Below are 57,671 nucleotides of genomic sequence, written 5' to 3' on the forward strand. Positions count from 1 at the left end.
CCGCTCACTTAGGACCACTAGCAGCATTACCAAGTGCATTAGGAGCTGTATGGCATAATATTTCTGGACCTATTTTAGCAACATACTGGTCTAAACGTCCAGTGAATGATGAAGTGAAAGAAAACATAGTTGTTTCTAGTGACAGCACATTAACAAAAGCCTAATTTGATCAAACTTTTTTAATATAATTGTATACTAAACCGAATCTAAAAAGACTGTCTTACTTGTCGAAGCGATCGACTTGAAGACAGTCTTTTAAATGTAATAAAGAGCGATTCAGCGTCTCCCGAATCACTCTTCCTATGTAGTGATGAAGTTATCCATCTTGATAAACGACATCACGGAAATATTAATAATCTCAAATGAAGAGACAAACCCTGTCTTCTCCATTTGGTGAAACCATTTAAGCCATAACCGATGCAAGTACTGCTTTTTGTGCATGCAAGCGATTTTCTGCTTGTTGAAAAATATATGAGTTAGGACCATCAATAACAGAGGTTGCAACCTCTTCTTCTCGATGAGCTGGTAAGCAATGTAAAAACATATAATCATCTTTTGCATTTGCAACTAACGCGTCATTGATTTGGAAATCTTTAAAATCTACTAGTCTTTTAACTGTCTCCTCTTCTTGCCCCATCGAAGTCCAAACATCTGTATATACAACATCTGCATTTACAGCCGCCTCTACAGGATCATTGGATACGAACAAGGAGCCACCATTTGCTAGAGCAATAGTTTTAGCCTTTTCTAGTATTTGCACATCAGCTTCATAGCCAACCGGAGTTGCTACTGAAATATGCATTCCCATATACGCTGCTGCTATAACTAGAGAATGCGCAACATTATTCCCATCACCGATATAAGCAAGCTTCAATCCAGCCGTATATCCCTTCACTTCATGTATCGTTAAAATGTCTGCAAGCGCCTGGCAGGGATGAAAAATATCGGTTAATCCATTAATAACTGGAATACTAGCATGCTCCGCTAGCTCTTTAACCATCTCATGTGAGTTTGCACGAATCATGATGCCGTCTAAATAACCGGACAATACATGGCCAGTGTCGTATACAGATTCACCGCGACCAATTTGTAAATCGCGTGCATTCATGAACATACCATTTCCACCTAATTGCTTCATACCTACTTCAAAGGAGATTCTTGTACGAGTGGAATGTTTCTCGAATATCATTCCTAACGTTTTACCTTCAAGTAAAGGAGGACATTTTCCAGCTTTCGTCAACGTCTTCAATTCAACAGCTAACTGAACTAAGTCTTCTACCTCCTCTTTTGAGTAATCTAAAAGCGTCAATAAGTCTTTCCCCTTTAAACTATCCACTACTTTTAAATTCACCCATTCAAGTAACTTCATTTATAAAAACTCCTTTTTCCGTATATTTATGTAATGCTAATTATATGTTTGAATAAATATAAAGTCAAGTGGATTTATATACAATTTTAAAATAATAAAAACGTTTAAAGGATATGATACTTCAAACCCTTTAAACGCTAGTATTAATCGAATGTTATTTTGTTTACAGCATCACGATCTAATTTTTTTATCACTTCTACAATTAACTTCACTGTGTTTTCATAATCGTCTCTATGCAGTATTCCTGCATGAGAATGTATATAACGAGTTGCAACACCAATCGCAAGAGAAGGAACACCATTTACGGAAATATGCATGGAACCTGCATCTGTTCCACCACCTGGTATCGTTTCAAATTGATAAGGTATATTGTGCTCGTCTGCTGTATCCGTTACGAAATCACGTAAACCTTTATGGGAAACCATGGATGCATCAAATAATACGATTTGTGGACCCGCACCCATTTTACTTGTCGATTCTTTTGCAGTAATACCTGGAGTGTCGCCAGCTACACCTACATCTACTGCAAAGCCTATATCAGGTTTGATTTTATTAGTTGTTGTTTTAGCACCTCGTAGGCCAACCTCTTCTTGGACATTACCTACTCCATAAACGATGTTTGGATGTTGTTCATCTTTAAGTGCTTTTAACACATCAATTGCAATTGCACAGCCAATACGGTTATCCCATGCTTTTGCTAATAGTAGCTTATCGTTATTCATTACGGAAAACTCAAAATAAGGAACTACCATATCTCCCGGTAATACTCCCCATTCCATTGCTTCCTCTTTTGAAGATGCACCAATATCAATGAACATATCTTTCACGTCAGCCGCTTTGTTACGAGCTTCTGCAGATAATATATGAGGAGGTTTTGAACCGATTATACCAGTAATTGTGTCTCCCTTACGTGTCACAATTGTTACGCGCTGTGCAAGCATTACTTGGGACCACCAACCACCTACTGTTTGGAAGCTCAAAAACCCTTTGTCATCAATTTTTGAGATCATAAAGCCTACCTCATCTAAATGACCAGCTACCATTATCTTAGGTCCGTTCGCATCTCCAACTTTTTCTGCAATAAGACTTCCTAAATTATCGTATTCAATTTTATCTGCAAAAGGTGCGATGTACTTCTCCATCACTTCTCTTGGTTCACGCTCGTTACCAGGAATCCCTTTTGCATCTGTCAAATCCTTTAACATCGTTAAAGTTTCATCTAGCTTTGGCATTATTTCGACCTCCTAAATATATGTACGGTTTAATTATATTCTAAATTTATGACATTTTCAAAATTTGAGAACAAAAAGTGAAACATCAATCAGCTCCAGCTCCGCCACCGCCGTCTCCTCCACCTCCAGAATCTCCTCCATAAGAACCCCCTCCATCTGACGAAGAAGTGGAAACCTTAGTCCATGACCAAGACTTTGTAACATAATCTATCGGGTCTGTACTTGCAAGTAATACTGTAGCAAGCGGAATAGAGAATTCCTCGAGTGGGATGTCAATATTTTTTCTACCTAATAAATAGGCTCTAATAATCCATTTTTCTTGTTCAACATTGTTTAAGGTAATTGGCATACCATTATTTAGTTCTTTTCGATAGGAACGTACTGCATCTTTGGCTCGTACCGCGTTCATCGAAAGAATGTTTCTAGGTACAACTAAATATAAAACAATAATCATGAATAACAATCCAATGATTAAATCTACTATTTCATCATTCCCAATAGAAGTAATAGAAAAAAATATTAAAACTGAGTATACACTAAAAAATAGAGTTGAACGTTTTTTATTCCAAAGGATAACTAAAAAGCTAATCGTTATTGTGAAAATAAAAGGAATCGCAAAATAGCTTTGCGCATTCGCATAATATGCAAACATTGTAATCATTGAAACTATAATGATAGCCGCAGTTATAATTAGTAAAGGAATTTTACTATTAATAGCTCCCGCTTCTTCTAGCTCTTTTTCAACTAAATCGTGCCACACTGTTTGTTTCTTTTTAAAGACCTTCACTTTAGTATGAAAGAATTTGGAGTCCCTATTATCCTTCGCGGCGCCTGCAGCATCGTGTAAATGAAATTGCCATTTTCTAGAGCCACTTCTAGTTGTAAACAGCCAACTAGTCAATTGCATTCAAAAACTGAAGCTGCTAATCCCCCATTTATAAGCCGAAAATCCAGCGTTTCTTCTGGAGCTTTCGGATCATGTTTAAAACGAAGCGCAGACTTTGCATGCTTAACTTTCACTGCCCCTTTTTCAACTAGTGAAAAAAGACCTGCAAGGAAGGCTTTAGGATGAGGTTTTCCACATTTATCAACAAAAAACAAATACAATACATCGGTATTTAAAACTACATCACTTTGTCCCTTTCTCCAAAAATGCCTTTGCGGTAAAAACAAAAGAAAGCTAAGAATGATGAGTAGCATAGCGACAGAGACTTTCGGTATGAATGAGATTAGGGTACCTAGAAAGGATAGTTGTTTATTCCATTCTTTTTGCTTTTTTATTTCATTAGCCAATGCCTCTTCATAGGTTACGGATGCTTTAGTTTTTTCCTGTGTTGAAATTAGGTTTGCTGGAAATATTAAACTAGTCTTTGTTTCCGTATAAGCTTTGGAAACAGGACTTCTAAACCGAATACCAATAGTATTTTTTTCGATCTGCACCTTTGCTTTATTAGAAAAAAAACCTTCAAACATATTTGTTTCTACAGTTTCCGGGAAAATATAATCAATCGTTAAATTAGAGAAATCCCGGTCATGAGCATCCCCATCTTCAAAGTAAACAACATCCAGATCGTTATAATTATCATAGGCAGTAATACTATTTTTAAGCCTATACACATATAAAAACGACACTTGCTGATTACGTATACCAATATTGGAATAGAACGTGTTGTTTTCTTGTTGTACTTGTAGTGGTGTCATCATAGTCTGATCGATAAACCCTGGTTCTAAGTTTAATTGAGCTAACTTATAGGCATATAAATGTTCTACATTTTCCCCGTGTTCTTTTGGGAAAGAGCGGCTCAAATTAGAGAAGGATCCCTCAAAATTATATGTAAATACTTCATTTACTAAAAGATCACCATTTGGTTGAATCCATGATTTTATATGTACTTTATCTATGGAATAGGACTTTGCTTCTGCTACTATTCCGAAAGAAAAGGAAAGGAATATTAAAAGAGAATACAATGAAAACTTTTTCATTGATTTAACCTACAATCAAGCTTTTGCTAATTTACGGCTAATATGTGAAAAAGTTTCAAACAAAGTTAATAACCATTTTTTTGGCGCTCATAATTCGTTTCATTTTTTTCGATATACGCTTGTAAGACATCCTCACTACTAAAGCCAAGTTTTTCTGCAATTGCACCATACAGAATCCACAATTTTTCGTAGTGAATTTTAGTCGGTTCAGTTAAAAATGTTAAAATGGATTTATTCGTTGATATGAAAAGTGCTGTTAAATCACCTTCCACAACTTCACGTGGCCATTCGTGTAAATCATGAAAGCCTTTTTCTATTCCTAACGATAATATAAAGTGGATAGAATCAACGTATTCTTCCAAAATAACGCTTCGTTCTGAAGGCCCCTTTTCACTCCAAAATTTAAAGCATCTCGTTTCATTCGCAAGTTCCGCGAGTTCAACTATAAGTGCCAACCCTTTTTTTATAAAAACATCCTCCGTCACTTGCATGTTAGCTTGTATATATTGGTCTAAAGCACGCTGCATTGTAAAAAGTTTATGTAAATTCATCATTTCCTCCAAATATTTTAATTTATTTTGAAACCAAACTACCTTCTCTATCGTATAGCAAGTACAATGTATTTTACAAGGAGGACATTTGAGATGTTCTATATATTAAGATTACTTATTTTGATACTTATCATATATGTTTTTTATAAAATCCTTCGCTACTTATTTGATCCAAAGCGCAAGCTAGATGAGGCATATGAAAAGGAGCAGTATTATTATTATGATGAAGTAAAAAATGTTCGTAAAAACTTCTTTATCACGTATAAAGGAGCTCTTTTCGAAGGTGAAAAATATTTAGGAACAACCGATCAGGCTTTCGAAGTAGTCTCTATTTTTATATGGACAAAAGATCCCGCTAAACTACAAGGCTTTACAAAAGAGGACTTACGTTTTTTACAAAATGAAATCAAAATGAATTATCCAGAAGCCAAAATCAACTGGAAAAGTCCAATTGAACAATTAATGCAAGATGACTACTAGAAAAGGTTGGTCGAGAGTCCTCGACCAACCTTTTTTTCGATCGATCGATTATTTGATGTGGTCGATTGATAATATGACGTCATTGATCGATTATCAATGGTGATTGATCGATTATTGCTGTTGAGTGATCGATTTTATATTAAAAAATTGTCTAGTAGTTAAGTATAGAATATTTACTACACGGATGTGCGCTTGCCGCACGCTACGCATGAGCCTTAAAGGATGGTCGCTATCGCTCCTTCATCCTTTTTTAAGTTTCATTCTTCGCGCTCTTGCGGATTGGAAGGAGCACATCCTGTAGAATGCTGTTTTGAAGGAGATAACTTTAGTAAATTATGAATTATATATGTATGACTTACCTATGTGGAAATTCTACAACTCATATTCTATCAATTATTGATATAAATAAACCTCATAATAATAAGTACTGATTCAGTGAAAAGTAGCGATGTTTTGCTATAACTTGAACCTGATATGTATCCTTTTCATAATCATCGGTTTTTTCATACTATCTCTGTTCAATTTCAAAGTTAATATCAACTCTATTAATGATTGAAGTGCAACGCGGCGACTCCAGCGGGAACAGCGCGAGCTGAAAGCCCCGCAGGAAAGACGCTGGCCGAACTTTGTTTGGCCAATGTCTTTGCGACGAGTAACCGCGGGAGCATATGTTTTCGTAGTGACGAGGAGATTGAAGCCGTGCCCGCGGAAAGCGTCCGCGTGTAACGGAAATCATAGTATTACTAACAACTATCTTTTTAGAATCTAGTATGTATACCAAAGGTTAATTCCATTTATATGCGTATTAAAATCATCGTTTCTATAATAAGTACCTTGTTTAATTTCATAATTCTATCTAATTTTATGATTGGCATTCAACACAACTCCACTATGAATGTCTTGTGCCAACTTTATTAAACACCACTTCGCGGAAATCAGAGCAAAAAAAGACAGCTCTATGCAATAATCGAGCTGTCTTTTGTTAATATGTAAAAAATCAAAAATGCATACAAAATCATTAGCATTAAAAACCCTACACGAAAATTCGTGTGCTTCGTTTTATGGCGAAACATTTGCATGCCAATGTATGCGCCAATTCCGCCTCCAACAACCGCTAGTGTCCAAAGTGTTTTTTCTGATATGCGTTGCCCCTGTTTTCTTGCTTGTGATTTGTCATATCCCATTAAAACAAAAGCGATAATCGACATGATCAATATAAACATAAGAAGAACATTTGTCATATTTACTTTGCTCCTTGTACAAAAAAAGCTGATAGAATCTCTATCAGCTTTTTTAACTTATATTATTTTGCGATTGCTTTTTTTGCTGCATCTGCAAGTTGTGTAAATGCTTGAGAATCTGTTACTGCAAGATCCGCTAACATTTTACGGTTAACTTCGATTTCAGCTAATTTCAATCCGTGCATTAAACGGCTATATGAAAGTCCGTTCATACGAGCTGCCGCATTGATACGTGTAATCCATAGTCTACGGAAATCACGTTTTTTGTTACGACGGTCACGGTATGCATACATGAATGATTTCATTACTTGTTGGTTAGCAACTTTGTATAATGTATGTTTTGAACCGTAATAACCTTTAGCTAATTTTAATACTTTTTTACGACGACGTTTAGTTACTGGTGTGCTTTTTACGCGTGGCATGATTCATTACCTCCTGCTATTCTTTCGAATGATTGAATTTCTGTTATTATTTCATGTAAGTTAATAAAGTTTTGATACGTTTGTAATCGCCTGAAGAAGCTACTTTAGTTTTACGTAATTTACGTTTTGCTTTAGTAGATTTATTAGCGAATAAGTGGCTTCCAAAAGCACGGTCATGTTTTAATTTTCCAGTCCCGGTTTTTTTGAAACGCTTTGCAGCTCCACGGTGAGTTTTCATTTTCGGCATGTCGAATTCCTCCTAAACAATTGTACTCTATTACTGTTTTTCGTTTTTTGGTGCAAGCACTAAAAACATACTACGGCCATCCATTTTCGGTTTTGACTCGACAGTGGATACTTCCGTACAAGCTTCTGCAAATCTATCTAAAACTCGTTGTCCAATCTCTTTATGAGTAATGGCACGACCTTTAAAGCGGATAGATGCTTTCACTTTATCTCCTTTTTCAAGGAACTTAATCGCGTTTTTTAGTTTCGTTTGGAAATCATGCTCATCGATTGTCGGGCTCAAACGAACCTCTTTCATCACGATAATTTTTTGATTTTTACGAACTTCACGATCTTTCTTTTGCTGCTCAAATTTGAACTTACCATAGTCCATGATACGAGCGACTGGCGGCTTGGCTTGAGGAGCCACAAGGACAAGATCCAAATTTACTCGACCAGCTATTTCAAGTGCTTCATTACGGGTTTTTAAACCTAATTGATCGCCGTTCTGATCAATAACTCGTAGTTCGCGTGCTCGAATGCCATCGTTTACATACATGTCTTTGCTAATATTGATCCACCTCCAAATAGTGTCGCGAATACATGGTTTGGGCATAAATTCCGTAGAAACGAATAAGTTACGCCGTTTTAGATCCATAAAAAAAGCGAACAGACATATAATATATGTCTGCCCGCCGATATGAGTACATGTAATAACTACATGTTACAGTCGATCTTATGCTTACCAGTCAACAACACTTGTAGGTGTCAAACAGGTGAGAAGCGGGCAGCCTCTTCTTATACCGCAAACTTGTATTCAATAACCTTATTAACTATAGCATGTTGATATGATCATGTCAACAAACAAATCTATTAATGTGCTACTTCTTCTTTCAAACGTTCTAAGAACTTTGCAAAAGGAATGCTTTCTGATTTTTGTTCTCCGTATTTACGAACATTTACATTACCTGCTTCTAGCTCTTTATCGCCTAGTACAAGCATGTATGGAATTTTTTGCATTTGTGCTTCGCGAATCTTATATCCCAGTTTCTCTTCGCGGTCATCCATTTCAACGCGGAAACCAGCAGCAACTAGTTGCTCTTCAATTTGCTTAGCAAATTCAAAATGCACTTCATTGGAAACTGGAATGATTTCAACTTGGACTGGTGCTAACCAAGTTGGGAATGCACCTTTATACTCTTCGATCAAGAATGCTACAAAGCGTTCCATCGTAGAAACTACTCCGCGGTGAATAACAACTGGACGATGATGCTTGCCATCTTCTCCAATGTAATTTAAGTCAAAGCGTTCTGGTAACAAGAAGTCTAATTGAACAGTAGATAAAGTTTCCTCTTTACCAATTGCTGTTTTCACTTGAACGTCTAATTTTGGTCCGTAGAATGCTGCTTCATCTTCGGCTTCAAAGTAATCTAAACCAAGCTCGTCCATCGCTTCTTTTAACATGCTTTGTGCTTTTTCCCACATTTCATCGTTGTCAAAATATTTTTCTTTGTTTTGAGGATCACGATAAGAAAGACGGAATGAGTAGTCTTCCAAGTTAAAATCTTTATAAACGGAAATAATTAATTCTACGACTTTTTGGAATTCTGATTTAATTTGATCTGGCCGTACAAATAAATGCGCATCATTTAAAGTCATTCCGCGAACACGTTGTAAGCCTGATACTGCACCTGACATTTCATAACGATGCATTGTTCCTAATTCAGCAATCCGTAATGGTAGGTTTCTGTAAGAATGCATACCATTTTTGAACACCATCATATGATGTGGACAGTTCATTGGACGAAGAACTAATGTTTCATTGTCCATTTCCATTGGTGGGAACATCGAGTCTTGATAATGATCCCAGTGACCAGATGTTTCGTAAAGCTCTTTCGAACCTAATACCGGTGTATATACATGTTTATATCCCAGTTTAAGCTCTTTATCTACAATATAACGTTCAATTACACGACGGATTGTTGCACCGTTAGGTAACCAAAGTGGCAAGCCTTGCCCAACTTTTTGAGAAGTTGTAAATAACTCTAACTCTTTCCCTATTTTACGGTGATCGCGTTCTTTCGCTTCTTCTAGCATATTTAAGTGATGTGTAAGCTCTTCTTTTTTGAAGAATGCAGTACCGTAAATACGTTGAAGCATTTTGTTATCACTATTTCCACGCCAGTAAGCCCCAGCGATACTTAATAGTTTAAACTCTTTAAGTTTACCTGTAGATGGAACATGGACGCCACGGCAAAGGTCAAAGAAATCCCCTTGCTCATAAATTGAAACCTGTTCACCTTCTGGAATTGCTTCCAAAAGTTCTACTTTGTATTCATCTTCTTTAAATTTATCAAAAGCAACCTGGCGTGAAACATCATGACGAATGATTTCAATATTTTCATTAATAATTTTTTTCATTTCTTTTTCGATTAATGGTAAGTCTTCTGCAGTTATTGGTGTTGGTGAATCAATATCATAGTAAAAACCATTTTCGATAACTGGACCAATACCTAATTTAACGTCTTTGAAAAGACGTTTTACTGCTTGCGCAAGTAAATGTGCTGAACTGTGGCGCAAAATTTCTAGCGCTTCGTCAGATTCCGGAGTAATGATCGCGATATCTCCATCCTCTGTAATTGGCGTTTTAAGATCGATTAATACTCCACTTAGTTTTCCAGCAAGTGCTTTTTTGCGTAATCCAGGACTGATCGATTGAGCTATTTCTTCTGTAGTTGTTGATAGAGGGAATTCCTTCACTGCACCATCTGGAAATTTCAATTTAATAATTTCTGCCATTTTGAACACTCCTTTTATATTTACAATAAGTGAAAACAATAAAAAAACCCCATCCCTAAAAAGGGACGAGGTTCAAGTCGTGGTTCCACCCTTCTTCTGTCTACCCATTACTAAAAGTAATGACAAATGAAATAGACGAAGCTCTGCATCGGCTAACGGGCCGGTTACCGGTAATTGCTATTTAAATTCACAATTACTGCTCTGAGGTGGTAAATCGATTGCCGATACTTAAGAAGCTTACAGCCAAGGCTTCTCTCTCTTTAAAGTCGTACAAACTGATTATTGTCCTCTTCCTCGCATTTACTTATTCTTATGAAAATGATTATACGCCACAGAAAATTCAATTGCAAGATGAAATCCAATTTTCCCGAGCAATCTCTCACATATTCTTTAACTTTCTCTCCAATTTTTCCCTTGAAGTGCAATGGGAGTCGTAAGTGAACGAATACGCTCCATAATTCGACCAGCTTTGACTACTTCCTTTTCTCCACGTTGTGTGAAAGATAAATGATGCTGCAACTCGTCATAGTTAAAATTAGAAGACATAAAAGTTGGTAACTGTTCCGACATTCGATAATGTAAAATCGTACCTAAGATTTCATCTCTCGTCCAGCTGGACATTGTTTCAGCACCAATATCATCTAGCATTAAAACAGGAGCTCGTTTGACGAATTCAATTTTCTCCGCAAGTGACTGATCCTGGATGGATTGCTTCATTTCTCTAAAAAATTCCGGAACATACACAACTACGGAATGTATATGTCTTGCCGCTAGCTCATTTGCGAGAGCTCCTAATAAATAGGACTTTCCTACACCAAACTTACCGTAGATATACAATCCTTTAGCTGGCAACACATTTGTACGCTCCCACTCGTTGAGAAAATCCTTAGCTGCACGGACTGCAACTACTCTACTACCATCCTCTAAGTCCACTCCAGCAAGACTAGCCTCCATAACCTCTTTAGGCATATGAATACTGTCAATCATGGAAGTAACCTTCTTACGCTCATCTTCAATAATACCTCGTTTACAACGAATAAAATCATTATCGATCAAGTTTCGATCAAGTACTAGTTTAGGTTCATACCCTTTCATATAATTCTTACATTCATCTAGTGTTGGACAGGCTTCACAATTATGAGACTGTGATATAAATTCATATAGCTTACTTAAGCTACGATCGACTATCTCCTTGTTAATATGTGATGCGTTTTCCTCTAAAAAACTCTGTACCTGTTGATCTTCTAAAACTTCTTTTTTCATATCATTTAATCTCGTAGTAAATTCGGGCGACACAACTCTTCTTAAGGTTTCATTTATACGTTCCACTTCTTCCACCTACCTTTTTAGCATGCCTAGCTCTGCTAATAGTTTTTGACGTTCCTCATCGATATTTTGAATACCATTCGTCGAATTACCTGAGGATTTCTTCGCTTCTCCATCTTTCTTATAAAACCAATCAGGCACTTTTTCCTCCCGTGTTGGCTTTTTAGAATACGATTTTTGTGGAGAGCCTTCGTTTTTCCATTTTACGTATTGCTCATGCTCGTTTCTAGCAAGTTCCATTGCTTCTTTTGCTGTTTTGACATCTTTACGCATCCAGTGAGAAGCAATTTTTTCTGCATAATTTTTTGTGAGTTTCATATCTGTACGTAGTAATACATATTGCAGTAAAACATTGACTACCCCAATGGGCATTTTAAAATGAGTTACAAAATGATTAGCTAGCTGAACATCGGCGAGAATCGGCTCTTTCCCGTTTGCAATGTCCTTTAACACGGTTATTGGAGGAGTTGTTTCTAAATAGTGGATTAGCTCCCCTTCCTTCGTCAAAGGTTGAGTAGTATCTATAGGTACAGCTTTCTTTTCAATTTTCTCAATTACCGGTGCCACTTTCGAAACCGTTAGTTTGTAATAATCCGCGCACGCTTTTTTTAATCTTGCTTCTGATAAATGTAAATCATCATCTAACGCTAAAATAACTACTTTTTGCATTTCCACTGGACTTAAGTTATATAAGAAAGAGAGTTTTGCAATTACTTCTTTTGCTTCAATGTTCATCGCTGATTTAGGCACTAATTGTTCTGAAAGACCTTCTTGAAGTAATGAAAAATCAAATTCATCGTAATAAAAAGGGACAGAAGATTTTCTTTCCTTTGATTCGAAAGTTTCATCGACAGATACTGTATTATTCATTTTAGTAGATGGTTTAAATACATCGACAAAAGTTCTAGAGACGTCTGTGAAGCCCTCATTCCAATTAGCGCTTTGGACAAAGCGATTACGCAATTGTATAAAAGCATTTTCTCCTACCTTGTTTAGCAAAAACATGGATAGTAATGGATCCTTTAAGAATGATTCAGCATCTAATGGCGCTGCAAGCTCATAATGAAATATACTTCCTTCATCCATTGTTTTTTTCCAAGTACGTAGCAGACCAATTGCCTCGAGAGCAAGACGTCCTTGAAAAATTTTACCGATTGGCATGCCAAGAACATTCATCAGTTGATAATGCGACCATCGCTCACTGTTTTGATGTTCTCCATCTGCCCAAAGTGTCAAATACAAACTTATACTTTCTGCTCCCACCAACGGCTGATAAAACAAAGTCAACAATTGCCGATCATAATCTGATAAAGAATATGGTAAGCGAATCATATACAAATCTGCTGGCTGTAGCTCTTTATATAGCATCGACAATTGCATCTACGCTCCTTTTAGATTTTGATATATATAAAATGTTTATAATGATGGATTTTTCTTTAAAATTTCTTTTAGTTCATCGATGAATACATTAAGGTCTTTGAACTGACGGTAAACAGATGCAAATCGTACGTAAGCTACTTCATCTACTTCCGCAAGCTTATCCATTACAATCTCGCCAACGTCCTCTGACTTTACCTCTGCATTACCCATTCTTCGTAATTCTTTTTCAATAGAGAACACCATATTTTCAAGTTCCTCTAGTGCAACCGGTCTCTTCTCACAAGCACGAATAAGCCCCCGCAACACTTTTTCACGACTAAACTCTTCACGAGAGCCATCTTTTTTCACAACGATTAGTGGTGTCTCTTCTACTTTTTCAAACGTAGTAAAACGAAATCCACAATCCTCGCATTCTCTTCTTCTTCTGATCGCCTTATTGTCATCCACAGGACGAGAATCGACAACTTTTGTGCCATTATATTGACAAGTTGGGCATCTCATATTGATCTCTCCTAATTCTTCACGGTAGTTTTATGTATCTATTATAACAATATTCTTCTATAAAATCGAAAAAGCAGAGGAATCGCTTCCTCTGCTCACTCAGTCAGGTATAAATCTATTACGCTTGAACTGTCATTCGTGATGCAGGCTTTTTAACAGGTCCCATACCACGTGGCATTTCTAACGTTTCGCGTGTTCCAGCGTTAAGAGCATCTGCTATATAGTTAGCTGCGATTGATGGATCTAAATCACCACATGTATACACATCAATGCTAGCATAACCATGCTCTGGAAAGCTGTGAATCGTTAAATGCGATTCGGAAATAATAACGACTCCACTTACACCTTGTGGTGCAAATTTGTGAAATGCAACTTCTCTGACCTCTGCACCAGATTTTAGTGCAGCATCAACAAATGTTTGCTCGATAAATTGCATATCGTTAAGTTTGTCGAAATCGCACTCCCATAGTTCTGCAATAATGTGACGTCCCATTGTTTCCAATGTCCGTTTCCCCCTTTGATAAGTTTTATTTTTAACCTCAAAGTTGACTACCACGGGGGAAAGTTAGTCCTAAGAGGTCCTAACCCTTTAAGTAGTCGGTGTACAAGTAAAGTAACACGATTCTCATTATATGTTGTTTTATTTAAATATGCAAGAAATAATATATCCTCTTTCTAAATACTTAGAAAGAGGATGGAATAATCATAGAGATGACGCAACTTTTTTAGTAAGGTCCACTACTCTTGCAGAGTAACCCCATTCATTATCGTACCACGCAAGAACTTTCACTTTGCGGTCTCCAATAACCATAGTAGTTAAACCATCTACTGTTGTTGATAGGGTTGTAGTGTTAAAGTCAATTGAAACGAGCGGTTCCATTGTAATACCCAAAATACCTTGCATTGCGCCTTCAGATGCTTTGACAAAAGCTTTGTTTACTTCTTCAACAGTAACATTTTTTTGTAAATCCACAACTAAATCAACTAAAGAGACATTCGGAGTTGGTACACGTAATGCCATACCATGAATCTTCTCTTCAAGCTCTGGCAGTACAAGAGTAAGTGCTTTTGCTGCTCCGGTAGAAGTTGGAATGATAGATTGGCCACAGGCACGTGCACGTCTCAAATCTTTATGAGGATTGTCTAAATTATTTTGATCGTTTGTATATGCATGAACAGTTGTCATTAACCCATTTTCAATGCCAAATGTGTCATTTAATACTTTAACGACAGGTGCTAAGCAGTTTGTAGTACAGCTAGCATTAGAAATAATATGGTGAATCGAAGAATCTAATTTATCATCGTTAACTCCCATTACAATTGTTGCATCTTCGTTTTTTGCAGGAGCAGTAATAATTACCTTTTTAGCACCAGCTTCAATATGTGCTTTGGCTTTTTCACCGTCGTTGAATTTACCTGTGGATTCAATAACAATATCCACATTTATAGCTTTCCAAGGCAAATTGGCTGGATCTCTATCATCTACAATTTGTACACGCTGACCATTTACAATTAATGCATCATCGGCCAATTCAATATTTCCAGTGAAAGTACCATGTGTAGAATCATATTTGATAAGATGTGCCAATGTTTCTAATGGGTACCTCGCATTAATCGCTACCACATTGATGTCCTCTTGAGCTATTAATTGGCGAAATACCATCCGCCCAATACGTCCAAAACCATTAATTGCAACTGAAACTGCCATATGAAAAGTCCTCCTGTAACTATGTGATACTTATTGTTTTTTAACCTTGAATTAGTATAACACATTTTCTTTATTGTGTAGCCCCAAAAAGATAGAATAATAAAGTCGTTATTTTCAGACAAATATTAAATTGTTTCAGTAGTGCTCAGGAAACTTAATAAAGTCAAAAATTGTTTCTATTATTTCTGAGATGCTTTGGACAGATTTATTGCGTTATAATACCGATTTTTTAAAAAAGGGTGGTCGAGACTAACGTCACGACCACCCAATGTTAAACAAAATTATGATTACTTATTTTTAGTTTTCTTGTTCCCAAATACCTAATATTTTTTTCAATTGTTGTTCGGTTTCTTCTATTGATCCATTGTTATAAATAACCGCATCCGCACCTTCTTCTTTAACTGATAAAGGTAATTGTGATTGAATACGTAATTTGGCTTCCTCGTTCGTAAAACCATTCCGTGCCATTAATCTTTCTAGCTGCGTCTGCTCAGTTACTGTCACTACTAAAATTTTATCCACAAATGCCTGCAGCCTACTTTCAAAAAGCAAAGGAATATCCATAATGATGACTGGATGATTTTGCTGCACTAAATGCTCCTTCTGGGCTAGCATTTCTGCTCGAATAGCAGGATGAATAATATCATTTAACTGTTTGCGTTTAGAAGGATTCGAAAAGATGATCTCACCTAGTGCTTCACGATTTAAAGCACCATCTTCGTGGGTAACTACAGGACCAAATGTTTCTTTAATCATTTCAAGTGTCCTAGTACCTTTTTCTACTACTACACGCGCGACAATATCCGCATCTATTATCGGGAAGCCCATTTCTTTTAACATATTGGAAACAGTACTTTTCCCGCTAGCAATACTACCTGTTAATCCGATAATCATCTAGTTGCTCCCTTAATTCTGACATGCTGGACAGTAGGTAGATGTACGACCACCGATTGTCTTCTGTTTTGTTTTCGTACCACAGACTCCACATTCCTTTTTGCCATACATTTGGAGTCTATTTTGCATATTGCCTGCTCCACCGTTAACAGTACGATAATCTGAAATCGTACTGCCTCCGTTTTCAATACTATCTAGCAGAACAATTACAATTTCTTGAAACAACTGAATTTTTCGCTCTCTACTAATCCTTTTTACTGTACGGGCTGGATGTATTTTCATACGAAATAACGCTTCAGTTGCATATATATTCCCACAACCAGATATGATATGACCATCCATGATAAATTCTTTTATTGCTTTATTTTCATATTTTGGTAATGCGCTCATATGCAGAAAATGATCCAATGCATGTTGATCAAAAGGCTCGGGTGCCATCAGCAACAAAGGTGGATAGTCCGCTTCTGTTTCTAAAAAACGCAGTTCTCCAAATCGGCGAATATCCGCATAGACTAGCATGTCACCCTCTTCAAAAAAGAGACTAACATGCGCATGCTTTCTAAATTTATCTTCAGTTATTTCATGCACGTTTTTCACAGAAAACCACGCTCCTGACATACCCAAATGAGAGACGAGCATATGAGGTTGTCCATCTATTAATAGATGGAAATATATATATTTAGATCGTCTTTCTAAATGATCTATCTTCGCACCGGTTAAAGCTAAACAAAAATGATCTACGTCTAGCCCTTTTATAATTGCTTCTTTGCCATTCGCTTTAGATTTATAAATGGTATCAGAAACCTCCACAGACTTAATCGTCTTTCCTGTGACGATCGGTTGGAGAGCGCGCAATACGCCCTCCACTTCTGGTAATTCAGGCATACTTACCACCTCCTACTTTGTGTCGTACCAAGATGATCCAAAGGCATAATCGACTTTAAGAGGGACAATTAACTTAATCGCGTTTTCCATTACTTCTGGAACAATTTTTTCTAGCATTTCAATTTCTTCGGGTGGTGCCTCAAAAATCAATTCATCATGAACTTGCAGTAGCATTCTAGTTTGCATATTTTCTGTTATTAATCGTTCTGCCATATCGATCATTGCTTTTTTAATAATATCTGCTGCACTTCCTTGAATTGGTGTATTCATCGCAGTGCGTTCCGCAAAACTTCGTAGATTAAAGTTTGAACTTGTTATTTCAGGCAAATACCTTCTTCTATTTAATATGGTAGTAACGTAGCCTGTTTGTTTTGCATCATGAACAATATCATCCATATATTCTTTAACTCCTGGGAAGCTATTTAAATAATTCTCGATAAACTTGGCCGCTTCTTTTCTAGTAATATCCAGGTTTTGTGATAACCCATAATCACTAATACCATATACGATACCAAAGTTAACCGCCTTAGCAGCACGACGCATATCGGATGTAACACCATCCTGCTCTACATGAAAGACATCCATTGCTGTTTTCGTATGAATATCTAAATCATTATTAAAAGCATCTACTAGGTTTTCATCCTTTGACATATGAGCAAGCACACGCAATTCAATTTGAGAATAATCGGCTGCAAACATTACCCATCCAGGTTGAGAAGGGACAAATGCTTTACGGATCTTTCTCCCCTCTTCTAAACGAACTGGTATATTTTGTAGGTTAGGATTGATCGAACTCAAGCGACCAGTTGAAGTAAGTGCTTGTTGATACCTTGTATGAATTTTACCATCATCTTCATGAATCTCTTTTAACAATCCTTCAATATACGTCGAATTGAGCTTACCTAATTGACGATACAGTAGAATTTGTTCGATTATTTCATGCTCATTTGCAAGTTTCTCTAGAACATCCGCGGCAGTTGAATAGCCTGTTTTTGTCTTTTTGATAGGTGTAAGTCCAATTTTTTCAAATAGTATTACACCTAATTGTTTAGGTGAATTAATATTAAATGTTTCTCCCGCTAGTGTATAAATGTCTTGTTCAATCGCCTGCAGTTTAATATTTAGCTCATGACCCATTTCTACTAGTATTTTTTTATCCACTAAAACTCCATCCGATTCCATCGTGCCGAGGATAGAAGCAAGTGGCAGCTCTATTTCTTTATACAATGCGTATTGTTCATTTTCTTCAAGCTTTACTTCTAACTTTTCTTTTAAATCCCATATTGCCTTTGCTTTTCTAACTGCATGTTCTGCAATTTTATCGATTTCAGGCGCGGATTTTTTGGCACCTTTTCCGTAAACACTATCATTTGTCAGCAGGTTAAAGTAACCAAATTCTTTCGCAATTGCTGCAACGTCCTCTGACGAAATAGCTGGATTTACTATATACGCTGCTAATAAAAGGTCAAATTCAACTCCATGAACATTAACATTGTGTTTTCTGCTAACAGCTTGTGTTGCTTTTGAATCTGCTAAATATTTTTTGTTTGTATTATTCTCTAACCACGAACAAAAATCCTCCGATTTAAAAGCTACATCTGCTGGAGCAAAATAACCTTTTTCTCCATTCGATAAAGCAATGCCTAATAATTCGCTTGTATGGTATTGAACATCATACATCTCTAAATGGACTGACATAACTTTGTCTAATATAGTAGAGTCTATTTGTTCAATAATCTCGAATGCTACTTCTGTCGTTTCTAATTCCTCTGAAATATAGTCAGTCTTATCCAAAAGTGTTTTAAAAGATAGTTCCTTCCAAACTTCAATTACCTCTTCCATATCGGGACCATTATATGAAATATCTTTAATAGAAACCTCTATTGGTGCAGCTGTTTCAATTGTAGCCAATGCTTTACTCATAATAGCCTGTTCTTCATTGGCAATAAGTTTTTCCTTTAACTTAGCGCCACTCACTGTTTCCAACGCTTTGTACAAATTCTCAACAGAGCCATGCTCCTTTAATAGCTTTATAGCTGTTTTTTCCCCTACACCCGGCACTCCAGGAATATTATCTGAAGCATCACCCATCAAGCCTTTCATATCGATAATTTGTAAAGGAGTTAAACCATACTTTTCTTGCACATGTTCAGGTGTGTACTTTTCAATATCGGTAATTCCTTTTCTCGTAATATATACAGTTGTTTTATCGGTAGCTAATTGTGTTAAGTCCTTATCTCCGGAAACAATCACTACTTGCTGGCCTTTTTCATCCGCTTGCTTACTTAAAGTGCCGATAATATCGTCCGCCTCATACATTTCCAGTTCGTACCTCTTAATACCATACGCATCGATCAATTTACGTATATAAGGAAATTGTTCTGAAAGCTCTGGTGGAGTTTTTTGTCTCCCACCTTTATATTCACCAAATGTTGAATGACGGAAAGTTGTTTTTCCAGCATCAAATGCTACTAACATATGGGTTGGATTTTCTTCTTCCATAATTTTTTGTAGCATCATTGTAAAGCCATACACTGCATTTGTATGTATACCATGTTCGTTCGTTAATAAGGGCAGGGCAAAAAAAGCTCTGTAAGCCAAACTATTGCCGTCTAATAATAAGATTTTCTCGGTTGACAAATGCTTTCACTCCTTCTAAATAAAATCGTCATTCCCTATATCTTACCATGACAGTAAGGGGAATGACGATTCATATACTATTCTAAGTAACCCGATAAAATATTTGCATAAGGTGAATCGGATGGGATGATGATCATTGTATCATCACCAATGGTTTTCTTATAAGACTCTAACGTACGGTATAAGGAATAGAACTCAGGATCCTTTGAGAAACTATCGTTATAAATTTTTGCTGCCTCTGCTTCTCCATCTGCTTTAATCACTGCTGCGTCTTTGTTAGCTTTAGCTAACATTTCCCGAACTTCACGATCTGTATCTGCTTCAATACGGCGTTTATCTGCATCCCCCGTGGACAGGAATTTTTGTGCAATACTTTGTCTTTCCGAAATCATTTCGTTGTAAACGGACTGCTCATTCTCTTGTGGAAGATCAGTACGTTTTATACGGACGTCTATTACTTCAATTCCGTAATTATCTTTTTTCAATAATTCATTCACATGGCTTGTTATTTGATCATTTAAGCTTCCTCGCGAAGAATTTTCATCGTTAATAATCTCACTGTATTCTAATTGACCAAGCTCCGAGCGAACTACAGAGTAGATGAACTCTTCCATACGTGAGCCTGCTCCAACTAATGTCCCCGCACTAGAAATCATTTGTTTAACGTTAACTACTCTCCATACTGCATAATTATCAATAATGATTCGACGCTTATCTTTTGTATTGATCTCAGCTTCAGATAATTTATAATTCATTTGATATTTAGGTACAGTAGTAACAGTTTGAACGAATGGTATTTTCATATGAATTCCTGGAGTTTGTTTTACGTCCTTGATCTCTCCGAACTGACGTATAACTTTATATTCCCCTTCTTTTACAACGTAAATATTTGCAAGAGCGATAATAAATAACACAAAAACTAGGAAGATTGCAATAAATGGCTTAGTATACTTTTTATAATCTGTTGGTTTCTTTTCTTTAGGAGCTTTACTTGGTTTGCTTCCAACTGTTTTAAACTTTTCCTCTAAACCGGAGAATGGATTTTTGTTTTCAGCCATTATTTCCCGCCCCCTTCTTCTTTTTCAGTGTCTTCTTCCGTTTTAGTGTCAGTTGGTGGGACTGCTTGTTTAGTAGATTCTAGCGATTGAAGTGGAAGGTATTTCATCGTTCCACCGTCATCATTCATAATGTACAAATTTGCATTTGGAAGGACCGCATCTAACGTCTCCATAACTAAACGCTGTCTAGTAATCTCTTTGTTATTTTGATATTCTGCGTAAAGCTTATTGAAAAGTGCAACATCACCTTTTGCCTGTTCAATACGAGCAGTTTTATAGCCTGTCGCATTTGAAATAATAGCATCTTTTTCACCTTCAGCTTCACTTAACTTTTGGTTTTTGTATTTATCTGCCTGATTTACCTTCGTATTTTTTGTTTCCTCCGCATCTGTTACTGCTGTAAACGCCGAGCGAACCTCTGCATTTGGAAGCTCAACATCTTGCAGCTTCACTGTAAGTACCGTTATTCCAATATCATATTTTTCGATTAAAGTACGCAATAGATCACTTGTATCACTTTCAATCTGTGCTTTTCCAGATGTTAAAGCATCATCGATTTTAGAGTTACCAATAACTGAGCGAATCGAAGCTGAAGTTGCATCATGTAGTAACTCTCGAGGATTTTCAGCATTAAATAAATATGATTTCGGATCTGTAATTTTCCATTGGACAACTAAATCGGTTAGTACAATGTTGTCATCCCCTGTAATCATTTTAGTGTCCTTATCAAATGATTCAATTTCACCGTTTGCTTTTTGGTTGTACCCAAATTGAAGGCTAAATGTTTCTTTGGATAATTTCTCTACTTTTTGTATTGGCCATGGCATTTTAAACTTTAACCCTGGATCGACTATTGGTTCACTTGCTTCACCAAACGTTATAACGATTGCTTGTTCTGATTCATCTACTGTATACCAAGATGTAAACACAGCTGATATTAAAATAATGCCAATTACACTCATGGTGATAATAGTTAGCAGCCTTTTCGTACTCATGTTACTTCCTCCTTTGTATGTATACTTCCTTTTACGGTTTAACTTGGTAATTGGTTTCAAAAAAGTAGTTCACCTGTTTCATAAAGACATTATTAGGTAGAATTTTTTAAAGTTTAGTTGGAATATCAACTTCCAAGTTGGAATAGGATGTTTTTTACATTATGGGACATAAGAAAACCGGGCAAAAAAAGCCCGGTCCTTTAAGAACAAAAACCCAGATATGCCAATGATTGTAGCTCCGTCCGGACGCTTTCCGTGGCACGGCTCGAGCCTGTAGTCTCTCCCTCGTGCTGTCCCACAGGAGTCGCCGACCTGTGCTACAATCCATATAACCTCTGTTATAAAAGTAAAGTTTCAAACAATATCAGTTAAAATGAAAGTCTGTCCTTTACATGGTCTACAATCCCATTCGAAAAGATTGCCAGTAATTGGATAATTATTTAATAAAAATTTGTCCAATTTTTATATGGTAAGAATAAGCTATGCCAAATCTATTTATGTAGTACCACACATTCATTGATTGTAGTGAAAGGTGGCGACTCCTGTGGGATGAGTGAGACACATGAGATATACAGCGACGCGCTAGCGACGGTGATAGCTCATCGCTCACCCCACGGAAAGCGTCCACCTGAAACGGAAATCATAGGATTATTCATTCATATAAGTCCCTTGAAGCTAGTGTTAACGGCTCATTTTTATGTACTTTTAACAATTAAAAAAGCTAGCAAAAATGCTAGCTTTTTTTAGGTAAATCGTTTGGAAAAGGGGTCTATTTAAATGTATCAAATAATTGTTAATGTATTATGAAAGATTTGTAAATATTTCCTCACCAATTATTATTTTTATATTTTTTGTAATAATTGAACTGGCGAGCAACTAAATATAATTTCCGGATAAAATGCTTGTCCTGCTTGTAGAAGAGTGGATTTCCCCATTTACCTGCCCTCAATAGTGTCCTAACTTCTTGTTGGATTTGTTCATTTTCAACAAATTTCTTTAAAACTACTTTAGGAACTACTGTAAACAAATAATGCTCATTTAGTAAAGTAAGGGATTTTTCTTTTTGATAAATAACATCATCCACAAAATATCTTGCCATATTATGCCCTAGGGCAGTTGTATAATAACTAGATCTTCCCTGTCTAATGTTTACCTCAAATACTTTAAACTTGCCATCACGCTCATCAAATTTTAAGTCAAAGTTTGCAAAACCGACGTAACCTACCGCTTCTAAAAAGTGTTGAAGCTTTTTCATCAGCTCCTCATTATATCGAGTAATGAGGGCTGTATAGTTACCGATAGCCGTTACAGTATGTTCTTGAAGTACCACTTGTGCAAGTGTACTCAGCTGGGCTTTGCCTTTTGAACTCATATAAAATACGGAATCCCACATATACGTATCATCCCCAGGAATGTAATCCTGAATGATTAAGTCTTCCGTATATCCACTAGCATTTACTTTGTTTATTACATCATCAAGTTCCGCTTTTGTTTCTACCCGGTAAACTTTTTGCTGACCAGGAAACTTATTTTTGTAATACAAAACACCATTACTTGGTTTTATGATTAATGGGAATAAAACCTCTTCTGTAAAGGCAGCTTTTTTTGCACATGAATAATAATATGTTTTCGGCGTATCAATCCCATGCTCTTCACAAAGTTTATAGAAATTTGATTTGACGAGAAGATTGTTCATTAATTCTTCCGACATATAGTTAAAAACATACATTTTCTTTAAAGCATCAGCATTTTCAATTATTAATCGTACATAAAAGTCATTTGTCCCTATTAACAGTAATTGTTTTTCGTTAGTTTTATATTTTTCTGCTACTTCAGAGAGTACTTGAACAAAAGCAGATTTATCCCATAAATTTGGCTGAATCTCTATATGTTCGATGACGCTGCTCCATTTAGTAAAAGACATTTCTTCTTTACCTACTAATATCGGCTTAATATTGTATTCCTCATGAAAGGAAATCGCCATATTGTAGGCATTCATATCTGTCCCAATAATTATTGGGATAAAGGGTTGGTTATTCATAAAGACCTCCGTTATCTTTTAACAAGTGGAATCGATACAGTAAAGACAGTACCTTTTCCTACTTCACTTTCAACTTCTAGTAACCCGTGATGGGCTTCCACTAAATGCTTCACAATTGCTAAACCAAGACCCGTTCCTCCTGAGTTTCTACTTCTCGCTCTATCCACTCGGTAAAAACGCTCGAATACCCGGTTAATCTCTTCCTTGGCTATTCCAATTCCTTCATCCTGTATACGCAATATTCCACACTTTTCGTTTTGATCAATAGATATAGTCACCGTTTTTTCCTCAGGTGAGTAAGTAAGTGCATTCATCAATAAATTCATCGTTATTTGGATTAAACGATTTAAATCCCCTAAAACATAAATTGGTTCTTCATATATCGTTTCAATAAGCATATTTTTCTCTTCCACAATATGGTTAGTCATTTCTTTACTTCGTTCAACTACTTCCAATAAGTTGACCTTTTGTAAATTCATCTCATACCCTACCTGCTCCACTTTGGAAAGGTCCAATAAATCATTAATGAGCATTTGCAGTCTATTACTTTCTTTGTGAATAATCTCCAGGAATGAAAGCAATGTATCTTCATTTTTATATGCACCATATAATAGCGTTTCTGAAAATCCTTTTATACTAGTAACAGGTGTTTTTAATTCGTGCGAAACATTCGCTACAAAATCTTTTCTGACTTGCTCAAGTTTTACAAGTTCCGTAATATCATGCATGACTACTACTATACCAAGCCATTTACCATGTTCCCCAATTACAGGAGCACCATAAGCATCCATATAATAAGTATGTAGGTTTTTCTTTATGGATATTTGCTCCCGACTAGCTGCCTCTGTCAAAAATAGCTGATCAATGAATGCCTCAATCTGTTTGGGAAGTCCAATTTTTTTGAATAACTTTCCATCAACATCCTCGAATGAAATTGTAAGCTGCTTTAGAAACGAACGATTCACAATCGTAATATATCCGTTACGATCCATCATAATGAGGGCACTTCCCATATTCTCGATTAAAGTTTTTAATCGTTCTTTTTCCGTTTCTCTCATTACGGATATATCATGTAAATTTCGTGCAAGTATATTAATAGAGTTACTTAGCTTCGACATTCCGGAAAATTCATCCTCAAATGCGCGAATCCGATAATTCCCTCTTGCTAATTCCATTGCGGTTTCTGTGAGATGTTCAATTGGCTGTGCATACTTTTTGAAAATATTGGTCCCCAATATCAGTGAAACAAGAAAAGAAATACTTAAAATAATAAATAAAAACAACCATAAGGAATGAGGTTCAATTAAATGTGATTTAGAGAAAGATGCATTTAACATCGAAGTAATATCCTTCTGTTCATCCGTTGTGAGTCCCGTAGAGCTTATATAGTTAGAAACTTCATCTATTTTTGTATTTATGACTTTTTCAGAAGAGTTTTTAACATAAATAGGAAAAAGCTGTCCAAGTACTAATCCTAGACAAGCTAATATTAACCCTATCATAATCGAATAAGTTCTAAAAAGTTTGTAATGAAATGATTTCATTAGCTCTTTGGCTCCTCAAACTTGTATCCTAGGCCTCTAATTGTTTTGATGAATGTAGGCTTCCTACTATTTACTTCAATTTTGTCACGTAAATGGCTAATATGGACATCCACAATACGAGTGTCTCCAGCAAAATCGTAGTTCCATACCGCACTTAAGAGCTGATCTCGTGTCAGTACTCTATTTTTATTTTCTATTAAATACACGAGTAATTCAAATTCTTTTGGTGTAAACTCGATTACTTCGTTGTTTAAAAGCACTTCAAAACGTTCTGGGAAAACTTGTAGTGGACCAAATGTGTATGTCTCTTCTTTCGTTTTCTCCTGCTTATGATCAGTAGAAATACCAGAACGACGAATCATTGCTTTTACCCTTGCAGTGACTTCTCTTGGGCTGAATGGCTTTGTCATATAATCATCAGCACCTAGTTCAAGCCCTAATACTTTATCGAATTCCTCATCTTTTGCAGTTAACATTATTATAGGAATTTGGATTTTCTTTAAACGGAGCTCTTTGCAGACTTCCATGCCATCCATTTTCGGTAGCATCCAATCTAGTACAATAACCTCTGGCTTTTCTTCTAATGCTTTATTAAGCCCCTCTAAGCCATCACTTGCTGTAATGACTTCAAAGCCAGCTTCCTCTAAATTATATTTTAATAGCGTTACAATAGAGCTTTCATCATCCACTACTAATACTTTTTTCATTTTTTGGCCTCCAAGGTTGATTTGAAACCCCCATTCCAAATCGATGTTAGCAACAAGGTTTTTACTTTTCTTTAAGTGGAGGCGTTACATAAAATTGACCATCCACGACAATTTCATTTTGATCGTTTTTAGCAAGGACTGAAATGATAATATTATTTAACTGTACATTTACTTCTTTTATTTCTAATGTAAATTCAACTATTGAGTAATGGTAGGTTGGTGTTGGAAAGCTAACAAACTGTTTTGTTATATGTGATCCAGGACCCGGCAAATATTTTGATATAGCGGATGTAATAATACCCGTTAACATAATTGACGGTACGATAGGTTTTTCATATAGAGTCTTAGCTGCAAAATCATGTTGAATATATAAAGGATTGTTGTCATTCGTTAGCCCAAGATAAAGCAGCAAGTCTTTGTCCTCTATTTTTTCAGTTAGTGTTAATTTTTCGCCAGTCTCAATTTCTTGAATATGTCTACCTATTTTACGAGTTTTCCCTAATAACAATAAGTTTCTCCCCCTAAGTAATAGCTAACTCTATATTAACAATAAACTCAAGCAATGTGCAAGATGATGAAAGGACCTGTATTAAATAGTGAAATCCGACCATCGCTGATTTCCGATCCGAGTTGACGCTCCCCTTGCTCCTGCGCAAGCTCGTCGCAAAACAGATTTTCGCCATGCTCTGTTCAAGGTCTTCAGCTCATGCACCTGTCGCTACGCTACCGGTACAGAAAACATTTGCTATTCCAGTATAGGTCGCCACCCTGTGCTCCAATCAACAATAAACCCTTTATATAAGAAAACTTGATTACAATCCCATGTACATATGTGGTCTTTCTCAATCATTGCATAGCATTTATCATCCCAAAAAATTATAAGTAATTTAAGTTAATCTCTAAAAATTTGTCCAATCTTTTTATCTTAAGAGTAAGTATTCTTTATTTTATAGTCGAGTACTATTCATTGTATTGATCTTCTTTACAGGTGGCGACTTCTGCGGTAGCCAAGAGGATCTCGTTCACGAAGGCATTTGCGATCGCGTTATGGTCCTCTTTGCCTTCGATCAATGTTAAACATCTGGTTAACAGGACATTTTTATACTTTCTTTTCATTTAAAAAATCGAGTAGGTTTCCCTACTCGATTGATATCACCTAATAGTTAAGCTAAAACTTTCATCACAGCTTTGACTGCATCTGCTGATTTGTTTAATAATGCTTTTTCATCGTCAGTTAACTCAAGTTCGATAATTTTCTCAATACCACCAGCACCAAGTACTGTTGGAACGCCAAGATAAATTCCATTCATTCCATACTCACCTTCTAAATATGCAATAGATGGCAAAACTCGTTTTTGGTCTTTTAAAATGGATTCAGCCATTTCGACTAATGATGCTGCAGGAGCATAGTAAGCAGAACCATTACCAAGAAGATTCACGATTTCAGCTCCACCCTTACGAGTACGAGCTACGATTTCTTCTAAACGATCCGAGTCAATCAGAGTTTCTAACGGAATTCCACCAGCATAAGAATACCTAACAAGAGGCACCATGTCGTCACCATGTCCGCCAAGAACAAAACCAGTTACATCTTTAACGGAAATGTTTAATTCTTTTGCAACAAACGTGCGGAAACGAGCAGTATCAAGTACTCCAGATTGTCCGATTACGCGTTCTTTTGGTAAGCCAGATTCTTTATAAACTGTATAAGTCATCGCATCAACCGGGTTCGTTAATACTAAAATTGTTGTATTTGGAGAATACTTGACGATTTCAGAAGTAACAGATTTCATCACTTTTTGATTTGTTTGAACTAAATCATCACGGCTCATTCCAGGTTTACGTGCAATACCAGCAGTAATTATTACTAGATCTGAGTCTTTCGTATCTTCATAGTTAGAAGTACCAATAATATCGGCGTCAAAGCCTTGGACTGGTCCAGCCTGTGCCATATCCAAAGCTTTTCCTTTAGTAGAATTTTCTGCTTGTGGAATATCCACCAATACAATATCACCAAGTTCTTTTTGAGCAAGTAGAAAAGCTGTTGTGGCACCTGTAAATCCGCCACCAATTACTGAGATTTTACTTCTATTCAATGTCATTTGAAAACTCTCCTTTGTATGAAATTTGCAAGCGCTACTTAAGATCAAAACCTGTATCATCGTTTTCGAAGTACTCTACACAGACTTGTCGCTAATTTATAACCGATGAATTTTTAGAAGGTTTGTCGTGACAACCATTATGACCATCTACCGACGTCTGAAGCTATAAAAAAATAGTAAAAAGCCAACTTTATTTTATAAGAAAAGGAAGGGAAAATTCCCTTCCTTAAAAAATAACATTCAGTTTCAAATTACATGTTTTTAATAAGCTCATCCGCAAATTCAGAACATTTAACTTCCGTTGCACCATCCATTAAACGAGCGAAGTCATAAGTTACTACTTTAGAAGCAATAGATTTCTCCATTGAATCCATGATAAGTTTAGCAGCTTCGTTCCACCCTAAATGCTCAAGCATTAATACACCTGAAAGGATAACAGAAGATGGGTTAACTTTGTCTAGACCAGCGTATTTAGGAGCTGTACCATGTGTTGCTTCGAAAATAGCATGTCCAGTTACATAGTTAATGTTCGCTCCTGGAGCAATACCAATACCACCAACTTGTGCAGCAAGTGCATCAGAAATATAATCTCCGTTTAAGTTCATTGTAGCAACTACATCAAACTCTTTTGGACGAGTTAAAATTTGTTGTAAGAAGATATCAGCAATCGAATCTTTCACTAGAATTTTACCATCTGCAAGTGCATCAGCTTGTGCTTTGTCAGCAGCTTCCGCTCCTTGTTCTTCTTTAATTTGATCATATTGGTTCCAAGTAAATACTTTATCACCAAACTCTTGCTCCGCTACTTCGTAACCCCAAGTTTTGAAAGCACCTTCAGTGAATTTCATGATATTCCCTTTATGAACTAATGTTAAAGAAGTACGACCTTCTTTTATAATATAGTTAAGAGCAGCGCGAACTAAACGTTTTGTACCTTCTTCAGAAATTGGTTTAATACCAAGACCTGAAGTTTCTGGGAAACGAATATTTTTCACTCCAAACTCTGTTTGTAAGAAGTCGATTAGTTTTTTTGCTTCGTCTGTACCTTTTGCATACTCAATACCAGCATAGATATCTTCTGTATTTTCACGGAAAATAACCATATCAGTATCTTCAGGACGTTTCACTGGTGATGGAACACCAGTGAAATAGCGAACTGGACGTAGGCAAGTATATAGATCAAGCTCTTGACGTAATGCTACGTTTAATGAACGAATTCCTCCACCGATTGGTGTAGTTAGAGGTCCTTTAATAGCGATTAGGTACTCATTAATAACATCTAAAGTTTCTTGAGGTAACCATTCGCCAGTTTTGTCGAATGCTTTTTGACCAGCAAGAACTTCTTTCCATTCAATTTTCTTTTCACCATTATAAGCTTTTTCTACTGAAGCTTCTAATACACGTGATGCTGCTGCCCAAATATCTGGACCCGTTCCGTCACCTTCGATGAATGGAATTACTGCTGTGTTTGGTACGTTAAGTACACCATTTTCTACTGTAATTTTACCTGTTGTCATTTTTTTTCCTCCTACCATCATAATCATAGGGCAGTAAACACAAAAGTGTTTAAGCCCTATCTACTAAGATAATACTACTATTATCTTTCTTCAATTGGAATATACTTTTGCATTCCAGGTCCAACATATTCTGCACGAGGACGAATTAAACGGTTATTTGCATATTGCTCTAGAATATGAGCGCTCCAACCAGAAATACGTGATACGGCAAAAATTGGTGTAAATAAATCATGATCTATCTTTAAAGAATGATAAACAGATGCAGAATAGAAATCTACATTTGGTGGTAGATTCTTTTCCCCTGTAACTATTTCTTCGATACGAATAGACATATCATAAAGTTTAGATTCGCCATTAAGTGTAGTCAATTTTTTAGACATTTCACGTAAATGTTTTGCACGTGGGTCTCCTTTTCTATATACACGGTGACCGAATCCCATAATCTTAACTTTATTGTCTAACTTGTCTTTAATATAAGTATCCACATTTTCAAGTGTGTCAATTTCTGTTAACATTTTCATAACTTGTTCGTTAGCTCCACCATGTAGAGGTCCTTTTAAAGCACCAATAGCTGCTACTACGCCAGAATAGATATCTGAAAGTGTAGCTACACATACGCGAGCAGTAAATGTAGAAGCATTCAGTTCATGATCTGCATGTAAAACAAGTGCTTTATCAAAAGCTTCGACTTCTATGTCTTCTGGTAATTCTCCGTGTAGCATGTACAAGAAGTTAGCAGCATAACTTAAGTCTGCTTTTGGTGCAACTGGCTCTAGTCCTTTACGAACACGTGAGAAAGCTGTAACTAATGTTGGGATTTTTGCTTGTAATTTAACAGCTTTTAAGTAATTTGCTTCATCGGACATATCTTCTGCAGCATCATCATATAATGCAAGCATAGAAACTGTTGTTCTTAGAGCAGTCATTGGATGAACTTCCTTGATTGGGAATGTTTTGAAATGATTCAAAATTTCTTGTGGTACAGCCATGTTATCAGCTAATTGTTGTTTCAATTCAGCTAATTCTGCAGCATTTGGAAGTCGTTTATGCCAAAGTAAATACACTACCTCTTCGAAACTAGCATTGTTTGCTAAATCATCAATATCGTATCCAACATATGTAAGTGTGTCATCGATGATTGAACTGATTGACGTTTCAGCCGCTACAATTCCTTCTAAACCTTTAGTTGTTGTCATATCAAAGTCTCCCTTTTACAACATAACACTTCTGACCAAGTTTCACAGAAGAATTATATGTATATATTAATGTTTTTAGCATTGCTTACTTAAACAGTATAATCAATTTTGGCGTTTTTGTGAATGAAAACGCTTAAGTTTATTGAAAATTATCTTTAAATCTCCTAATTATTTGAAAAGATTGGATGAAAATGATTACTCTACAATTAAATAAAAAAGATTTTTTGTCTCAATGGGTACCATTTGGAATAATTATACTAATATCATTAGTCGCTTACCCTCTCACCTTGTCAATTATTGGAGGTTATTTTCTTTTTCCCATAACCCAGTTATTACATAAAAAATTCAAAATCCCAGTTTTGATTAGTGTTCTCCTAACAGTGATTTTCATATTAGCCAGTTTTTTAGCTATATTGTTTTTTCTAATTCAGACTTTAATTGATTTAATTCCATTTATACACGAACATGTTGTTCTGTTACCTGTTATGGAGTTACAAAATCACCCTATTTTTATGCTGTTTGAAGGCAAATTTCAAACATTATTAAATAAACTATTAAATGATTTATTATTAAATGTAACGCATATACCCTCTTATTTTTTTGAGCTATTCTTATTTAGTATTGGATTATTTTTTTCCTTAATCGAATCTATCAAGGACCGAGAATGGTTTCTAGTTTACTTTCCTAAGAAAATGCGTAGCCTTTGCCATAAAGCGTTGCTTAAATCCTCCACAATCGTAAATCAATTTATACATGTAGGTTTTAAGTTATTCATTTTAACGTTTATATTAATTTCTATTGGATTCTCGGTATTAGGATTACATAATCCAATTAAATATGCGTTTCTTATTTCTTTAGTCGATAGTGTTCCTTTTTTAGGTACAGGCTTAATACTGATTCCTTTAGGTATTTACTTTTTCTTAATGGAAATGCGTATGGCAGGTACAATTATCTTACTATTGTACTTCTTTGTTCAGTTAACAAGACATATCGTAGAATCCGCACTCTGGTCATCCACCACACAAATAAAGGCCGTCCACGTCTTTTATTTGAGCGCGGCAGCCATTTTAATCTTTGGATTTATAGGAATCTTGTTTAGTCCATTTATTTATCTATTTGCCCATAAATGGGAGAGCTTTACGAAGACTTCATCACAATAACTTGACCATTTTTCATCTTCTTGCGTATCCATCTATAAACAAGAGGTTTAAATAAGTTTCGGGTTGGGGCAAATAATAGCATAAAGCCAATTATATCGGAGATAAATCCAGGTAATACAACTAAAATAGCTCCGATAAATATACTTATACCATTTATCGCTGCTTCTCCGGGTGCTTGGAAGTTTTTGACACTATCTGATACTTCTCTAAATGCTTTTAGGCCTTGCCTTTTTGCAAAATAGCCTCCAATTATACCGCTTGCGATGATCAATAAAAATGTGTATCCTACTCCAATGGTTTTACCTGATAGCATGAGAATATATAATTCAATCGCTGGTATTAAGATAAACAAACCAATAATCCATTTCATCATTTCACCTTCCTAAAAGTAAAGTGCAGGAGCTCTTTAAGATCGAAAATCTGTATCTATCGTTTTCGAAGTGCTTAGGACAGACTTGTTTCTATATTTTTATCTTTTTAATTTTTTTGGAAGAGGATGATCGTGACTGACGTCTCGATCAGCCTCTCTTTTCTCGGTAATCTTATCGCGTTTGTCTGTCCATCGCATTTCTTGAACTTTAGTACCAGGTTTAATGCATTCTTGTTAAATAAAAGAAATGATACTTTCTAATCCAGGATGTAAGCTCACGAAGATACAATTTCGTTCGCGATTTCGCTTCTCTATTTGGTAAACACTTACTGTTTCTTTGCAGTTCCACTACTAATAATAGCGCAATTAAACAACTAAAGCGTCCGCCTGGAATGAAAATCAATAGGATTATTAGAAAGATTCTAATATGCTAATTCTTTTCATTCAATAAAAGCCCCACCTTTTATGGTGAGGCTTTTTATTAAATTATGCTAGCGTGACCATGATAGATAAAGCCACTTTCTGCATCTATCGTCAATTCTTGGCCATTTTTTATGAGAGTTGTTGCATCTTTGACCCCGACAATTACTGGTACTCCTAAGCTTAACCCTACGACTGCCGCATGACTAGTTAATCCACCCTCTTCGGTGATTAAGCCTTTGCATTTTTCAATACCAGGAATCATATCACGGTCAGATCCTAACGTCACGATAATACTATCTGTCGTATCTTTACCTGCTAACTCTTCTGCATTGTTCACGACTATTGCTTTACCGAAAGCAGTACTTTTACCAATACCTTGTCCTTTTGCAACTAAGTCGCCAATAATATGAACCTTCATCAAGTTTGTAGTACCTGCTTCTCCAACTGGAACACCAGCTGTAATTACAACTAAGTCACCATGTGTAACATACTGATGTAGAATACTTTCCTCTACTGCATCTTCTAAAATTTCATCTGTAGAATGAGCTTTTTTCCCTACAATTGGATATACTCCCCAAACTAAAGTAAGTTTTCTAGATGGAGTTTCTGATGAAGTAACAGCAATAATCGGAACACCCGGTCTAAATTTCGAAATCATTTTTGCCGTATATCCACTTTCAGTAGGCGCAATAACTGCTTTTACTTTTAGATTAATCGCTGTGTGTGCAACTGCTTGACCAATAGCATCTGTTAGGTTTACATCACGTGCCTTACTAATTTTAGTTACATTTTCACGATAATCTACAGCATTTTCTGTACGACGTGCAATTTTATCCATCGTTTGTACAGCTTCTACTGGGTAAAGACCTGCTGCTGTTTCTCCTGAAAGCATGATCGCATCTGTTCCGTCAAATATCGCGTTTGCTACGTCACTTGCCTCTGCTCGAGTAGGTCGAGGATTACGTTGCATCGAATCAAGCATTTGAGTAGCGGTAATAACAGGTTTTCCAGCTTCGTTACATTTTCCGATTAGTTTCTTCTGGACTAAAGGAACTTCTTCTGCTGGTATTTCTACACCTAAATCTCCCCTTGCAACCATTAAGCCGTCAGATACTTGAATGATTTCATCGATATTATCTACGCCTTCTTGGTTTTCGATTTTAGGAATAATTTGAATATGTGCTCCATTATTTTCTTCTAATAGTTTGCGGATTTCTAACACATCTTTTGCACGACGAACGAAAGAAGCTGCAACAAAATCTATATCCTGCTCAATACCAAAAAGGATATCCTGTGCGTCTTTTTCTGTCATACCAGGTAATTGCACAGATACACCAGGTACGTTTACACCTTTATTGTTTTTTAACGTTCCTGCATTTTGAATATAAGTGGAAATAATTCCATTCGCTTTGTCAATTTTTTGTACGACTAACTCTATAAGACCGTCATCTAAAAGAATGATTGATCCTTCATGAACATCCTCGATCAGTTTGTCGTAAGAAATAGAGAAGCGATCTAAAGTTCCTAATACTTCTGTCATCGAAATTTCTATTGTTTGGCCAGACTGAAGCTCCAGTGCTCCATCTTCCATTTTATGCGTGCGAATTTCTGGTCCCTTTGTATCCAGCAAAATCCCAACAACTTTACCTAACTTCTTAGATACTTTACGAATCGTTTGAATTCTTGCAAAATGCTCCTCGTGATTTCCATGTGAGAAATTCAATCTGGCAACATTCATTCCAGCATTTATTAATTTCTCTAACATTTCTTCTGATTCACTAGCGGGTCCAATTGTACAAACTATTTTAGTTTTTCTCATAGTACAGTCCTTTCTATAATGGCAAGATATTACCCATTTGTTAGATGGATAATTCTTTTGATAATTGATACATTGACATATCAAAATCTTCATGATTTTCAAATGCTTCATTCATATCATAGTCTACCACTTGATGATTCTGGATGCCAATAGCACGCCCACCATTTCCCTTTAGGAGAACCTCTACAGCTTTAGCTCCAAATAAACTCGCAAGCACACGATCGCGACCTGTAGGAGAACCACCGCGTTGAATATGTCCAAGTACAGAGACTCTCGTTTCAATATCTGCTAAGTCTTTCAGTTTTTTGGCAAATTCTCCACCACTCATTACACCTTCAGCAACAATAATTATACTATGCTTTTTCCCACGTTCCGAACCGCTTTTTAGACGTTCTACAATCTCATCCATATTTATCTCAACTTCAGGAATAATGATAGTTTCTGCCCCGCCTGCTAGACCAGCCCATAAAGCCAGGTCTCCTGCATCTCTTCCCATTACTTCTACGATAAAAGTACGTTCATGCGATGTGGCAGTATCTCTAATTTTATCAATACTTTCAATCACTGTATTTAACGCTGTATCAAATCCCAGTGTATAATCCGTACCCGGAATATCATTATCAATTGTTCCCGGAATTCCTACACAAGGGAAACCATTTTCCGTCAGTTTCATCGAACCACGATAAGAACCATCTCCACCGATAACTACTAATCCTTCAATTCCATGAGCTTTCAGCTGCTCTATTCCTTTTTGTTGACCTTCCTTTGTTTTGAATTCAGGGCATCTAGCAGAATATAGCTTTGTTCCACCTCTTTGAATGATGTCACCTACTGAACCTAGATCCAAAACTTCCATTTTCCCATCGATTAATCCTTGATAGCCATGGAAGATCCCAACTACTTCAATACCCTCAAAGATGGCCTTTCTTACAACTGCTCGCACAGCTGCATTCATACCCGGAGCGTCTCCTCCACTTGTTAAAACACCAATTCTCTTCATCTAGTTCCCCTCCATAATATCAATTTCATACTTTAAGCTTAACATGAAATGAATTAAAAAAAAATGCGCTGAGTCTGGCGCATTTTATTCATTGAATTCTCCTATATTTTTAAATTTAGAATATCGATTTTCAACTAATTCATCTGGTGTTAATTCGCTTAATTCTTTTAAAGAAGTTAGGAGTGTTTCCTTCATATACATAGCCTGTGCCTCTATGTTTTTATGTGCTCCCCCATGAACCTCTGTAATGACAGTATCAATAATACCCATTTTCTTTAAATCGGGTGCAGTGATTTTCATCGCTTCTGCAGCTTCTTTTGCGAGTGCTGCATCCTTCCAAAGAATAGATGCTGCTCCTTCAGGTGAAATAACGGAGTACGTAGAGTTTTCTAACATATGAATGTGATTAGCTACACCTAATGCTAATGCTCCTCCACTTCCACCTTCGCCAATAACAACACTTATAACTGGTACTTTTAAGCCAGCCATTTCTACTAAGTTCCGAGCGATGGCTTCACTTTGCCCGCGTTCTTCTGCCGCTTTTCCTGGATAAGCTCCCTTTGTATCTATCATACAAATAATCGGACGGTTAAACTTTTCTGCTTGTTTCATCAGTCGTAATGCTTTTCGATACCCCTCTGGATGAGGCATACCAAAATTACGTTTAATATTCTCTTTCGTATCTAAGCCTCTTTGATGTCCAATAATTGTTATTGGTTTACCTTCAAACAAAGCTATTCCACCTATAATTGCCGCATCGTCCCCATAGAGTCTATCTCCATGAAGTTCGATAAAGTCTGTACATAACAATTGAATATAATCTCTCGTTGTTGGACGACTAGGGTGTCGAGCAACTTGAACACGGTCCCAAGGTTCCATATTTTCATATACTTCTTGCTCTAATTTCTCTAGTCTTGCTTCTAGATTGACAATCTCTACTGACATATCCACGTCAGCATTTGCCGTATACTCTTTCAGTTCCTCAATTTTCGTTTTTAACTGAATGATTGGTTCTTCAAAAGGGAGTACTTTCACCATTTTTTGACCTCCTTAGTCGTATGAAGATGAACAATGGAAGCCACTTTTTCACGCATTTCTTTGCGATGAATTATGGCATCTAGCTGACCATGATTCAATAAAAACTCAGCTGTTTGAAAATCCTCTGGTAGTTTTTCTCGTACAGTCTGTTCAATAACTCGTCTACCTGCAAAGCCGATTAAAGCTTTAGGCTCGGCAATATTAATATCTCCTACTGATGCAAAGCTCGCAGAAACTCCACCCGTCGTCGGATGAGTAAGAATGGAAATATATAAAAGACCGTGACCACTATGTCTTCTAAGCGCAACGGACGTTTTAGCCATTTGCATTAACGACAAAACGCCTTCTTGCATTCTTGCTCCACCACTTGCAGTGAATATTATAAAAGGAATACCAAGCTCTGTAGCTTTTTCCACAGCTCTCGTAATTTTTTCCCCTACTACTGACCCCATTGATCCCATTCGAAAATGAGAATCCATTATTGCTACAGCGACTTGTTGACCATCCAGCTTTCCTAGCCCAGTAAGAACAGCTTCGTTCAAACCGGTCTTCTGTGAGTCTGCCTTTATCTTTTCAGTATAGCTTGGGAAATTCAATGGATTTACTGTTTCTAAATGATCATCCATTGATTCAAAAGAATCTTCATCTAAAAATGTATCTACACGCTCCCACGCTGTCATTTTCATATGATGATCACAAGTAGGGCATACCTTATAGTTCTTCATCAAGTCTTTTGTAAATACATTTTTTCTGCACTCTGGACATTTCACCATAATACCTTCTGGCACATCATTTTTTGCTTTTTCAGTCGGTATTGTGGCATATTTTTTCTTTTGATTTTTTCTAAATATATCTCGAATACTCATTTATACATCTCCCCTATTGATTAACAAAAGCCATTTATAATATAGAGAAAACACCTGGTGTTCTTCTCCCTTTTGTAACGAAGTAAGAAGCTGAATCCAAAGAGACTTCTCTTGTGGGTTCATATTCTCTCGGTAAGGCTCTCCTGCAAACTGCTTTAACAAAAACCATATTTTTAATCCTAGTCGATTATCTGAGATGATGATAATTTCACGAATTATATCCTCTCGTACTATTTCTTCGTTTATAAGTTTTTCTTTAAAGGCTTCCCATATATGTAGACCATAAAGTCTCTCCGTGTTACAAATTGTATGAATTGCATCCTTTTCCAATGCTTGCCTTGTTATATGCACATCTTCCTTTGACTTCGACTCTTGCAGGATAAATGTAGACAACAGCTCGACAAGCCGATGCTTTCGATAATCAGAAAGAAAAGTACCTTCCCCACGACGTGTTTCTATTAATCCGAGTAATTCTAAACTTCTAAGGGCTTCTCTAATGGTTGATCTACCTACTTGAAGCCGCTCTGCTAGCTCTCTTTCAGAAGGTAATTTGCCACCAACAGATACATTTTCATCTGCAATTAGCTGCCTCAATTGTTTTACTATTTCTAGAAACATTTTTTTAGGATTATTCGTTTGGTTCATTGAGCCTCACTCTTCCATAAATTACAAAGTGGTCTGACCACTCATAAATAATAGCATACAAAAGATTTGCTCAAACGTAAAGAAAAAACTGCATATAAAATATGCAGTTACTTCTCAATATGTTTGGTTATGATTTGGGTGCGTCCATTTCTACGTTCTGACTTTCCAGTAATAACAAGCATTTCCTGCTCTTTTAATAGGGCATTGAATTTTGCGTATTCCTCTGGAAAAAGTGTTACGGACAAGTTACCAGTATCGTCCTGAACAGTTAGAAATGCCATTGCTTCACCCTTTTTTGTCCGAATTCTTTTTATGTCCTGTATAAGTCCTACTATCTTTACAGGCATATCCCTCGTTGTTTGCAATATATCCCAAATATCATTTAAATTATCTCTGAGCGTTTTCTTCTTAGATAATGTCGGATGCTCTGAAAAGTATTGACCTAAAACTTCTTTTTCAAATTGTAACTTCTCCATAATCGGAAGAGGATCCGTTTTGATATATTTAGACTTTCCAAAGTGGGAGGCATCCCCGCCAAATAGATCGGATTCTTCCGTAGGACTTATCAATTCAGCATATTTGACCGCTGCATCTAAAGTACTTAAAAGTGTAGATCGATCAAAACCAAAATCATCAAGAGCTCCCGCTTTGATCAAAGGTTCTACATTTTTTCTCGTAAAGTGAACTGCAGACAGATCAGAAGCAAGCTCAAAAATATCCTCCCATTTGTGTTCTCTTTCCATACGTTTTTGCAGTAGTTTTTGAATAAAATTATGGGAAACTCCTTTTATTGCCTGTAAGCCAAATCGGACTCCACCATTTTCAATCGTAAAGAATCGCTGACTACGAAATATAGAGGGAGCTAAAATGGTTATGCCTTTATGTTTCATTTCCATTAATAACTCATTGATTTTCGCTTGGTTACCTGTAGCTTGACTCAGTAAGGCGCTATAAAAAGCTACGGGAAAATGAGCTTTCAAATACGCCATTTGAAAAGAAATAACACTATAAGCTACGGCATGACTCTTTGGAAAACCATAGTCAGCAAATCGGACGATTAAATCATAAACAGCTGAGGCTGATTGTTCTGAGTGTCCTACTTGAATAGCTTTTTGAACAAAGTGTACTCTTTCACTTTGTAAAACTTCACGATTTTTTTTGCTCACAGCTCTTCGTAACAAATCGGCTTCCCCGAATGTAAAACCAGCCATTTTAGAGGCAATTTGCATGATCTGCTCCTGATAGACAATAATGCCATATGTTTCTTTTAAAATCGGTTCTAATATGGGATGTTCATAGGTTACTGGCGCTTGACCCGCTTTTCGCTTTGCGTATAGAGGTATGCTCTCCATTGGACCTGGTCGGTATAATGCATTTACTGCAACAACATCTTCAAATTTTGTTGGATTGATTTGTTTTAGGGCTTGTCGCATTCCGGCCGATTCCAATTGAAATACCCCTGTTGTATCCCCTTGCTGTAATAACTGAAAGGTTAATTCATCATGTAGGGGTATTTCGGATAATTTAAATGGATTCGATTGTTTATAATTAATGATTTTCAAAATTCTTTCAATAATCGTCAAGTTTCGCAACCCTAGAAAATCCATTTTAAGCAGACCGATTTGTTCTACTTCCTTCATCGGCCACTGTGTCAAATAAATATCCTCATGCCCACTTTGAATGGGTATGACATCTACTAATGGAACTGGTGATAATACGACGCCGGCTGCATGCGTAGAGGCATTCCTTGGTAGTCCTTCCAAAGCAAGCGCGACGTCAAACCATTTTTTTCGAATTTCTTCTGTCTGTATAAACGCACGCAATTTCTCGGACATCGCAAATGCTTCTTTTAACGTAATCCCTGGCTTAGAAGGGATAAAAGAAGAAATAGCCTCCAAGGTAGAAGATTCGAAACCGAAAATTCTTGCAACTTCTCTAGCCGCTGCTTTTGCAGATAAAGTACCGAACGTTATTATTTGAGAAGCATAGTTCTGCCCGTACTTTTTAACGACATATTGAATAACTTCCATCCTTCTAGAATCAGCGAAGTCAATATCAATATCTGGCATTGTAATTCGCTCTGGATTTAAAAATCGTTCAAATAACAAACCATAGCGAAGCGGGTCTACATCCGTAATATTCAAAGAAAATGCGACGAGTGAACTGGCAGATGATCCCCGGCCCGGACCTGTTAATATGTTTTGCTGCTTAGAAAATTTCATAAAATCTTGAACGATTAAAAAATAATCTTCATAGTTCATCTGGTTAATGATGGATAATTCATAATTTAATCGATCTATATATGGCTTGGTGACTTCCTTTAGCCGATTGTTCAAGCCATCCTCACATAGCTCTCGTAAGAAGTCCTTCGAATTTTTTGTTTCAGGTAATGGATATTTTGGCATTATAGAAGCTGTTCTTTCGATGGAAACGTTACAGCTATTGAGCATCTGTTCCGTGTTTTCTAGCCATGAGGGAACATCGGAAAACCATCTACTCCATTCTTCATTAGAAAGGAGATGAAGCGTATTGGTGGAGGGTTTTAGACGTGTATGGTCATTCATTTTGAGTGATTGATCCATTGCGTTTAATACTTCATATGCAAAGGCATCTTCTTTTTCTATGTATCTACTCATATGGAACGCAGTAATTGGTATGGATAGTTGCTCACTGAACTGCATAATCATTTCTTCATGTTCTAATTTTTCTCCATTTTGCCGTTCAATTGCCAAGTAGAAATTCAAATTACCAAATATCAATTGTAATTCGCTTAGCTGCTCGAACGTTGTAGTGGCGTCTCCTTTATAAAGGCCGATTAATCCATTTTTATATGCTTCTAGCCATCTTTTTGGTAGCGCTGTAATATCTCTTGTCTCGAGACTACTAGATATTTTCAATAAATTTTCATAGCCATTCGCATCTTTCGCATATAGCACCATTTCTATAACAGCAGACTCTAATTGAATATTAACAGTGAGTCCAAGAACAGGTTTAATATTTTGTGCTTTTAATGTATGCCAAAAAGGCAGTAATCCATACAATCTGCTGTTTGTAATGGCTGCCACCTTTGCATTATTTTGTTTTAGCTTTTGTGTAAGTTGTTCCAATTGTATTGTGCTTTTCAGCATATCCGCCGATGTCACAATTTGTGGATATACTGTTTTCATGTAAACACCTCAATTACAACATTTTTAAATCTTCAATAACTAAATCTGCTTCTTCCCATGTCTTTACAGCAGCTCCTGAAGCAAGAGGATGTCCTCCACCCCCATACTTTTTAGCTATACCATTAATAACAGGTCCTTTTGAACGTAGACGAACTCGAATTTCAGAGGAATCTTCTATAAAGAATACCCAGCATCTCATCCCCTTCACATCCGCTAACGCACTTACTAAGAGAGATGCTTCTGATTGATCTACTTGATAGTTATCAAGAATTTCTTTCGTAAGCTTCACATGACCTACACCAGTTTCATCCATTTCAAAATTTGCATATACATAACCTTTTAACTGAAGGAGATTTCTTTCGACTTCATACATTCCGTTAAATAACTTTGTACTATCAAAACCATATGTAAGTAAGTTACCAGCGAAATCCATTGTCTGTTTTGTTGTACTTTGAAACATAAATCTTCCTGTGTCGCCGACAATTCCTGCAAATAATAACCGAGCGATAGAAGCATCCATTTTCCATTGCTTATAGATTTTTGCTTCCTCGAACAGCTCACAAATCATTTCACTTACCGAACTAGCAGCTGTATTTACCCAAAGTAAATCTCCGTAAGCATCATCGTTTGGATGATGATCAATTTTAATAAGATAACTTCCTAGCTTATAGCGTGCATCATCTATTCTTTCCGTATTAGCTGTATCTGTAACAATAATTAGAGCACCTTGAAAGTCCTCATCGGAAACATTGTCGGGATATGCAAGGAAATTTAATGTCTCATCATGTGTGCCAGTTGCTAAAACTTCCTTCGTCGGATAATTTAGTGCAATAAGCTCTTTTAAACCAATTTGTGAACCATATGCATCTGGATCAGGTCTAACATGGCGATGTAAAATTATTTTGTCATATTTTTCGATTGTGTCTATGATTTGTCTTTTCAATGGAAATACCTCACTTGTATGGTTTTACGATTCGCATTTTTTAAAATTTCCCTTTACAATAGATAGAAGGTTAACTTTTTATTGGAGGTTCGTCATGCTTAATATTATTTTAGTAGCTTTAATAGTAATTACGTTTGTTTGGTATTTATATTTTAAAACGAAACAGTTTCGCACACCGTTACCTATTCGCAAAAAATGGTTTGGTGCAAAGGCTTCTGTATGCCTAGGTGCTTTTTTGTTGTTTTTCGGTATTAACTTTATAATCATTTATCAATCTTCCGTAACCTATGTTGTCGCGGGTCTGTTTATACTACTCGGAGGATATTTTACATATCATAATGTTAAAGTAGCGAAGCATTACGGTCAATTCGTGGAAGAGGAACTATCTATAAATCAATGATGCAGCTAAACTAGCTGCATCATTTTTTTGTCCGAAGACTAAATCAATTTCATAAAAGTATTTTAAATAGTGTAATTCGAAAGTTAGGACAATGTCTTTACTGCGGGGCTTTCAGCTCGCGCTATTCCCGTGGGAGTCGCCGCCTGCCACTCTAATCACTAATATCCACTTTGTATAGTTATTTAAGTACTACTTATTCAGTATCTGCCCAACTCGGACATTACTGCTCATGCTCAAAATTGGTCAATCTTCCACTAATCTTATCGCTCTAATAGTTGATATGTTACCATTGCTTTTCCGACTAGTAGCTTGTCGTTATACACTTCAATATCCATCTTTGCTACTCTTCTACTTAGCTCCAATACTCTCGCTTGAATGCGTAGAATACTTTCCAATTGAATTGGCTTTGTATAGTAGATCGTCATATTCTCCACGACACTTTCACCGCGTTTACGAATCTTCAACGTTTGTGCTCCTGTTTCGGTTACTAATATCGTAAAAGCTCCATTAGACATTGCACCGTAATGATCCGTCATTTGTGGTGTAACAACGAATTCAAATAGAAAGTCTTCTGTAGAAATGATTTTTATTTGTTGCTTTACAATATCATCGATCGTTTCACCGTTTTGTGGTTGCCTAGCAGCAGCTTGAAGGGCTTTTAATACATCCTGCCTACTAATGACTCCCTCTAAATAATTTGTATCACGAACTACTGGCAATAAATCTACACCTTCCCAGATCATTCGATGACTTGCAGAGGATACGCTTGTTTTCATCGTGACAGAAATCGGGTTTTTTGTCATCACTTTCTCGATTGTTTCATTGTTCGATTTACCGATGACATCTCTAGCAGTAACAATCCCCACCAATTTCTTAGATCCATCTACAACTGGGAATACACCATGTGTGGTCGCATCATTCAGCACTCGGTATTGTTTGACCTTATCAGTTGCAAGCAAATATGACGTCTCTTCAAGTGGGATATAAATATCCTCGATTAACAAAACATCTTTTTTGATGAGTTGGTCGTCAATTGCTCGGTTGATCATCGTAGCTACCGTAAATGTATCAAAACTTGTGGATATAACAGGTAACTCCAGCTCATCTGCTAATTTTTTGGTGGAGTCTGTTACATCAAAGCCACCTGTTACTAATACAGCCGCTCCTGCTTTTAAAGCTGTTTCATGTACTTTTAATCGATTTCCCGCTATTAACAGATTGCTCGGTTCAACATAACGCATCATGTCCTCGAGCTGCATGGCACCGATGACAAATTTGTTTAATGTTTTATGCAATCCAGTTTTTCCACCTAATACTTGTCCATCGACAATATTTACTACTTCAGCGTAAGTTAAACGCTCAAAATGCTCTTTTATCTTTAACTCGATACGAATCGTTCCAACTCGCTCAATTGTACTAACTAGTCTTCTGTTTTCTGCCTCTTTTATCGCGCGGTAGGCTGTCCCCTCGCTGACAGTTAAGTCCTTTGCAATTTGTCTAACAGATATTTTATCACCGACTGGAAGTTTTTCAATATATGCTAAAATTTGTTCGTGTTTTGTTGTCATGTAGTCACATCCAAACGATTATTATACGTTTATTGTACCACATCTACCTCCATTGCTAGTCACGTTTCAATTGAACAAGATCCCCGGCATTTAACACTTGAACTTCAGCACTATCCACTAGATTTTTAAATTTTTGTGGATCCTGTTTGATCGGCGGGAACGTATTATAGTGAATAGGCACCACAATTTGGGGTTTTAAAAGTTGGACAGCGTAAGCCGCATCTTCTGGTCCCATTGTGAAATTATCCCCAATTGGTAGGAATGCAACATCAATATCATTTCGTTCTCCTATTAGTTTCATATCTCCAAACAAAGCTGTATCTCCGGCATGATAGATTGTTTTATCTTCTATTGTTAGAAGAACTCCTGCTGGCATACCACCGTAAATTGTTTCTCCATCCTCTGTTGTATATGAGCTGCTATGGAAAGCTTGCGTGAATTTTACTCTCCCGAACTCAAAATCGTAAGCTCCCCCTAAACCCATTGCATGTACGTTAATTCCTAATGATTCAACATACTCGGCAAGTTCGAAAATCGCAATTACTGTAGCGTTATTTCTTTTTGCTAGGTCTACTGTATCCCCAAAATGATCATTATGACCATGTGTCAACAAAATAAAGTCTGCTTTCTCTTCAGACGCAATTAAATCGGTTTGTCCATTTCCAGTAATAAATGGATCAATTAAAATCGTATGTGAATTTGATTTAATTTTAACTACTGAATGACCGTGATAGCTGATTTGCATAATATAATCTCTCCCTTTAGTGAATATTTATTGCTCCTTATTATTCATTCAACGTAGATGCTAGAAATCCTTTATTCTGATATGCTAATAGTATTAAATATAAAAGGGGTGCCCTATGAATCAAACCGAAAAAATCCAATCATATCTTCAAGCGCAGCAAATTGATGCCGCATTTATTACTACTCCAGATAACGTTTTCTATTTTACTGGATTTAGAAGTAATCCACACGAGCGCCTTTTAGGTGTAGCAATTTTTAAGGATTCCGCACCATTTATCATTTGTCCTAAAATGGAAATACCAGATGCAAAAGCCGCAGGATGGAACGGAGAAATAATTGGTCATCAGGACACAGAAAATGCATGGGATATCCTCGTTCAGAAGATAAATGCAACAGTGGGTAAAATTCAAAGCATTGCTGTTGAGAAATCCCATCTTACAGTGGAAAGATTAGAGGCACTAGAGGAACGAATTTCCTCTCTTCAAGTATCTAGGATCGATGAAAAAATCAATGACCTTCGTGTTATAAAATCGGAAGCAGAATTAGTTAATATGCGTAAGGCAGCCGAGCTTGCAGACTATGCCATCGAGGTAGGTTGCAAGGAAATTGCAGAAGGGAAAACAGAGCTTGAAATTTTAAATACTATTGAATTAGCCGTAAAAGAAAAAGGCGCTGCTCAGATGTCCTTCGATACAATGGTGTTAAGCGGACCCAAAACAGCTTCTCCGCATGGCACTCCTGGAGATCGTAAAATTCAAAGAGGGGACTTCGTACTATTCGATTTAGGCGTTGTTTATAATGGCTATTGCTCGGATATTACTCGTACAGTAGCATTTGGGGAACCTACTCCAGAAAAACGTGAAATATACGAAACAGTTCGCCGAGCAGAGGAAGCAGCGGTTGAAGCAGTTAAACCAGGGATTACTGCTATGACACTAGATAAAATTGCAAGAGATGTCATTACGGAAGCTGGTTACGGTGATTATTTCACTCATCGTCTCGGACATGGACTTGGAATTTCAGTTCATGAATTTCCATCGATAACTGGTGTGAACGATATGAAACTTGAAAAAGGTATGGTATTTACAATCGAGCCAGGTATCTATCACCCCGAAATTACAGGCGTTCGTATAGAGGACGATGTAGTGGTTACAGAAAATGGTGTAGAAGTGTTAACGAAATTCCCAAAAGAATTACAAATTTTATCATAGATTCTAGAAAGCACTGCTAGTAATTGGCAGTGCTTTCACACTCTTAAATGAAGTATCCGATAAACGCCAAAACAAATCCTCCTATATAGGTGGCAAGAAAATAAAGTAACCAGGCTTTGGGGTGCTTTTGTAAAGTAAATAGTTCTTTATTCAATGTAGAGAAAGTTGTTATGGAACCTAGCAACCCTGTTCCAAGTATAAGCATATAAATTTCGCTTGCATGTCCGCCGACTAACAAACCTAGTAAAAATGCTCCAATAAGATTTACTGAAAGAGTACCATATGGAAAAGCATCACTTGTACTGTTATTTAGCCTTTTGGAAAAAATATAGCGAATATTTGCACCTATAAACCCTGCAATCCCTACTAAGATGATACTCATTTAGCCACCTCATTTTTCCAACCAATATTACTCATTATAATTCCACCTACAATGCTAAGCATAATATAAATTATTGCAAATCCAATTTGTCCATTGTCTATCATAGTTATCGTTTCTACGCTAAATGCTGAAAAAGTTGTAAAAGATCCTAGAAAACCAGTACCTATAGCAGACTTCAGTTTATTAGAAAACGGTAGCGTTCTGGATGTTATAAAAGCCAATGCATAGCATCCCACCAGGTTGACCAGTAAAGTAGCAAACGGAAATTCTGAGTCAGCTAATATAAAAACACCTACTAAATACCTTGCAATTGCTCCTATTGCTCCTGCTATTCCTATATACATATATAGCATTTATATCACCCCATTAATTAGTAATCACCCAAAGCATTAGCTGCCTTGAGTGATTATTTTTAAGCTATTAGTTTAAAAGCGTTGCAACATCCACATAAGGAAGAACTTGTGCTTCTGCGACAGCTTTAAAGGTAACATGTCCAGCTAAAGTATTAATCCCTTTTTGAAGAGAAGGATTATCTAAACACGCTTGTTTGTAGCCTTTATTGGCAATTTGTAATGCATATGGAATTGTTGCATTTATAAGGGCCATAGTAGAAGTTCTTGGTACTGCACCAGGCATATTAGCAACAGCATAATGTACTACCCCATGCTTTTCGTACGTAGGGTTATCGTGTGTTGTGATACGATCAGAAGTTTCAAAAATACCACCTTGGTCGATTGCAATGTCAATAACAACAGATCCAGGAGACATTGTTTTAATCATTTCTTCTGTTACTAGTTTCGGAGCTTTTGCACCTGGTATTAAAACACAACCTATTACTAAGTCAGCTTCTTTCACTGCTTCAGCAATATTATACGGGCTAGAAATCAATGTTTGGATGCTCGCTCCAAAGATATCCTCTAATTGGCGTAGACGATCTGGATTTAAATCGATGATTGTTACTTGTGCTCCCATACCAATTGCAACACGAGCGGCACTAGCACCAGCAATACCTCCGCCAATAATTGCTACTTTCGCACGTGGAACTCCAGGAACTCCCCCAAGTAATATTCCTTTTCCTCCATTAATTTGCTCTAAATACTGTGCACCTATTTGAGTGGACATACGGCCAGCAACTTCACTCATTGGAGACAATAAAGGTAATGTATTATTCGGCAATTGAACTGTTTCGTAAGCAATTGCTGTCACTTTTTTTTCTAGTAAAACTTTTGTTAAATCTGCTTCAGGTGCTAAATGTAAATAAGTGAAAAGAATCGACTCTTCGCGAATTAAATAATATTCTTCATGAGTAGGTTCCTTTACTTTCATAACCATTTCTTGATCCCAAGCTTCTGCAGCTGTAGATACAATCGTTGCTCCTGCAGCGATGTAGTCTTCATCGGTAAAGCTTGAGCCAAGTCCAGCACCAGTTTCAATAAAAACCTCATGTTTATGATGCTTTAAGCTTACTACCCCAGCAGGCGTCATTGCAACGCGATTTTCATTGTTTTTTGTTTCCTTTGGAATCCCAATACGCATTTCTTGCATCCTCCTATGTAAACCATGTTGGTGTGAAAATGACACAATATTTGAATGCATCATTTCATACAAATCTATCTTATCATTTATATATTTAAAATACTTCAACTATTTAATTTTCGGTTGAAAACGTTCACAAATAAGACTAAATAAAAATGAATGATAAGAAGGAATATGTCTAAAAATCTCGAATAATATATATATAACAAATAAGGAGGTTTTTAAAATGACATTAAGATACAATCAAATTCTAGTGGCTGTCGATGGTTCAAAAGAAGCCGAATATGCATTTAAAAAATCTGTATCTATTGCAGCACGTAACAATGCAACTTTAAACCTTATCAATATTATCGATACTCGTTCATTTGCTGCAATTGAGGCGTATGATCGTTCAATTGCAGAAAGAGCACAAACTTTTGCAGAAGATTTACTAGGTGGATATAAAAAAGAAGCTCTTGCTGCTGGGGTACAAAACGTGAATGTCGTAGTAGACTATGGTTCACCAAAATCAATGATATCTAAAGACATCGCTAAAAAGGTTGAAGCAGATTTAATCATCTGTGGCGCGACTGGTTTGAATGCAATGGAACGATTCTTAATCGGTAGCGTATCCGAATATATCGTACGCTCGGCTTCTTGCGATGTATTAGTAGTTCGCACTGACGAACCACTAGAACCATAATTTAATAGAATAATATAAAATGGTTGATCGTGATACTTCCCACGACCAACCATTTTTGGGTTAAAAGCTGGAAAACTTAAACTCTTGCAATCATAGTTTTTCTTGAAAAGATAAAGATCCCCATAACCAAACAGAACATACTTATACTCCAGGCTACTCCTGCAAACCCTATCTGTAGTGATATTTCCTCTGAGGCCATTGGATGATTATAATCGAAGGAAATAGCATTATAGCAAAAATATACGGCAACCGTAAAAAATATAAAGTACAATAAGATCCATGCAAATCCAGTTATCGAATGTTTATTTTTTATTGCCAAAAATAATGTAAATATAATTGCAATTATCATAACAATTATGAATCCTACAATTAACATTCCTTTTACTTCTTGCTCAAGTGGCATTAGCACCCTCCTTAGTTAATCTACAAATCCATTCAAGCTTTCTATTCTACAAAATCTCGCAAAACTCCTGCCTTTTCTTAAACTAAAAGGGCATAGAGTATTTTCTCTACACCCTCTTTTAATATTATTTATTAATTTGTTCCACTTACATTTAAAAGAGAACTAATAATCTACGAAAGTTAATACCTCCTTTTTTTACTAAATATCTTAATTGCTATTAATGATAAGTGTTGGTGCATAATCGACAGTTTCACCTCCATAAAATTCTATGAAATTAGAGTTGATCCCTGCCGTAGTTTCAGCCTTTAATCGGAATTGTGTAATACCGTTCAAGTTGATCTGAGCCAGACTATTGACTGGTATAGTAATATCCAAATATTCACCTTCAACAGGTGAGAAGCTACTCATATCAGATTGAGTGGCTGAATTGGCGTAATCTGTTTGTTCAATTGTAGAACTCGTTCCGAATACTCCATTTTTCATGTCTAACCGGAGTAATGAAATCGTTCCTTGTTTCGTTTTAAGGTATAGACGAATTTTAGCTGATTCTATAGGTTCTGTTATTGTACTTGTATCGAAGGATAAAATACCTCTATACGTATCCGTATTAAACATTCCTTTATCCCCAACCTTAATGGTCGCATTACTTTTTCCATCTGCAGTATACTTTCCTACAAACCCATCTTCATTGCCGTTGGATGATATGGTTGTTTCATCTATAGGAGTATCTCCTGTATTAATAAAATACGTTTCTTTTTTGACTGATTCGGTGTTGCCCTCATTATCACGACTAAAGAATTTTAAAGTTGTGTCTTCAGTTATTGTAAGTGCTTTCGAATATATTGTTGAGTTAATAGTTGGTTCAGATCCATCGGTTGTATAGTAGGTCGTCCCTGTTTTATTAGAATTAAGCTCAACACTTACGGAATCATAGTAAGTTCCTCCAGCTGGAGTTGCAGTTGTCATAGGTATGACCGCAGGGGGTTCTACTTCAGATTGAAAAAATTCCCACATCATTCGACTTGCAACAGGACCTTGAGGATCTGTATAGCTTCCTTTTGAACTTCCTCCAGACCATGCATGCCCCATATTTAGGACATTTATCTTTTTCATCCAAACTTTTTCATCCTGTGCTTTATAGTCATATACCGTATAGCTTTTTCCAGATGGTACCTGTAAATTCTGCGTGTTATCCGCTTTGTCGTCCAGCCATCCTTCGGTTCCAGTCGCAGCTAGGCTATTTGTTACTGCCCATTGGGAAATGACTTGATCCCCATTTACTTTATTAACGGTGTAGTCAGAAGTTCCATGAAAGACAATAACCTTCAATGGTTTAGCCTTACTTCCCATTGCGTTATAGGCATCTCTACCTCTTTGAATTGGATTTGCTCCACCACTAGACATCGCTGTAAAAGCTTCTGTCATACTAGTTGCTGCCTTATATTCTAAACCTGCTCCAACTCCTATACCTGAAAAAACATCTGGATACGTTGCGCCCATAATGACACTCATTGCAGCCCCAGCAGAGAGACCAGCAATATATACTTGATCATTCCGGACAGAATAATTTGTTTTTATGGATTGCACTATGCCAGCAATCACACTTGGTTCACCACTTCCACGAGATTGATGACTTGTTTCAAACCAATTCCAACATTTATTTGAGTTTGAACTGGAGTTTTGTTCTGGGTAAAGCACCAGAAATTCTTTTTCCTCTGAAAGCGCATTCATTTTTGTTCCTGTCGAAAACTGAGTAGCATCTTGTGTACAACCATGTAACATCACATATAGTGGATAACTCTTACTAGAGTCATAGTGACTAGGCACATACAACTTATACGTCTTTCCACCATAGGAACCTGAGATAAAGCCTCCTGATGCCTTTGTCATAGAAGGCACACTAACCATAGAACCAATTAGCAAAAGACAGATAACAAAGAACCAAATTCTTTTATGTCGTAACAATAAAACAACCCCTTCCATTTGATTTAACCAATGGTAGGGGATTGGAGTTACAAATTAGTTACAAAATACTCTAATTTCAAGATAAATATTCCTATTTTTATAGAATCTTAGCTCTGTAAAAACAATAGTTCTTTCCTAATTAGTTCCAAATTAGAGCTTGACCATGGATTTCTCCAAAAGTAATCGTTCATTCAAACTCCCTACAAGACTCTTAAAGCTTCGCAATTCTCACCGTGTCTCTAGCAATCATAATCTCTTCATTTGTCGGGATAACGATCACTTTTACTGGAGAATGAGGATAATTGATAAAAGTTTCTTTTCCATTTATTTTGTTTAAGTCTGGATCCATATACACTCCCATAAACTGAAGACCTTTTAATACTTTTTCACGTATGACTTCACTGTTCTCGCCTATTCCAGCCGTGAAAATAATAGCATCTACTCCATTCATCCGTGCGGCATAGGAACCAATATATTTATGTATACGATTGGCGAATACATCTAGCGCCAGCTGTCCCCGTTCATTACCTTTGGCAGCTTCTCCAACTATATCTCGTAAATCACTAGAAAATCCAGAAACACCAAGCATTCCCGATTTCTTGTTTAAAATATCTAAAACCTCTTCCGCATTTTTACCTGTTTTCTCCATCAAGTAAGGAATTAATGCAGGGTCAATATTTCCTGATCTTGTACCCATTGTCACACCTGCTAGAGGTGTAAATCCCATTGAAGTGTCAATCGACTTACCGTGATGAATAGCAGCAATACTTGCACCATTGCCCAGATGACAGGAAATAAAGCGAGTTGTTTCCAATGGTCTATTTAATAGAACAGCAGCCCGCTCGGATACATACTTATGTGATGTCCCATGAAAACCATATTTCCGAATACCATACTTTTCATAGTAATTGTACGGAATAGAGTAAAGATAAGAACTTTCAGGCATTGTTTGGTGAAAAGCTGTATCAAATACAGCCACTGCTGGGACGTTCGGAAGCTCCTTTTTAAATACTTTAATACCTGTGATATTCGCTGGATTATGAAGTGGTGCTAATTCTGATAATTGTTCTAAAGTATCCAATACTTCTTTCGTTATTACAACAGAATCACTATAAATCTCCCCACCATGAACTACACGATGTCCAATTCCGTTTATATCATCTAATGAATGAATCACATTCTTTTCTATTAGCATATTTATCAAAAGTTTTACAGCTTGTTCGTGATTGTCCACCTGTTCAATAATATTAATACGTTCCTCATTTGTCGTCATTGTAAAAGTAGGATTGCCTAGACCAATTCTTTCAATTATCCCCTTAGCAATTACCTGTTCGTCTACCATTTCAAAAACTTGGAATTTTAATGAAGAGCTTCCTGCATTTATCGCTAATATTATGGACATAAAAAACGCTCCTTCTTTGAACTAGTACTTTAATTGTACCGTTCATAGTAGGAGCTAGCAACTTACTTACTGTTCTCGTCTTGCCAAATTTCGACCTTTTTCAAAAATAATTCCATTGCTTCTTTGTTCATCATATTTGGAACCTTTGCTAATAGTACCTCTCTCGGTGCTTTTAAATCACTGCTTTTCTTTTGTAATATTAAAAGGCTTTTTTCTTGTCCCTTTGTTTTGAAAATAGAATTTGGAAATTGGATAACCGCTTGAATCCAACCATTTTCTTTGATAAATTCATGAAGCTTCGATGCCTGTTTCGATTCAAAAATAGTGTCTGGTACTAAAAAGAATAGATAGCCACCTTGTTTTACATGCTTCATAGATTGCTCTATAAACAAATGATGGGCATAGGACATTTCCTCCGTGCTATGCAAGAAGTATTCCTGTGCTGTTTCTGCATCTGGATAATATCCAACCGGTAAATCACTCACTACGATGTCCACTGGATCGATAAGTAATGGTTTTAATGCGTCCTGTCTAAAAAGTTGAATATCATGTGTCAATAATTCACCAGTCTGCGCTGCCAGCTGAATCAATAAATCATCTATTTCAACACCAAAAGCATAATTTTCGCTCGGCAAAGCATTCATAACCGTATACAATAAATTCCCCGTTCCAAGTGCAGGGTCCAAAATCGATAGTTCTTTTTTACTTTTTGTCATTTCATTCACAAAATAACTTACTAATAGTCCAATTGCGTCAGGAGTCATTTGATGATTTACCTGCGCGGATTTCTTCATACCTTTTAATATAGCTAATTGAATGGCTTTACGGATTTCTTCCTTACCTGCATCGTTTACAGAAGGTCTCTTTTTATCAGATAACCAAAGTTCAAGTGCGTATACGACACCTTCTAAATAAGTACCCGAAGCTTCATTTTCGATATAACTGCTCTCCTGATCAATATACGTGAAAATTTGTTCAACATGTGTATGCATAATATCCCTCATAGTAAAACCCACTCTAAAGCTGCAGAGTGGGCTTGATTTTATTTTAGATAAAAACGTATATACTTTTTACTCATTATTTGTCTAGCTCCAGCGCCTAGCCCTTCGAGTCGCTTCAGATTTGAAAATAAAGGCAAAATGCGCCTTTTTGCAATTCTTCCAGCGCTTTTAGAGCTGACATTGGCACTTGCGCTTTCTTAGTTTGTTAGTGCTTTTACCGCTTCTAATGCTTTTTCATAGTTTGGATGATCTGTACCTTCTCCAACATATTCAGCATAAGTTACCACACCGTTTTTATCTATTACAAATACAGAACGTGCTAACAAGCGTAATTCTTGCATAAGTACTCCGTATGCTTCTCCGAAGGATGCATCACGGTGGTCAGATAACGTTTGGATTGCATCAGCAGCATTAGCTCCACACCAACGTTTTTGCGCGAAAGGTAAATCCATTGAAACAGTTAAAATTGTTACATCTTCACCTAGACTAGCAGCCTCAGAGTTAAATTTGTTAGTTTGTGTAGAACAAACTCCAGTATCAAGAGAAGGAACTACACTGATTAAACGAATTTTACCAGCTGAATCTTGTAGAGTCACAGGTGATAAATCATTTGCTAGCACTGAAAAGTCAGGTGCCTTTTCTCCAACTACCACTTCTTTACCAACTAATGTTACAGGATTATTTTTAAATGTTACTTGCGCCATAATATGTAGCCTCCTTTTTCAATACCTTCATCTTACTAGAATACGTTCGGCTCTTGCAACTCTTTTGCAGCTGAGCTTTCATATTTTACTTTCTCACTTAAGTCATACACTGCTTCATGAACGACTAAAGTATCAGCGATAAAGTCATGTACACCTTGCTTCTTCGGAGTAAACGCTACGACTATATATGGAATATTCAGTGGAATTACACATATTAACCGACCAATCCACTCTCTAAAAATGACATTACTCCATTTAAGCTTTTCACCATCTTTTGATATTACACGAATTCCAAATATCATTTTTCCTACTGTCTGGTTACAGAACTTTGTCATCAACACAAAATACGCATAGAAGATAACGGCTGTAATTATAGTAAAGGGTGCGTACCAGACCGGATTATTTAACTCCAACGAAAACAAGCGAAATATAGGTTTGATCAATAACATTCCAATAGAAGCCAAAATGAGAATATCTACTGTGTATGCCCAAAAACGAATCCAAAAGCCAGCAGCCTTCTGACCATATTGCGCAGTTCGATGAACAATAACTTGCTGGGTTGCAGAGGTGTTCGCTTGCACATGCTGCTCTTCTGGTTGTACAAATTCACTCATCTTAAACCCTCCTTATTCATTCCCATATAGGTACATCATTCTTGGTGAGCTATTTTCCGTGATTAACTGTGCTATAAGTTTCGATTCGAGATCTAAACCTAAGAAAGATTGTGCTTTCACCGCAAACAGCGAAGCAAAGCTTTGAGAGTAACCATATTCAAATACTTCTGCTTTCTCTAATTTATTATCCGTTTTTATCGCTTGAACTACATCTTCCAAAAATCCATAATCATCCGCTAATCCAGCTTCAATTGCTTGACGACCATTTAAAATTCGACCGTCTGCAACTTTTTTAACTTCTGCTTCTGTCATATTTCTACCTTTTTCAATAATATCGACGAAGTCTTCATACGAGTCGTTTAACATTTCTTGAAGCATCGCTCGTTCTGGCTCTGTCATTTCTCTCGTTGGACTCATGATGTCTTTATACGGTCCAGACTTGATTGTTACAAATTCCACGCCATATTTTTCTGCTAACTTACCATAGTTAATACTTTGCATGATGACACCAATGGATCCTGTAATCGTCTCTTTATTGACGAATATTTTATCGGCTGGTGCGGAAATATAGTAACCACCTGAAGCAGCCATACTTCCCATAGAGACATATATTGGTTTTTCAGTTTCTTCTTGAATTTCAATGATTTCTTTATAAATTTGTGCCGATTCGACAACCCCGCCACCAGGTGAATTTACTTGTAATACAATTGCTTTTACCGTGTCATCAATCTTTGCTTGCTCTAATTGCTGTAGGAAAAACTGGTGGTTATAGCCTTCCGCTGCAAACAAGGAACTTGCACTTCCCGTATCTTGGATGACACCATCCACTGTAAGTAAAGCGATACGTTCATTCATACTTCCCTCTTCAATTACGGTTTCAAAAAATTCTGAGCTAGAAGCGTTCGCAAAATCATCTAAATACGATGTCCAATCTGTTGTAAATGCAGTTGAGATCGTATTGACGAAAATAGAAATAAGCAATAATAAAGACGCTCCTAAAATAGCAAACCAGCGTTTCATATTCATATGTACAATTCCTCCTTTAATACTTCTCTTTACATACGTAAAGAATATCTAAATGTTTCACGAAATGGTAAAATAAATATATACAATAGAAAAGGAGAATGTTTATGACCTCCAAAAACGCAATATATTTATACACTAAGAATGACACAAAATCTTTGCAAAGAAAAGACAGAATCGCTGAAGCAATAAATAATCATGGTTTTATGGTTGTAGAGGACCCTGAATATGCTTCTATTATTGTCAGCATCGGTTCAGATGGCTCTTTTTTACAAGCAGTACGTAAAACTGGTTTTAGACAGGATTGTTTGTATGCGGGTATTTCTACGACCGATTCTTTGAGTATGTACTGTGATTTTTTAGCGGATGATATAGAAGCGATGGCGGAAGCAGTTCTTTCCAAGAACATTCAGGTTCGCAAATACCCTTTGTTAGAAGTTTCGATAAATAACAATCCCAAATTTCTTTGTTTAAATGAATTTACAATACGCTCCAACATTATTAAAGCTTTTGTACTAGATATCATTATTGATCATAAGCATTTTGAGTCCTTTCGTGGAGACGGTATGGTCATTTCTACACCAACAGGAAGCTCAGGTTATAACAAGTCCTTAAATGGGGCTGTTGTCGACCCACTATTACCTTGCATTCAAGTTGCGGAAATTGCTTCCGTTAATAGTAATGACTATAGAACTTTAGGATCTTCCTTTATATTAAGTGGTCAAAGAACACTAGAACTTCGCCTACATAAGGATTGGAATGATTATCCTTCGATGAGCACGGATAATGAAGCACTTAGTATTCAACATGTAGAAAATGTAACCATTTGCCTAAGTGATAAAATCATCAAAACTGTTAAATTAAAAAATAATAGCTATTGGGATAAAGTGAAAAGGACATTTTTATAAATCAAAATGAGTCTTAGACAATGTTTTCTATTAGTCTTCTACTCCGGTTGTTTTCCGTTACGGCGGACGCTTTCCGGGGGCACGGCTCGAGCCTGTAGTCTCTCACTCGTGCTGTTCCCCCAGGAGACGCCGCCTTCACTTCAAACAACTAAAATACAAAGGTTCTATAAATAATGTTCTCCAATCAGTTTTTGACTATACTTTCCTAAAATAAAGAAAAAAACGTGAAATCAAGTGACCGATTTCACGTTTTTAAATGGAAAGACCCGTTATGCCCTTGCCTCATTTTATCTATCTAGTGCATGTGCTTTTCTAACTTCCATAACTTTAGAAACTGTAAACAATATTAAGGCAAGCCAAATACATGAAAATGATAAAAACTCTATTTTGCTAAATGCCTCATCATATAATAAGACCCCAACTAGCAGCATTAAAGTAGGTGCAATGTATTGAAAAAACCCTGACATATATAGCGGCATTGTTTTCGTTCCCTTAGCAAATAATATTAAAGGAACAGCTGTTGCAACACCTGTGAATATAAGTAGGATTACGGTTATCGCATTGGACGTAAAAAATACTGCTTTGTCTGCAAACAATAAATAGACAAAATAGAAGAGAGCAACAGGTAATACAAAAAAGGTTTCTATTGTTAATCCTCTAACTGCATCAATTTTAATACTTTTCTTGATCAATCCATACAATGCAAATGTAATGGCAAGCGTAAATGCGATCCAAGGAAATTCACCGTAAGAAACAGTTAATATAATTACTCCTACAGCAGCAAGTAGAACAGAAAGCTGTTGAGCCCTTGATAATCTTTCTTTCAAAAATACGATTCCGAGCATTATGGATATTAATGGATTTATATAATATCCTAAGCTTGTCTGAACGATATAACCTG

At 36.5% G+C, this 57,671-nt stretch carries 55 protein-coding genes and 1 other annotated feature (2 of these 56 cut by a window edge); of the genes, 7 read left to right on the forward strand and 48 right to left on the reverse strand.

The window, feature by feature from the left end:
• A protein-coding gene (locus ACIQX2_RS11205) for a bile acid:sodium symporter family protein (protein ID WP_402850081.1) crosses the window boundary here: on the forward strand, positions 1 to 164 show its 3' portion. Its footprint begins 820 nt before the window's first position; the window shows 164 of its 984 coding nt (coding positions 821-984); its start codon lies off the left edge, out of view; the stop codon is at positions 162 to 164.
• Positions 165 to 403: 239 nt separating this feature from the next.
• Here the strand turns inward: ACIQX2_RS11205 and argF are convergent, their stop codons facing one another.
• From argF to ACIQX2_RS11230, 5 genes are all read right to left on the reverse strand, one after another.
• Positions 404 to 1,369: an ornithine carbamoyltransferase gene (gene argF, locus ACIQX2_RS11210; protein WP_402850084.1), complete on the reverse strand. Its 966-nt coding sequence runs from the start codon at positions 1,367 to 1,369 to the stop codon at positions 404 to 406.
• Positions 1,370 to 1,512: 143 nt separating this feature from the next.
• A complete protein-coding gene (locus ACIQX2_RS11215; RefSeq protein ID WP_402850087.1) occupies positions 1,513 to 2,601 on the reverse strand; it encodes a M42 family metallopeptidase in 1,089 nt (362 codons plus the stop codon).
• A gap of 85 nt (positions 2,602 to 2,686) precedes the next feature.
• Positions 2,687 to 3,508 (reverse strand): hypothetical protein, encoded by an 822-nt coding sequence (locus ACIQX2_RS11220; protein WP_402850089.1) that lies wholly within the window; start codon positions 3,506 to 3,508, stop codon positions 2,687 to 2,689.
• Entirely contained in the window at positions 3,499 to 4,584 is a 1,086-nt protein-coding gene (locus ACIQX2_RS11225) for a DUF2207 domain-containing protein (protein WP_402850091.1), read from the reverse strand. Before ACIQX2_RS11225 ends, ACIQX2_RS11220 begins: the two co-directional genes overlap by 10 nt.
• A gap of 65 nt (positions 4,585 to 4,649) precedes the next feature.
• Complete coding sequence (locus ACIQX2_RS11230; RefSeq protein WP_402850094.1) at positions 4,650 to 5,135, reverse strand: dUTP diphosphatase; 486 nt, start codon at positions 5,133 to 5,135, stop codon at positions 4,650 to 4,652.
• Positions 5,136 to 5,228: 93 nt separating this feature from the next.
• Here ACIQX2_RS11230 and ACIQX2_RS11235 point away from each other — a divergent pair, with 93 nt between their 5' ends.
• Entirely contained in the window at positions 5,229 to 5,615 is a 387-nt protein-coding gene (locus ACIQX2_RS11235; RefSeq protein ID WP_402850097.1) for a sigma-w pathway protein ysdB, read from the forward strand.
• Positions 5,616 to 6,571: 956 nt separating this feature from the next.
• On the opposite strand, the gene ACIQX2_RS11240 is transcribed toward ACIQX2_RS11235, so the two are convergent.
• The 22 genes from ACIQX2_RS11240 to citZ form a co-directional block, all read right to left on the reverse strand.
• Positions 6,572 to 6,856 (reverse strand): DUF1294 domain-containing protein, encoded by a 285-nt coding sequence (locus ACIQX2_RS11240; RefSeq protein WP_402850100.1) that lies wholly within the window; start codon positions 6,854 to 6,856, stop codon positions 6,572 to 6,574.
• Positions 6,857 to 6,918: 62 nt separating this feature from the next.
• Entirely contained in the window at positions 6,919 to 7,278 is a 360-nt protein-coding gene (gene rplT, locus ACIQX2_RS11245; protein WP_090564198.1) for a 50S ribosomal protein L20, read from the reverse strand.
• 46 nt (positions 7,279 to 7,324) lie between these two features.
• Entirely contained in the window at positions 7,325 to 7,525 is a 201-nt protein-coding gene (gene rpmI / locus ACIQX2_RS11250) for a 50S ribosomal protein L35 (protein WP_053588661.1), read from the reverse strand.
• A gap of 30 nt (positions 7,526 to 7,555) precedes the next feature.
• On the reverse strand, positions 7,556 to 8,119 hold the full coding sequence (gene infC / locus ACIQX2_RS11255) for a translation initiation factor IF-3 (RefSeq protein ID WP_093060784.1): 564 nt from the start codon (positions 8,117 to 8,119) through the stop codon (positions 7,556 to 7,558).
• A gap of 257 nt (positions 8,120 to 8,376) precedes the next feature.
• Positions 8,377 to 10,302, reverse strand: a complete 1,926-nt coding sequence (thrS, locus tag ACIQX2_RS11260) for a threonine--tRNA ligase (RefSeq protein ID WP_402850104.1) — start codon at positions 10,300 to 10,302, stop codon at positions 8,377 to 8,379.
• 58 nt (positions 10,303 to 10,360) lie between these two features.
• Positions 10,361 to 10,606 (reverse strand) — a binding site (T-box leader).
• An 86-nt stretch (positions 10,607 to 10,692) separates the two neighbouring features.
• Positions 10,693 to 11,631 (reverse strand): primosomal protein DnaI, encoded by a 939-nt coding sequence (gene dnaI / locus ACIQX2_RS11265; RefSeq protein ID WP_402850106.1) that lies wholly within the window; start codon positions 11,629 to 11,631, stop codon positions 10,693 to 10,695.
• Positions 11,632 to 11,640: 9 nt separating this feature from the next.
• Positions 11,641 to 13,008: a replication initiation and membrane attachment family protein gene (locus tag ACIQX2_RS11270; protein ID WP_402850109.1), complete on the reverse strand. Its 1,368-nt coding sequence runs from the start codon at positions 13,006 to 13,008 to the stop codon at positions 11,641 to 11,643.
• A 36-nt stretch (positions 13,009 to 13,044) separates the two neighbouring features.
• Positions 13,045 to 13,509 (reverse strand): transcriptional regulator NrdR, encoded by a 465-nt coding sequence (gene nrdR / locus ACIQX2_RS11275; protein ID WP_402850112.1) that lies wholly within the window; start codon positions 13,507 to 13,509, stop codon positions 13,045 to 13,047.
• A 118-nt stretch (positions 13,510 to 13,627) separates the two neighbouring features.
• The gene (gene speD, locus ACIQX2_RS11280; protein ID WP_093060429.1) at positions 13,628 to 14,011 is read right to left on the reverse strand and encodes an adenosylmethionine decarboxylase; all 384 of its coding nucleotides are present in this window, start codon (positions 14,009 to 14,011) and stop codon (positions 13,628 to 13,630) included.
• Positions 14,012 to 14,212: 201 nt separating this feature from the next.
• On the reverse strand, positions 14,213 to 15,217 hold the full coding sequence (locus tag ACIQX2_RS11285) for a glyceraldehyde-3-phosphate dehydrogenase (protein ID WP_402850117.1): 1,005 nt from the start codon (positions 15,215 to 15,217) through the stop codon (positions 14,213 to 14,215).
• Between the two features lie 297 nt (positions 15,218 to 15,514).
• Positions 15,515 to 16,111, reverse strand: coding sequence for a dephospho-CoA kinase (gene coaE / locus ACIQX2_RS11290; protein ID WP_402850119.1), 597 nt, complete (start codon positions 16,109 to 16,111; stop codon positions 15,515 to 15,517).
• A 12-nt stretch (positions 16,112 to 16,123) separates the two neighbouring features.
• On the reverse strand, positions 16,124 to 16,996 hold the full coding sequence (gene mutM / locus ACIQX2_RS11295; protein WP_402850122.1) for a bifunctional DNA-formamidopyrimidine glycosylase/DNA-(apurinic or apyrimidinic site) lyase: 873 nt from the start codon (positions 16,994 to 16,996) through the stop codon (positions 16,124 to 16,126).
• A gap of 12 nt (positions 16,997 to 17,008) precedes the next feature.
• The gene (polA, locus tag ACIQX2_RS11300; protein ID WP_402850124.1) at positions 17,009 to 19,636 is read right to left on the reverse strand and encodes a DNA polymerase I; all 2,628 of its coding nucleotides are present in this window, start codon (positions 19,634 to 19,636) and stop codon (positions 17,009 to 17,011) included.
• Positions 19,637 to 19,713: 77 nt separating this feature from the next.
• Positions 19,714 to 20,694 (reverse strand): protease modulator HflC, encoded by a 981-nt coding sequence (gene hflC, locus ACIQX2_RS11305; protein ID WP_402850127.1) that lies wholly within the window; start codon positions 20,692 to 20,694, stop codon positions 19,714 to 19,716.
• Complete coding sequence (hflK, locus tag ACIQX2_RS11310) at positions 20,694 to 21,689, reverse strand: FtsH protease activity modulator HflK (RefSeq protein ID WP_402850130.1); 996 nt, start codon at positions 21,687 to 21,689, stop codon at positions 20,694 to 20,696. The genes hflC and hflK overlap by 1 nt, the downstream gene beginning before the upstream one ends.
• Before the next feature lie 826 nt (positions 21,690 to 22,515).
• On the reverse strand, positions 22,516 to 23,730 hold the full coding sequence (locus ACIQX2_RS11315) for a carboxylate--amine ligase (RefSeq protein WP_402850133.1): 1,215 nt from the start codon (positions 23,728 to 23,730) through the stop codon (positions 22,516 to 22,518).
• Between the two features lie 11 nt (positions 23,731 to 23,741).
• Positions 23,742 to 25,274, reverse strand: coding sequence for a two-component system histidine kinase PnpS (gene pnpS, locus ACIQX2_RS11320; protein ID WP_402850137.1), 1,533 nt, complete (start codon positions 25,272 to 25,274; stop codon positions 23,742 to 23,744).
• Complete coding sequence (locus tag ACIQX2_RS11325) at positions 25,274 to 25,981, reverse strand: response regulator transcription factor (protein WP_402850140.1); 708 nt, start codon at positions 25,979 to 25,981, stop codon at positions 25,274 to 25,276. Before ACIQX2_RS11325 ends, pnpS begins: the two co-directional genes overlap by 1 nt.
• 61 nt (positions 25,982 to 26,042) lie before the next feature.
• Positions 26,043 to 26,489: a MaoC/PaaZ C-terminal domain-containing protein gene (locus ACIQX2_RS11330; RefSeq protein ID WP_402850143.1), complete on the reverse strand. Its 447-nt coding sequence runs from the start codon at positions 26,487 to 26,489 to the stop codon at positions 26,043 to 26,045.
• A 655-nt stretch (positions 26,490 to 27,144) separates the two neighbouring features.
• Positions 27,145 to 28,083, reverse strand: coding sequence for a malate dehydrogenase (mdh, locus tag ACIQX2_RS11335; RefSeq protein ID WP_402850146.1), 939 nt, complete (start codon positions 28,081 to 28,083; stop codon positions 27,145 to 27,147).
• A 251-nt stretch (positions 28,084 to 28,334) separates the two neighbouring features.
• Positions 28,335 to 29,600, reverse strand: a complete 1,266-nt coding sequence (icd, locus tag ACIQX2_RS11340; RefSeq protein ID WP_402850149.1) for an NADP-dependent isocitrate dehydrogenase — start codon at positions 29,598 to 29,600, stop codon at positions 28,335 to 28,337.
• A gap of 80 nt (positions 29,601 to 29,680) precedes the next feature.
• Complete coding sequence (citZ, locus tag ACIQX2_RS11345) at positions 29,681 to 30,796, reverse strand: citrate synthase (protein ID WP_402850152.1); 1,116 nt, start codon at positions 30,794 to 30,796, stop codon at positions 29,681 to 29,683.
• A gap of 191 nt (positions 30,797 to 30,987) precedes the next feature.
• Between citZ and ACIQX2_RS11350 the strand changes: the two genes are divergently transcribed.
• Positions 30,988 to 31,956, forward strand: coding sequence for an AI-2E family transporter (locus tag ACIQX2_RS11350; protein ID WP_402850155.1), 969 nt, complete (start codon positions 30,988 to 30,990; stop codon positions 31,954 to 31,956).
• Here the strand turns inward: ACIQX2_RS11350 and ACIQX2_RS11355 are convergent.
• The 8 genes from ACIQX2_RS11355 to ACIQX2_RS11390 form a co-directional block, all read right to left on the reverse strand.
• Complete coding sequence (locus ACIQX2_RS11355) at positions 31,934 to 32,329, reverse strand: FxsA family protein (protein WP_402850158.1); 396 nt, start codon at positions 32,327 to 32,329, stop codon at positions 31,934 to 31,936. The two genes, ACIQX2_RS11350 and ACIQX2_RS11355, sit on opposite strands and share 23 nt — an antisense overlap.
• Before the next feature lie 478 nt (positions 32,330 to 32,807).
• A complete protein-coding gene (gene pyk, locus ACIQX2_RS11360) occupies positions 32,808 to 34,568 on the reverse strand; it encodes a pyruvate kinase (protein ID WP_402850161.1) in 1,761 nt (586 codons plus the stop codon).
• 40 nt (positions 34,569 to 34,608) lie between these two features.
• A complete protein-coding gene (gene pfkA / locus ACIQX2_RS11365; protein WP_402850164.1) occupies positions 34,609 to 35,568 on the reverse strand; it encodes a 6-phosphofructokinase in 960 nt (319 codons plus the stop codon).
• Between the two features lie 84 nt (positions 35,569 to 35,652).
• Entirely contained in the window at positions 35,653 to 36,606 is a 954-nt protein-coding gene (gene accA / locus ACIQX2_RS11370) for an acetyl-CoA carboxylase carboxyl transferase subunit alpha (RefSeq protein WP_093060411.1), read from the reverse strand.
• On the reverse strand, positions 36,600 to 37,472 hold the full coding sequence (accD, locus tag ACIQX2_RS11375; RefSeq protein ID WP_402850169.1) for an acetyl-CoA carboxylase, carboxyltransferase subunit beta: 873 nt from the start codon (positions 37,470 to 37,472) through the stop codon (positions 36,600 to 36,602). The genes accA and accD overlap by 7 nt, the downstream gene beginning before the upstream one ends.
• Positions 37,473 to 38,117 (reverse strand): FadR/GntR family transcriptional regulator, encoded by a 645-nt coding sequence (locus ACIQX2_RS11380; RefSeq protein WP_402850172.1) that lies wholly within the window; start codon positions 38,115 to 38,117, stop codon positions 37,473 to 37,475. It abuts the gene before it with no gap.
• A gap of 107 nt (positions 38,118 to 38,224) precedes the next feature.
• The gene (gene dnaE, locus ACIQX2_RS11385) at positions 38,225 to 41,284 is read right to left on the reverse strand and encodes a DNA polymerase III subunit alpha (protein ID WP_402850175.1); all 3,060 of its coding nucleotides are present in this window, start codon (positions 41,282 to 41,284) and stop codon (positions 38,225 to 38,227) included.
• Positions 41,285 to 41,297: 13 nt separating this feature from the next.
• Positions 41,298 to 42,227 (reverse strand): DHH family phosphoesterase, encoded by a 930-nt coding sequence (locus ACIQX2_RS11390; RefSeq protein ID WP_402850178.1) that lies wholly within the window; start codon positions 42,225 to 42,227, stop codon positions 41,298 to 41,300.
• Between the two features lie 94 nt (positions 42,228 to 42,321).
• Between ACIQX2_RS11390 and ACIQX2_RS11395 the strand changes: the two genes are divergently transcribed.
• Positions 42,322 to 42,627 (forward strand): YtpI family protein, encoded by a 306-nt coding sequence (locus ACIQX2_RS11395; protein ID WP_402850181.1) that lies wholly within the window; start codon positions 42,322 to 42,324, stop codon positions 42,625 to 42,627.
• 260 nt (positions 42,628 to 42,887) lie between these two features.
• Here ACIQX2_RS11395 and ACIQX2_RS11400 read toward each other — a convergent pair whose 3' ends face one another.
• Together ACIQX2_RS11400 and ACIQX2_RS11405 are read right to left on the reverse strand one after the other, a co-directional pair.
• Positions 42,888 to 44,195, reverse strand: coding sequence for a DRTGG domain-containing protein (locus ACIQX2_RS11400; protein ID WP_402850184.1), 1,308 nt, complete (start codon positions 44,193 to 44,195; stop codon positions 42,888 to 42,890).
• Between the two features lie 55 nt (positions 44,196 to 44,250).
• Positions 44,251 to 44,940, reverse strand: coding sequence for a metal-dependent hydrolase (locus ACIQX2_RS11405; protein ID WP_402850187.1), 690 nt, complete (start codon positions 44,938 to 44,940; stop codon positions 44,251 to 44,253).
• 115 nt (positions 44,941 to 45,055) lie between these two features.
• Between ACIQX2_RS11405 and ACIQX2_RS11410 the strand changes: the two genes are divergently transcribed.
• Positions 45,056 to 46,150, forward strand: a complete 1,095-nt coding sequence (locus tag ACIQX2_RS11410; protein ID WP_402850189.1) for a M24 family metallopeptidase — start codon at positions 45,056 to 45,058, stop codon at positions 46,148 to 46,150.
• Positions 46,151 to 46,193: 43 nt separating this feature from the next.
• Here the strand turns inward: ACIQX2_RS11410 and ACIQX2_RS11415 are convergent, their stop codons facing one another.
• The 3 genes from ACIQX2_RS11415 to ald form a co-directional block, all read right to left on the reverse strand.
• On the reverse strand, positions 46,194 to 46,532 hold the full coding sequence (locus ACIQX2_RS11415) for a fluoride efflux transporter FluC (RefSeq protein ID WP_402850192.1): 339 nt from the start codon (positions 46,530 to 46,532) through the stop codon (positions 46,194 to 46,196).
• Positions 46,529 to 46,885: a fluoride efflux transporter CrcB gene (gene crcB / locus ACIQX2_RS11420; RefSeq protein ID WP_402850195.1), complete on the reverse strand. Its 357-nt coding sequence runs from the start codon at positions 46,883 to 46,885 to the stop codon at positions 46,529 to 46,531. Before crcB ends, ACIQX2_RS11415 begins: the two co-directional genes overlap by 4 nt.
• A 67-nt stretch (positions 46,886 to 46,952) precedes the next feature.
• Entirely contained in the window at positions 46,953 to 48,068 is a 1,116-nt protein-coding gene (gene ald, locus ACIQX2_RS11425; RefSeq protein WP_402850197.1) for an alanine dehydrogenase, read from the reverse strand.
• Between the two features lie 226 nt (positions 48,069 to 48,294).
• Between ald and ACIQX2_RS11430 the strand changes: the two genes are divergently transcribed.
• Positions 48,295 to 48,750: a universal stress protein gene (locus ACIQX2_RS11430; protein ID WP_402850199.1), complete on the forward strand. Its 456-nt coding sequence runs from the start codon at positions 48,295 to 48,297 to the stop codon at positions 48,748 to 48,750.
• A 76-nt stretch (positions 48,751 to 48,826) separates the two neighbouring features.
• Here the strand turns inward: ACIQX2_RS11430 and ACIQX2_RS11435 are convergent, their stop codons facing one another.
• The 7 genes from ACIQX2_RS11435 to sppA all read right to left on the reverse strand — a co-directional run bounded on the left by ACIQX2_RS11435 (position 48,827) and on the right by sppA (position 55,865).
• On the reverse strand, positions 48,827 to 49,153 hold the full coding sequence (locus tag ACIQX2_RS11435; RefSeq protein WP_402850202.1) for a hypothetical protein: 327 nt from the start codon (positions 49,151 to 49,153) through the stop codon (positions 48,827 to 48,829).
• A gap of 207 nt (positions 49,154 to 49,360) precedes the next feature.
• Positions 49,361 to 51,118: an extracellular catalytic domain type 1 short-chain-length polyhydroxyalkanoate depolymerase gene (locus ACIQX2_RS11440; protein WP_402850205.1), complete on the reverse strand. Its 1,758-nt coding sequence runs from the start codon at positions 51,116 to 51,118 to the stop codon at positions 49,361 to 49,363.
• 211 nt (positions 51,119 to 51,329) lie between these two features.
• Positions 51,330 to 52,520: an acetate/propionate family kinase gene (locus ACIQX2_RS11445; RefSeq protein WP_402850208.1), complete on the reverse strand. Its 1,191-nt coding sequence runs from the start codon at positions 52,518 to 52,520 to the stop codon at positions 51,330 to 51,332.
• Between the two features lie 62 nt (positions 52,521 to 52,582).
• Positions 52,583 to 53,512 (reverse strand): class I SAM-dependent methyltransferase, encoded by a 930-nt coding sequence (locus tag ACIQX2_RS11450; RefSeq protein WP_402850210.1) that lies wholly within the window; start codon positions 53,510 to 53,512, stop codon positions 52,583 to 52,585.
• Positions 53,513 to 53,718: 206 nt separating this feature from the next.
• Positions 53,719 to 54,225, reverse strand: a complete 507-nt coding sequence (gene tpx, locus ACIQX2_RS11455) for a thiol peroxidase (protein WP_402850213.1) — start codon at positions 54,223 to 54,225, stop codon at positions 53,719 to 53,721.
• Between the two features lie 35 nt (positions 54,226 to 54,260).
• A complete protein-coding gene (locus ACIQX2_RS11460) occupies positions 54,261 to 54,839 on the reverse strand; it encodes an RDD family protein (protein WP_402850216.1) in 579 nt (192 codons plus the stop codon).
• Between the two features lie 12 nt (positions 54,840 to 54,851).
• Positions 54,852 to 55,865, reverse strand: a complete 1,014-nt coding sequence (gene sppA / locus ACIQX2_RS11465) for a signal peptide peptidase SppA (protein ID WP_402850218.1) — start codon at positions 55,863 to 55,865, stop codon at positions 54,852 to 54,854.
• 104 nt (positions 55,866 to 55,969) lie between these two features.
• Here sppA and ACIQX2_RS11470 point away from each other — a divergent pair, with 104 nt between their 5' ends.
• On the forward strand, positions 55,970 to 56,770 hold the full coding sequence (locus tag ACIQX2_RS11470) for an NAD kinase (protein WP_402850221.1): 801 nt from the start codon (positions 55,970 to 55,972) through the stop codon (positions 56,768 to 56,770).
• Between the two features lie 287 nt (positions 56,771 to 57,057).
• Here ACIQX2_RS11470 and rarD read toward each other — a convergent pair whose 3' ends face one another.
• Positions 57,058 to 57,671 carry the 3' portion of an EamA family transporter RarD gene (rarD, locus tag ACIQX2_RS11475; RefSeq protein ID WP_402850224.1) on the reverse strand. 295 nt of this gene lie beyond the right edge of the window, so only the last 614 of its 909 coding nucleotides appear in the window; its start codon lies beyond the right edge, outside the window — the gene reads right to left on this strand; its stop codon occupies positions 57,058 to 57,060.

It is taken from the genome of Psychrobacillus sp. NPDC096623 (genome assembly GCF_044762655.1).
Classification (GTDB): Bacteria; Bacillota; Bacilli; order Bacillales_A; family Planococcaceae; genus Psychrobacillus.

Bases quoted from the DNA above. Each gene is read 5' to 3' on its own strand.
- argF (WP_402850084.1), bottom strand. From the start codon at position 1,369: ATGAAGTTACTTGAATGGGTGAATTTAAAAGTAGTGGATAGTTTAAAG.
- ACIQX2_RS11215 (WP_402850087.1), bottom strand. From the start codon at position 2,601: ATGCCAAAGCTAGATGAAACTTTAACGATGTTAAAGGATTTGACAGAT.
- ACIQX2_RS11220 (WP_402850089.1), bottom strand. From the start codon at position 3,508: ATGCAATTGACTAGTTGGCTGTTTACAACTAGAAGTGGCTCTAGAAAA.
- ACIQX2_RS11225 (WP_402850091.1), bottom strand. From the start codon at position 4,584: ATGAAAAAGTTTTCATTGTATTCTCTTTTAATATTCCTTTCCTTTTCT.
- ACIQX2_RS11230 (WP_402850094.1), bottom strand. From the start codon at position 5,135: ATGAATTTACATAAACTTTTTACAATGCAGCGTGCTTTAGACCAATAT.
- ACIQX2_RS11235 (WP_402850097.1), top strand. From the start codon at position 5,229: ATGTTCTATATATTAAGATTACTTATTTTGATACTTATCATATATGTT.
- ACIQX2_RS11240 (WP_402850100.1), bottom strand. From the start codon at position 6,856: ATGACAAATGTTCTTCTTATGTTTATATTGATCATGTCGATTATCGCT.
- rplT (WP_090564198.1), bottom strand. From the start codon at position 7,278: ATGCCACGCGTAAAAAGCACACCAGTAACTAAACGTCGTCGTAAAAAA.
- rpmI (WP_053588661.1), bottom strand. From the start codon at position 7,525: ATGCCGAAAATGAAAACTCACCGTGGAGCTGCAAAGCGTTTCAAAAAA.
- infC (WP_093060784.1), bottom strand. From the start codon at position 8,119: ATGCCCAAACCATGTATTCGCGACACTATTTGGAGGTGGATCAATATT.
- thrS (WP_402850104.1), bottom strand. From the start codon at position 10,302: ATGGCAGAAATTATTAAATTGAAATTTCCAGATGGTGCAGTGAAGGAA.
- ACIQX2_RS11270 (WP_402850109.1), bottom strand. From the start codon at position 13,008: ATGCAATTGTCGATGCTATATAAAGAGCTACAGCCAGCAGATTTGTAT.
- nrdR (WP_402850112.1), bottom strand. From the start codon at position 13,509: ATGAGATGCCCAACTTGTCAATATAATGGCACAAAAGTTGTCGATTCT.
- ACIQX2_RS11285 (WP_402850117.1), bottom strand. From the start codon at position 15,217: ATGGCAGTTTCAGTTGCAATTAATGGTTTTGGACGTATTGGGCGGATG.
- coaE (WP_402850119.1), bottom strand. From the start codon at position 16,111: ATGATTATCGGATTAACAGGTAGTATTGCTAGCGGGAAAAGTACTGTT.
- mutM (WP_402850122.1), bottom strand. From the start codon at position 16,996: ATGCCTGAATTACCAGAAGTGGAGGGCGTATTGCGCGCTCTCCAACCG.
- hflC (WP_402850127.1), bottom strand. From the start codon at position 20,694: ATGGCTGAAAACAAAAATCCATTCTCCGGTTTAGAGGAAAAGTTTAAA.
- hflK (WP_402850130.1), bottom strand. From the start codon at position 21,689: ATGAGTACGAAAAGGCTGCTAACTATTATCACCATGAGTGTAATTGGC.
- ACIQX2_RS11315 (WP_402850133.1), bottom strand. From the start codon at position 23,730: ATGAATAACCAACCCTTTATCCCAATAATTATTGGGACAGATATGAAT.
- pnpS (WP_402850137.1), bottom strand. From the start codon at position 25,274: ATGAAATCATTTCATTACAAACTTTTTAGAACTTATTCGATTATGATA.
- ACIQX2_RS11325 (WP_402850140.1), bottom strand. From the start codon at position 25,981: ATGAAAAAAGTATTAGTAGTGGATGATGAAAGCTCTATTGTAACGCTA.
- mdh (WP_402850146.1), bottom strand. From the start codon at position 28,083: ATGACATTGAATAGAAGTAAAATCTCAGTAATTGGTGGCGGATTTACA.
- icd (WP_402850149.1), bottom strand. From the start codon at position 29,600: ATGACAACAGGTAAAATTACAGTAGAAAATGGTGTACTTAACGTACCA.
- citZ (WP_402850152.1), bottom strand. From the start codon at position 30,796: ATGACAACAACTAAAGGTTTAGAAGGAATTGTAGCGGCTGAAACGTCA.
- ACIQX2_RS11350 (WP_402850155.1), top strand. From the start codon at position 30,988: ATGATTACTCTACAATTAAATAAAAAAGATTTTTTGTCTCAATGGGTA.
- ACIQX2_RS11355 (WP_402850158.1), bottom strand. From the start codon at position 32,329: ATGATGAAATGGATTATTGGTTTGTTTATCTTAATACCAGCGATTGAA.
- pyk (WP_402850161.1), bottom strand. From the start codon at position 34,568: ATGAGAAAAACTAAAATAGTTTGTACAATTGGACCCGCTAGTGAATCA.
- pfkA (WP_402850164.1), bottom strand. From the start codon at position 35,568: ATGAAGAGAATTGGTGTTTTAACAAGTGGAGGAGACGCTCCGGGTATG.
- accA (WP_093060411.1), bottom strand. From the start codon at position 36,606: ATGGTGAAAGTACTCCCTTTTGAAGAACCAATCATTCAGTTAAAAACG.
- accD (WP_402850169.1), bottom strand. From the start codon at position 37,472: ATGAGTATTCGAGATATATTTAGAAAAAATCAAAAGAAAAAATATGCC.
- ACIQX2_RS11380 (WP_402850172.1), bottom strand. From the start codon at position 38,117: ATGAACCAAACGAATAATCCTAAAAAAATGTTTCTAGAAATAGTAAAA.
- dnaE (WP_402850175.1), bottom strand. From the start codon at position 41,284: ATGAAAACAGTATATCCACAAATTGTGACATCGGCGGATATGCTGAAA.
- ACIQX2_RS11395 (WP_402850181.1), top strand. From the start codon at position 42,322: ATGCTTAATATTATTTTAGTAGCTTTAATAGTAATTACGTTTGTTTGG.
- ACIQX2_RS11400 (WP_402850184.1), bottom strand. From the start codon at position 44,195: ATGACAACAAAACACGAACAAATTTTAGCATATATTGAAAAACTTCCA.
- ACIQX2_RS11405 (WP_402850187.1), bottom strand. From the start codon at position 44,940: ATGCAAATCAGCTATCACGGTCATTCAGTAGTTAAAATTAAATCAAAT.
- ACIQX2_RS11410 (WP_402850189.1), top strand. From the start codon at position 45,056: ATGAATCAAACCGAAAAAATCCAATCATATCTTCAAGCGCAGCAAATT.
- ACIQX2_RS11415 (WP_402850192.1), bottom strand. From the start codon at position 46,532: ATGAGTATCATCTTAGTAGGGATTGCAGGGTTTATAGGTGCAAATATT.
- crcB (WP_402850195.1), bottom strand. From the start codon at position 46,885: ATGCTATATATGTATATAGGAATAGCAGGAGCAATAGGAGCAATTGCA.
- ald (WP_402850197.1), bottom strand. From the start codon at position 48,068: ATGCGTATTGGGATTCCAAAGGAAACAAAAAACAATGAAAATCGCGTT.
- ACIQX2_RS11430 (WP_402850199.1), top strand. From the start codon at position 48,295: ATGACATTAAGATACAATCAAATTCTAGTGGCTGTCGATGGTTCAAAA.
- ACIQX2_RS11435 (WP_402850202.1), bottom strand. From the start codon at position 49,153: ATGCCACTTGAGCAAGAAGTAAAAGGAATGTTAATTGTAGGATTCATA.
- ACIQX2_RS11445 (WP_402850208.1), bottom strand. From the start codon at position 52,520: ATGTCCATAATATTAGCGATAAATGCAGGAAGCTCTTCATTAAAATTC.
- ACIQX2_RS11450 (WP_402850210.1), bottom strand. From the start codon at position 53,512: ATGCATACACATGTTGAACAAATTTTCACGTATATTGATCAGGAGAGC.
- tpx (WP_402850213.1), bottom strand. From the start codon at position 54,225: ATGGCGCAAGTAACATTTAAAAATAATCCTGTAACATTAGTTGGTAAA.
- ACIQX2_RS11460 (WP_402850216.1), bottom strand. From the start codon at position 54,839: ATGAGTGAATTTGTACAACCAGAAGAGCAGCATGTGCAAGCGAACACC.
- sppA (WP_402850218.1), bottom strand. From the start codon at position 55,865: ATGAATATGAAACGCTGGTTTGCTATTTTAGGAGCGTCTTTATTATTG.
- ACIQX2_RS11470 (WP_402850221.1), top strand. From the start codon at position 55,970: ATGACCTCCAAAAACGCAATATATTTATACACTAAGAATGACACAAAA.